This window comes from Pseudomonas entomophila L48 (assembly GCF_000026105.1).
GTDB classification, from domain to species: Bacteria; Pseudomonadota; Gammaproteobacteria; order Pseudomonadales; family Pseudomonadaceae; genus Aquipseudomonas; species Aquipseudomonas entomophila.
The window spans coordinates 1,885,091-1,942,761 of the sequence record NC_008027.1; the positions used below are offsets into that span (position 1 = coordinate 1,885,091).

At 65.7% G+C, this 57,671-nt stretch carries 46 protein-coding genes and 2 pseudogenes (2 of these 48 running past the window's edge); 25 read left to right on the forward strand and 23 right to left on the reverse strand.

Going from position 1 to position 57,671, the window contains the following annotated elements; all coding sequences use genetic code 11:
* The 3 genes in view from PSEEN_RS08395 to ccoN are tightly spaced (at most 13 nt apart) and all read right to left on the reverse strand, a layout consistent with a single transcriptional unit that may run on beyond the window.
* Positions 1–97, reverse strand: the 5' portion of a protein-coding gene (locus PSEEN_RS08395; RefSeq protein ID WP_011533056.1) for a cbb3-type cytochrome oxidase subunit 3. Its footprint begins 98 nt before the window's first position; 97 of the gene's 195 nt are visible here — the first part of the coding sequence; the start codon lies at positions 95–97; the stop codon falls past the left edge of the window.
* 5 nt (positions 98–102) lie between these two features.
* Positions 103–711, reverse strand: coding sequence for a cytochrome-c oxidase, cbb3-type subunit II (ccoO, locus tag PSEEN_RS08400; RefSeq protein ID WP_011533057.1), 609 nt, complete (start codon positions 709–711; stop codon positions 103–105).
* Positions 712–724: 13 nt separating this feature from the next.
* Complete coding sequence (ccoN, locus tag PSEEN_RS08405; protein WP_011533058.1) at positions 725–2,149, reverse strand: cytochrome-c oxidase, cbb3-type subunit I; 1,425 nt, start codon at positions 2,147–2,149, stop codon at positions 725–727.
* Positions 2,150–2,198: 49 nt separating this feature from the next.
* Between ccoN and PSEEN_RS08410 the strand changes: the two genes are divergently transcribed.
* Positions 2,199–2,888 (forward strand): alpha/beta family hydrolase, encoded by a 690-nt coding sequence (locus PSEEN_RS08410; protein WP_011533059.1) that lies wholly within the window; start codon positions 2,199–2,201, stop codon positions 2,886–2,888.
* A gap of 125 nt (positions 2,889–3,013) precedes the next feature.
* On the opposite strand, the gene ppnP is transcribed toward PSEEN_RS08410, so the two are convergent.
* Together ppnP and PSEEN_RS08420 are read right to left on the reverse strand one after the other, a co-directional pair.
* Positions 3,014–3,298 carry a pyrimidine/purine nucleoside phosphorylase gene (gene ppnP / locus PSEEN_RS08415; protein ID WP_011533060.1) on the reverse strand — a complete coding sequence of 95 codons (285 nt, stop codon included), beginning with the start codon at positions 3,296–3,298 and terminating at the stop codon, positions 3,014–3,016.
* Between the two features lie 72 nt (positions 3,299–3,370).
* On the reverse strand, positions 3,371–3,922 hold the full coding sequence (locus PSEEN_RS08420) for a 3'-5' exonuclease (protein WP_011533061.1): 552 nt from the start codon (positions 3,920–3,922) through the stop codon (positions 3,371–3,373).
* A gap of 191 nt (positions 3,923–4,113) precedes the next feature.
* On the opposite strand from PSEEN_RS08420, the gene PSEEN_RS08425 reads away from it, so the two are divergent.
* Entirely contained in the window at positions 4,114–4,914 is an 801-nt protein-coding gene (locus PSEEN_RS08425) for a substrate-binding periplasmic protein (protein ID WP_011533062.1), read from the forward strand.
* Between the two features lie 63 nt (positions 4,915–4,977).
* A complete protein-coding gene (locus tag PSEEN_RS08430) occupies positions 4,978–5,991 on the forward strand; it encodes a GNAT family N-acetyltransferase (protein WP_044488705.1) in 1,014 nt (337 codons plus the stop codon).
* 81 nt (positions 5,992–6,072) lie between these two features.
* Here the strand turns inward: PSEEN_RS08430 and PSEEN_RS08435 are convergent, their stop codons facing one another.
* Positions 6,073–6,600 carry an RNA polymerase factor sigma-70 gene (locus tag PSEEN_RS08435; protein ID WP_011533064.1) on the reverse strand — a complete coding sequence of 176 codons (528 nt, stop codon included), beginning with the start codon at positions 6,598–6,600 and terminating at the stop codon, positions 6,073–6,075.
* A 319-nt stretch (positions 6,601–6,919) separates the two neighbouring features.
* Between PSEEN_RS08435 and PSEEN_RS08440 the strand changes: the two genes are divergently transcribed.
* Positions 6,920–19,867 (forward strand): non-ribosomal peptide synthetase, encoded by a 12,948-nt coding sequence (locus PSEEN_RS08440; RefSeq protein WP_011533065.1) that lies wholly within the window; start codon positions 6,920–6,922, stop codon positions 19,865–19,867.
* A gap of 82 nt (positions 19,868–19,949) precedes the next feature.
* Here PSEEN_RS08440 and dsbG read toward each other — a convergent pair whose 3' ends face one another.
* Genes dsbG through dsbD form a run of 3 tightly spaced genes read right to left on the reverse strand, consistent with a single transcriptional unit; the run spans position 19,950 to position 23,255 of the window.
* On the reverse strand, positions 19,950–20,708 hold the full coding sequence (gene dsbG / locus PSEEN_RS08445; RefSeq protein WP_011533066.1) for a thiol:disulfide interchange protein DsbG: 759 nt from the start codon (positions 20,706–20,708) through the stop codon (positions 19,950–19,952).
* A 1-nt stretch (position 20,709) separates the two neighbouring features.
* Positions 20,710–21,540 carry a TlpA family protein disulfide reductase gene (locus PSEEN_RS08450; protein ID WP_011533067.1) on the reverse strand — a complete coding sequence of 277 codons (831 nt, stop codon included), beginning with the start codon at positions 21,538–21,540 and terminating at the stop codon, positions 20,710–20,712.
* Positions 21,540–23,255 (reverse strand): protein-disulfide reductase DsbD, encoded by a 1,716-nt coding sequence (dsbD, locus tag PSEEN_RS08455; protein WP_011533068.1) that lies wholly within the window; start codon positions 23,253–23,255, stop codon positions 21,540–21,542. The genes PSEEN_RS08450 and dsbD overlap by 1 nt, the downstream gene beginning before the upstream one ends.
* A gap of 164 nt (positions 23,256–23,419) precedes the next feature.
* Between dsbD and PSEEN_RS08460 the strand changes: the two genes are divergently transcribed.
* The 11 genes from PSEEN_RS08460 (at position 23,420) to PSEEN_RS08510 (ending at position 34,431) form a co-directional block, all read left to right on the forward strand.
* Positions 23,420–24,034: a YjfI family protein gene (locus PSEEN_RS08460; RefSeq protein WP_011533069.1), complete on the forward strand. Its 615-nt coding sequence runs from the start codon at positions 23,420–23,422 to the stop codon at positions 24,032–24,034.
* A gap of 17 nt (positions 24,035–24,051) precedes the next feature.
* Positions 24,052–24,750, forward strand: coding sequence for a PspA/IM30 family protein (locus PSEEN_RS08465; protein ID WP_011533070.1), 699 nt, complete (start codon positions 24,052–24,054; stop codon positions 24,748–24,750).
* A 360-nt stretch (positions 24,751–25,110) separates the two neighbouring features.
* Positions 25,111–25,770: a DUF2491 family protein gene (locus PSEEN_RS08470; RefSeq protein ID WP_044487885.1), complete on the forward strand. Its 660-nt coding sequence runs from the start codon at positions 25,111–25,113 to the stop codon at positions 25,768–25,770.
* Positions 25,771–25,782: 12 nt separating this feature from the next.
* Positions 25,783–26,208: a DUF350 domain-containing protein gene (locus tag PSEEN_RS08475; protein WP_011533072.1), complete on the forward strand. Its 426-nt coding sequence runs from the start codon at positions 25,783–25,785 to the stop codon at positions 26,206–26,208.
* Positions 26,209–26,233: 25 nt separating this feature from the next.
* Positions 26,234–26,983, forward strand: a complete 750-nt coding sequence (locus PSEEN_RS08480) for a DUF1190 domain-containing protein (protein ID WP_011533073.1) — start codon at positions 26,234–26,236, stop codon at positions 26,981–26,983.
* A gap of 2 nt (positions 26,984–26,985) precedes the next feature.
* Positions 26,986–28,143, forward strand: a complete 1,158-nt coding sequence (locus PSEEN_RS08485; protein ID WP_011533074.1) for a glutathionylspermidine synthase family protein — start codon at positions 26,986–26,988, stop codon at positions 28,141–28,143.
* Between the two features lie 83 nt (positions 28,144–28,226).
* Positions 28,227–28,889, forward strand: a complete 663-nt coding sequence (locus PSEEN_RS08490) for a hypothetical protein (protein WP_011533075.1) — start codon at positions 28,227–28,229, stop codon at positions 28,887–28,889.
* A gap of 424 nt (positions 28,890–29,313) precedes the next feature.
* A complete protein-coding gene (locus PSEEN_RS08495; protein ID WP_011533076.1) occupies positions 29,314–29,799 on the forward strand; it encodes a formate dehydrogenase subunit gamma in 486 nt (161 codons plus the stop codon).
* On the forward strand, positions 29,793–31,346 hold the full coding sequence (locus tag PSEEN_RS08500; protein WP_011533077.1) for an NADH-ubiquinone oxidoreductase-F iron-sulfur binding region domain-containing protein: 1,554 nt from the start codon (positions 29,793–29,795) through the stop codon (positions 31,344–31,346). Before PSEEN_RS08495 ends, PSEEN_RS08500 begins: the two co-directional genes overlap by 7 nt.
* Positions 31,343–34,222 (forward strand): formate dehydrogenase subunit alpha, encoded by a 2,880-nt coding sequence (gene fdhF, locus PSEEN_RS08505; RefSeq protein ID WP_011533078.1) that lies wholly within the window; start codon positions 31,343–31,345, stop codon positions 34,220–34,222. The genes PSEEN_RS08500 and fdhF overlap by 4 nt, the downstream gene beginning before the upstream one ends.
* Positions 34,219–34,431: a formate dehydrogenase subunit delta gene (locus PSEEN_RS08510; protein WP_011533079.1), complete on the forward strand. Its 213-nt coding sequence runs from the start codon at positions 34,219–34,221 to the stop codon at positions 34,429–34,431. Before fdhF ends, PSEEN_RS08510 begins: the two co-directional genes overlap by 4 nt.
* A 183-nt stretch (positions 34,432–34,614) precedes the next feature.
* On the opposite strand, the gene PSEEN_RS08515 is transcribed toward PSEEN_RS08510, so the two are convergent.
* Positions 34,615–35,034: a GNAT family N-acetyltransferase gene (locus PSEEN_RS08515; RefSeq protein WP_011533080.1), complete on the reverse strand. Its 420-nt coding sequence runs from the start codon at positions 35,032–35,034 to the stop codon at positions 34,615–34,617.
* 168 nt (positions 35,035–35,202) lie between these two features.
* On the opposite strand from PSEEN_RS08515, the gene PSEEN_RS08520 reads away from it, so the two are divergent.
* Both PSEEN_RS08520 and PSEEN_RS08525 read left to right on the forward strand, forming a co-directional pair.
* Positions 35,203–37,023, forward strand: a complete 1,821-nt coding sequence (locus PSEEN_RS08520) for an ABC transporter ATP-binding protein/permease (protein WP_011533081.1) — start codon at positions 35,203–35,205, stop codon at positions 37,021–37,023.
* 759 nt (positions 37,024–37,782) lie between these two features.
* Positions 37,783–38,076: a hypothetical protein gene (locus PSEEN_RS08525; protein WP_011533082.1), complete on the forward strand. Its 294-nt coding sequence runs from the start codon at positions 37,783–37,785 to the stop codon at positions 38,074–38,076.
* Positions 38,077–38,188: 112 nt separating this feature from the next.
* On the opposite strand, the gene PSEEN_RS08530 is transcribed toward PSEEN_RS08525, so the two are convergent.
* Positions 38,189–38,503, reverse strand: a complete 315-nt coding sequence (locus PSEEN_RS08530; protein WP_011533083.1) for a helix-turn-helix domain-containing protein — start codon at positions 38,501–38,503, stop codon at positions 38,189–38,191.
* A 250-nt stretch (positions 38,504–38,753) separates the two neighbouring features.
* On the opposite strand from PSEEN_RS08530, the gene PSEEN_RS08535 reads away from it, so the two are divergent.
* Positions 38,754–39,143, forward strand: a complete 390-nt coding sequence (locus PSEEN_RS08535) for a hypothetical protein (RefSeq protein WP_044487887.1) — start codon at positions 38,754–38,756, stop codon at positions 39,141–39,143.
* A gap of 80 nt (positions 39,144–39,223) precedes the next feature.
* On the opposite strand, the gene PSEEN_RS08540 is transcribed toward PSEEN_RS08535, so the two are convergent.
* A complete protein-coding gene (locus PSEEN_RS08540; protein WP_011533085.1) occupies positions 39,224–39,814 on the reverse strand; it encodes a biliverdin-producing heme oxygenase in 591 nt (196 codons plus the stop codon).
* A 137-nt stretch (positions 39,815–39,951) separates the two neighbouring features.
* Here PSEEN_RS08540 and PSEEN_RS08545 point away from each other — a divergent pair, with 137 nt between their 5' ends.
* Positions 39,952–40,983: a DUF1176 domain-containing protein gene (locus PSEEN_RS08545; RefSeq protein ID WP_011533086.1), complete on the forward strand. Its 1,032-nt coding sequence runs from the start codon at positions 39,952–39,954 to the stop codon at positions 40,981–40,983.
* A gap of 7 nt (positions 40,984–40,990) precedes the next feature.
* Here the strand turns inward: PSEEN_RS08545 and PSEEN_RS08550 are convergent, their stop codons facing one another.
* Entirely contained in the window at positions 40,991–41,776 is a 786-nt protein-coding gene (locus tag PSEEN_RS08550; protein ID WP_011533087.1) for a sulfite exporter TauE/SafE family protein, read from the reverse strand.
* Positions 41,777–41,970: 194 nt separating this feature from the next.
* On the opposite strand from PSEEN_RS08550, the gene PSEEN_RS08555 reads away from it, so the two are divergent.
* Positions 41,971–42,348: a RidA family protein gene (locus PSEEN_RS08555; protein ID WP_011533088.1), complete on the forward strand. Its 378-nt coding sequence runs from the start codon at positions 41,971–41,973 to the stop codon at positions 42,346–42,348.
* Between the two features lie 152 nt (positions 42,349–42,500).
* Here the strand turns inward: PSEEN_RS08555 and PSEEN_RS27260 are convergent, their stop codons facing one another.
* The 3 genes and pseudogenes from PSEEN_RS27260 to PSEEN_RS08565 all read right to left on the reverse strand — a co-directional run bounded on the left by PSEEN_RS27260 (position 42,501) and on the right by PSEEN_RS08565 (position 45,416).
* Complete coding sequence (locus PSEEN_RS27260; RefSeq protein WP_420806624.1) at positions 42,501–43,241, reverse strand: methyl-accepting chemotaxis protein; 741 nt, start codon at positions 43,239–43,241, stop codon at positions 42,501–42,503.
* 114 nt (positions 43,242–43,355) lie between these two features.
* A pseudogene (locus PSEEN_RS27265) lies at positions 43,356–44,426 on the reverse strand (HAMP domain-containing protein); the annotation flags it as partial.
* A gap of 111 nt (positions 44,427–44,537) precedes the next feature.
* Complete coding sequence (locus PSEEN_RS08565) at positions 44,538–45,416, reverse strand: LysR family transcriptional regulator (protein WP_011533090.1); 879 nt, start codon at positions 45,414–45,416, stop codon at positions 44,538–44,540.
* A gap of 114 nt (positions 45,417–45,530) precedes the next feature.
* On the opposite strand from PSEEN_RS08565, the gene PSEEN_RS08570 reads away from it, so the two are divergent.
* Positions 45,531–45,959 carry a PACE efflux transporter gene (locus PSEEN_RS08570; RefSeq protein ID WP_011533091.1) on the forward strand — a complete coding sequence of 143 codons (429 nt, stop codon included), beginning with the start codon at positions 45,531–45,533 and terminating at the stop codon, positions 45,957–45,959.
* A 114-nt stretch (positions 45,960–46,073) separates the two neighbouring features.
* On the opposite strand, the gene PSEEN_RS08575 is transcribed toward PSEEN_RS08570, so the two are convergent.
* Positions 46,074–47,090, reverse strand: coding sequence for a hypothetical protein (locus tag PSEEN_RS08575; protein WP_011533092.1), 1,017 nt, complete (start codon positions 47,088–47,090; stop codon positions 46,074–46,076).
* Between the two features lie 154 nt (positions 47,091–47,244).
* The gene (locus PSEEN_RS08580; protein ID WP_011533093.1) at positions 47,245–47,688 is read right to left on the reverse strand and encodes a GNAT family N-acetyltransferase; all 444 of its coding nucleotides are present in this window, start codon (positions 47,686–47,688) and stop codon (positions 47,245–47,247) included.
* A gap of 114 nt (positions 47,689–47,802) precedes the next feature.
* Here PSEEN_RS08580 and PSEEN_RS08585 point away from each other — a divergent pair, with 114 nt between their 5' ends.
* Positions 47,803–48,363 carry an isochorismatase family protein gene (locus PSEEN_RS08585; protein ID WP_011533094.1) on the forward strand — a complete coding sequence of 187 codons (561 nt, stop codon included), beginning with the start codon at positions 47,803–47,805 and terminating at the stop codon, positions 48,361–48,363.
* A gap of 71 nt (positions 48,364–48,434) precedes the next feature.
* Here the strand turns inward: PSEEN_RS08585 and PSEEN_RS08590 are convergent, their stop codons facing one another.
* The 4 genes from PSEEN_RS08590 to PSEEN_RS08605 form a co-directional block, all read right to left on the reverse strand.
* Positions 48,435–49,115, reverse strand: a complete 681-nt coding sequence (locus PSEEN_RS08590) for a GntR family transcriptional regulator (protein WP_011533095.1) — start codon at positions 49,113–49,115, stop codon at positions 48,435–48,437.
* Between the two features lie 20 nt (positions 49,116–49,135).
* A complete protein-coding gene (locus PSEEN_RS08595; protein WP_011533096.1) occupies positions 49,136–49,837 on the reverse strand; it encodes a FadR/GntR family transcriptional regulator in 702 nt (233 codons plus the stop codon).
* 70 nt (positions 49,838–49,907) lie between these two features.
* Positions 49,908–51,218, reverse strand: a complete 1,311-nt coding sequence (locus tag PSEEN_RS08600) for a C4-dicarboxylate transporter DctA (protein WP_011533097.1) — start codon at positions 51,216–51,218, stop codon at positions 49,908–49,910.
* 209 nt (positions 51,219–51,427) lie between these two features.
* Positions 51,428–51,742: a helix-turn-helix domain-containing protein gene (locus PSEEN_RS08605; protein WP_011533098.1), complete on the reverse strand. Its 315-nt coding sequence runs from the start codon at positions 51,740–51,742 to the stop codon at positions 51,428–51,430.
* A 276-nt stretch (positions 51,743–52,018) separates the two neighbouring features.
* On the opposite strand from PSEEN_RS08605, the pseudogene PSEEN_RS27270 reads away from it, so the two are divergent.
* The 3 genes and pseudogenes from PSEEN_RS27270 to PSEEN_RS08615 form a co-directional block, all read left to right on the forward strand.
* A pseudogene (locus tag PSEEN_RS27270) lies at positions 52,019–52,300 on the forward strand (PAS domain-containing protein); the annotation flags it as partial.
* Between the two features lie 174 nt (positions 52,301–52,474).
* Positions 52,475–53,584: a methyl-accepting chemotaxis protein gene (locus PSEEN_RS08610; protein WP_420806625.1), complete on the forward strand. Its 1,110-nt coding sequence runs from the start codon at positions 52,475–52,477 to the stop codon at positions 53,582–53,584.
* A gap of 12 nt (positions 53,585–53,596) precedes the next feature.
* The gene (locus PSEEN_RS08615) at positions 53,597–55,285 is read left to right on the forward strand and encodes a putative bifunctional diguanylate cyclase/phosphodiesterase (protein WP_011533100.1); all 1,689 of its coding nucleotides are present in this window, start codon (positions 53,597–53,599) and stop codon (positions 55,283–55,285) included.
* Between the two features lie 37 nt (positions 55,286–55,322).
* Here the strand turns inward: PSEEN_RS08615 and PSEEN_RS08620 are convergent, their stop codons facing one another.
* A protein-coding gene (locus tag PSEEN_RS08620) for a dermonecrotic toxin domain-containing protein (RefSeq protein ID WP_011533101.1) crosses the window boundary here: on the reverse strand, positions 55,323–57,671 show its final stretch. 2,502 nt of this gene lie beyond the right edge of the window; the window shows 2,349 of its 4,851 coding nt (coding positions 2,503–4,851); its start codon lies beyond the right edge, outside the window; the stop codon is at positions 55,323–55,325.

Sequence of the window (57,671 nt, forward strand, 5' to 3'; positions counted from 1 at the left end):
CGCGGCGACGGTTGAACACCCAGAGCGAGAGGCCGATGAAGGCGATCATCACCACCAGGGTGCCCAGGCCGCGGATCATGCCGATGTCGATGTCCATCGCACTCACCTCTTGTTCTTGATCGCGGTGCCGAGCACCTGCAGGTAGGCGACCAGCGCGTCCATCTCGGTCTTGCCCTTGACCGCGTCCTTGGCACCGGCGATGTCGTCGTCGGTGTAGGGCACGCCCAGGGTGCGCAGGGCGCGCATCTTGACGTCGGTGTGGCTGTTGTCGACCTGGCTGGCCACCAGCCACGGGTAGGACGGCATCTTCGACTCGGGCACCACGTTGCGCGGGTTGTACAGGTGCGCGCGGTGCCAGTCGTCCGAGTAGCGGCCACCGACACGGGCCAGGTCCGGCCCGGTGCGCTTGGAGCCCCACAGGAACGGGTGGTCCCACACGCTCTCGCCGGCCACCGAGTAGTGGCCGTAGCGCTCGGTTTCGGCGCGGAACGGCCGGACCATCTGCGAGTGGCAGCCCACGCAGCCTTCGCGGATGTAGATGTCGCGGCCTTCGAGCTGCAGGGCGTTGTAGGGCTTCATGCCCTCGACCGGCTTGTTGGTGACGTCCTGGAAGAACAGCGGGACGATCTGCGTCAGGCCGCCGATGCTGACGGCGAACACCATCAGCAGGGCCATCAGGCCTATGTTTTTCTCAACGACTTCATGGTTCATCAGGCTCTACTCCTCAAGCCAGCTGGGCGTTGGCGGTGGCTTGCTCGGCGGCCGGCGCACGCACGGTGCGCCAGGTGTTCCAGGCCATCAGGAACATGCCGCTGAGGAAGATCGCGCCGCCGACGAAGCGCACGACGAAGCCGGGGTGGCTGGCCACCAGGGTTTCGACGAACGAGTAGGTCAGCGTGCCGTCGCTGTTGACCGCGCGCCACATCAGGCCCTGGGCGATGCCGTTGACCCACATCGAGGCGATGTAGAGCACGGTGCCGATGGTGGCCAGCCAGAAGTGCGCGTTGATCAGCCCGAGGCTGTACATGCGCTCCTTGCCGAACACTTTGGGGATGGTGTGGTACAGCGCGCCGATCGAGATCATCGCCACCCAGCCCAGGGCGCCGGCGTGCACGTGGCCGATGGTCCAGTCGGTGTAGTGGGACAGGGCGTTGACGGTCTTGATGGCCATCATCGGGCCTTCGAAGGTGGACATGCCGTAGAACGCCAGCGACACGACGAGGAAGCGCAGGATCGGGTCGCTGCGCAGTTTGTGCCAGGCACCCGACAGGGTCATCATGCCGTTGATCATGCCGCCCCAGCTCGGGGCCAGCAGCACCAGCGACATGATCATGCCCAGCGACTGCGCCCAGTCCGGCAGCGCGGTGTAGTGCAAGTGGTGCGGGCCGGCCCAGATGTACAGGGTGATCAGCGCCCAGAAGTGCACGATCGACAGGCGATACGAATACACCGGGCGTTCGGCCTGCTTGGGCACGTAGTAGTACATCATCCCCAGGAAGCCGGCGGTGAGGAAGAAGCCCACGGCGTTGTGGCCGTACCACCACTGCACCATGGCATCGGTGGCACCGGCGTAGACCGAGTAGGACTTGGTCAGGCTGACCGGAATTTCCAGGTTGTTGACGATATGCAGGATCGCCACGGTCAGGATGAAGGCGCCAAAGAACCAGTTGCCCACATAGATGTGCTTGGTGTTGCGCTTCATCAGCGTGCCGAAGAACACCACGGCATAGGCCACCCAGACGATGGTGATCAGGATGTCGATCGGCCATTCCAGTTCGGCGTATTCCTTGGTGCTGGTGTAGCCCAGCGGCAGGCTGATCGCCGCCAGCAGGATCACCAGTTGCCAGCCCCAGAAGGTGAACGCGGCCAGGCGTGGCGCGAACAGGGTGGTCTGGCAAGTGCGTTGCACCGAATAATACGAGGTGGCGAACAGGGCACAGCCGCCGAAGGCGAAGATCACCGCGTTGGTGTGCAAGGGTCGCAGGCGGCCGAAGCTGGTCCACGGCAGGTCAAGGTTGAGGGCGGGCCAGGCGAGCTGGGCGGCAATGAAGACGCCGAGCCCCATCCCGACGATGCCCCACACCACCGTCATGATGGCGAATTGGCGGACCACCTGGTAGTTGTAGGCGGTACTGCTGGTTGTGTTCATGTATGGGTTCCCATCCACGGTTATAGGCAGGCTAAACAGCGAGGCAAGCATGAGTAATGGGCAAAGTGCCGGTATTGACGGGGATCAATGGGCGAAGATCGGAAATGTCCCAGGCTTGCGCTGCGATCCTCCGCGAATCTCGGCAGATCGCGGTTACCGCGGTTGCCTGATCCTGGCCCATGGCGCGGGTGCGCCGATGGACAGCGGATTCATGGAGGACATGGCGCAAAGGCTGGCGGGGCAAGGGGTAGGGGTGGTGCGCTTCGAGTTTCCGTACATGGCCCAGCGCCGTGTCGACGGCGGCAGGCGGCCGCCCAATCCACAGAAGGTGTTGCTTGAATGCTGGCGCAATGTGTACGACCAGGTGCGACCATTGGCCGCAGGCCCCGTGGCCATTGGCGGCAAGTCCATGGGCGGGCGCATGGCCAGCCTGCTGGCCGATGAGCTGGGGACCGACGCGTTGGTGTGCCTGGGGTATCCGTTCTACGCGGTGGGCAAGCCGGAGAAGCCGCGGGTCGAGCACCTGGCGGGGTTGCGCACGCGCACGTTGATCGTCCAGGGCGAGCGTGATGCCCTGGGTAATCGAGAGGCGGTGCAGGGGTATGTGCTATCGCCGGCGATCGAGGTGCACTGGCTGGCGGCGGCGGATCATGACCTGAAGCCGCTGAAGGTTTCCGGGTTCAGCCATGAGCAGCATCTGCAGGCTGCGGCGGAGCGGGTGGCGGGGTTTCTCTCATGAAGACAACCAACCCCTGTAGGAGCGGCTTTAGCCGCGATCACCCGCGCAGCGGGTGCCAGGCATCGTTTCGCCTGCATCGCGGCTAAAGCCGCTCCTACCCGGAAATGGCGTAGGGGCCGGCGTGCTTAGTCGCGGTACTCGCACAGGTAGGCGGTGTCTACAGCCACCTTCAGCTGGAACTTGCTGTCGGCCGGCACGTTGAACTGGCTGCCTGCCGCGAACTTCTCCCAGTTGTCGCTGCCCGGTAGCTTGACGGTCAGGGCGCCGGAAACCACGTGCATGATCTCGCGCTTGGCGGTGCCGAACTCGTATTCGCCCGGGGCCATCACGCCCACGGTGGCCGGACCTTCCTGGCCTTCGAAGGCGATCGACTTGACGGTGCCATCGAAGTATTCATTGACCTTGAACATGGGCGACTCCTGGAAAAGGGATGAAAAAAGGGCTGGCCAGTATGCCCAAGGCCTGCCCTTGCGTCATCTGTTTCAGGCGCCGCCAACCGGCAGGCTCAACGGTAGCAGGCGCGCCGTGTTGCGGGCATCCTCCAGGGCCCGATGCTGCTGCCCGGAGAACTGCAGCCCGGCCAGTTGCAGGGCGCTGTTCAGCCCCGCCGGGCGTTGCAGGTGACGGGCCTTGGCGAAACGCTGCTTGAGGTTGATGTGCGGCAGCTTCAGCAACAGGCTGTCGACATGATGCACCTGCCACTCCTGCAGCAGCTGCTTGCGGTCGTAGTCGCCCCAGCTCACCCAGGCCTGCAGTTGCGCCTGGTGGTTCACCAGCCAGCGCTCGAACTGCCCCCAGACCTCGCTGAACGGCGTGGCGTTGTCGACGTCGGCCTGGCTGATATGGGTCAGTTCGCGGCAGAACGGCGTCAGTTGCGGCCGCCGCCGGGGCCGCACGAAGCGCTGGAAATGGTCGACCTCGCGGCCTTCGCGGGTGACCAGGCTTGCGCCGATTTCTATGATTTCCATCTCCGTGACCGGCCAGCCGCCGTCATCGGTGGTAGCTTCCAGGTCGATCACCAACCAGTGGCCCATGCCAGGCTCCCTATCAATGCACAGTGGCCTGCGGCGTCTCGCAACGACCCTTCACGCAGGCCCGTAGAGCGTAGCCAAAGTCGCGGCGAACGGCATCCCCTGGCACTTTGGCATATCCGGCGGTTGTGCCCGTACGGGAAAACGCCTAGCTTAGGTGAATTAAGGCCACAACCCGTGATGAGTGTCTCGACTTGATCCCACTGCCCCGCCTCAAGGTGTCGTCCTCCCTGCTGCTGTTCGCCGCGTTGTTGCTCAGTGCCGTGGCCCGGGCCGACGAGGCGGTCGAGGTAAAGATCGGCGCGGCGCATTTCCCGCCCTATACCGTACGCCCGGAGCAGGGCGCCGACACAGGCCTGCTGCCGCAACTGGTCGAGGCACTGAACAACCTGCAACCGGGGTACCGCTTCGTGCTGGTGCCCACGTCGATTCCGCGGCGTTTCGGTGACTTCCAGCAAGGACGCACCGACATGGCGATCTTCGAGAACCCGCAATGGGGGTGGCAGGAGATCGCCCACAAGTCGGTGGACATGGGGCTCGAGGATGCCGAGATCTTTGTCGCCCGACCGCAGTCGGGGCGCGATCAGCACTATTTTGATGACCTGGAAGGCAAGCGCCTGGCGCTGTTCAATGGCTACCATTATGCCTTCGCCGATTTCAACGCCGACCCCGCGTACCTGAAGGAGCGCTACCGGGCGGCACTGACCTATTCCCACGACAGCAACCTGTCCATGGTCGAGCGTGGGCGCGCCGACATCGCCCTGGTCACCCGTTCGTATCTGAGCGATTTCCTCAAGCGCAACCCGCAGAGCGCCGGCCAGCTCATGGCGTCACAGCGGGTCGACCAGGTCTATCATCACTACGCCTTGCTGCGCCCCGACGCGCCGATCAGCCCCGAAGCATTTGCCGCGTTGATGCGCCGTCTGCGCGAGAACGGTGAATTGCTGCGCATCTTCCAGCCTTACCAGATCACCGTGGAAAAACCCCACGACTAAATTCCACGGGGGTGGCCACGTATTCAGGAGTGAGCCTTTATTTCATTCCCGTGAGCCATGACCATGCCGTTCGATGCCGCTTCGCAGCCTTCTTGCGCACCCCGCTGGCACAGCCTGCAGGCTGACGAGGGCGATTGCCGCCTGAGCCTGACCCTTGAAGGTCGCCCGTTGATCCAGGTGCGTCTGGAGGCGGCAGCCCGACTTGAAGTCCACCTCGAGCAGCTCTGCCCACAACGCCCGGAGCAGGCATTGTGGGCAGCCTGCTACTGGTTGCTGTCCCGTGACCCGGCCTGCCAGCGACTGGCTTGGCAACTGCCGCAGCCGATACCGCAGGCGCTGGCCAGCGGCCTGTTGGTGGTCGGTGAGCGGCCGGGCGAGTATTTCTGTGAGCGCACGCTGTTCTGGCAATTGCCGCAGCCCTGGCTGGGAGCGTCCGTTGCCGGGGCTTACCCCCAGCAGATGCAGATCAGCAACGGCAAGCGCCACCCTCGGCGCGGGCCCAAGCCGCGGGGTGAGGTGTACCGGCGCTTTGATGCGCGCCTTGGGGCCTGGGTGTCACTGCGCACCCTGGAAATCGACCAGGACCTTGAGCGCTTCAACCGCTGGCAGAACAACCCACGGGTCGTGCACTTCTGGCAGGAAGGCGGCTCGCTCGCCCAGCACCGCGAGTACCTGGCCAAGCTGGAAACCGATCCGCATACCCTGACCCTGATCGGCTGCTTCGATGACGAGCCCTTTGCCTACTTCGAGGCCTACTGGGCCAAGGAGGACCGCATCGCGCCGTTCTATCCGGCCGACGACTACGATCGTGGCATCCACATGCTGGTGGGGGAGGAGGCGCACCGTGGCCCGCACAAGGTGGCAAGCTGGTTGTCGGCGCTGGTGCACTACCTGTTCCTCGACGACCCGCGTACCCAGCGCGTGGTGGCCGAGCCGCGGGCCGACAACGGCAAGATGATCGGCTACATGCACGACCAGTGCTTCCACTGCGAGAAGGAGTTCGATTTCCCGCACAAGCGGGCGGCGCTGATGATCCTGGGGCGGGAGCGGTTCTTCGAACGCTGCAAATTGGTGTAAGGCTGGTTCGCCGGCAAGCCGGCTCCTACAGAGATTCCCGTAGGAGCCGGCTTGCCGGCGAAACGATCGTGACGCTGGCTATCAGCCCAGGCGGCTGCTCTTGCGGCAATGGATCAGCGCATCACGGATCATGAAGTTGACCAGCGTCGGCGACACCCCAAGCTCCTTGGCGATGTCCTTCTGCGGCACCCCGTGCAGGCGATACATCTCGAAGGCGTAGCGTGTGCGCTGGGGCAGTTCGTTGAGGGCGTCGGCGATGTGTTCGAGGGTGGCGAGGTTGATGTGGGTGGCTTCGGGCGAGGCATTCTGGATGACCACGTTGAGCCCTTCCTCTTCGCTGCCCGAGTATTTCAGCTCCATGGCCTGCTTGCGGTAGTGATCGATGGCCAGGTTGCGCACGATCTGGAACAGGTAGCTGAGCTGGGCCTTGAACGACGAGGTGATCTGCGGGGCGGCGCTGAGCCGGAAGAAGGCATCCTGCACCACATCTTCGGCGCGGGACCGGCACCCGGTGATGCGCGCGGCGATCTTGACCAGGATGCTGCGGTTGTCGACGAACGCCTGGAGCAGTGGTGAATCGCACTTACTTGTGGATAGTTGTTCCGCCATGGAAATCACCTTGTCTCTGTGGGAAAAGGGAGCACACCAAGCTAGGAGGCTTCCTACGACGTGCGACAAACTATTCAGAATGATAATGATTGTCAAATACGAAAGTTAATGATTTTACGTTGCGTTTGGTTCTAAGCCACGGCCTGTGACGGCCTTCAACTTTTCCCGCCGGTCGCGTCCTGCCCTTCGGGCTGGCCAAGCTAATTTCTTCCCCTGTCCATCCGTTCCCCTGTGTACATCCGGTTGCCGAGCGCCGCCTGCCCTGATGGGCGGGGCAGCGCTTTGGCACGACTTACCCAGACACTGGCAGGAACATTCCATGACGGACGCCTTCGAACTCCCGCACTCGCTGGTCCAGGCCCTGGCGCAACGCGCCGCCCGGACCCCGGACCGGATCGCCTTGCGCTTCCTGGCCGATGCGCCCGGCGAGCAGGCCGTGCTCAGCTACCGGGACCTCGACCAACGCGCCCGCACCATCGCGGCCGCGTTGCAGGCCAGGGCAGGTTTCGGCGACCGCGCGGTGCTGCTGTTCCCCAGTGGGCCGGACTATGTCGCGGCGTTCTTCGGCTGCCTCTATGCCGGGGTCATCGCCGTGCCGGCCTACCCACCGGAGTCCTCGCGCCAGCACCACCAGGAGCGGCTGCTGTCGATCATCGCCGACGCCGAGCCGCGCCTGCTGCTGACGGTAGAAGCGCTGTGTGACAGTTTGCAGGGCTTGGAGGCGCTCACCGGCAGCCAAGCTCCTGGCATGCTGGCGGTGGACCGTTTGCTCCCGTCCCTGGCCGACGAATGGCAAGAGCCGGCGCTGGCCGACGATGACATCGCCTTCCTGCAGTACACCTCCGGCTCCACCGCGCTGCCCAAGGGCGTGCAGGTCAGCCATGGCAACCTGGTGGCCAACGAACAACTGATCCGCCACGGTTTTGGCATCGATGTGAACCCTGACGATGTGATCGTCAGCTGGCTGCCGCTGTATCACGACATGGGCCTGATCGGCGGCCTGCTGCAGCCGATCTTCAGCGGTGTACCGTGCGTGCTGATGTCGCCGGGTTACTTCCTCGCCCGGCCGCTGCGCTGGTTGCAGGCGATCAGCGAGTACGGCGGCACCATCAGCGGCGGCCCGGACTTCGCCTACCGCCTGTGCAGCGAACGGGTCAGCGAGGCGGCGTTGGCCGGGCTCGACCTGAGCCGCTGGCGCGTGGCCTATTCAGGCTCCGAGCCGATCCGCCAGGACAGCCTCGACACCTTCGCCGAGAAATTCGCCGCCTGTGGCTTCGACGCCAGCAGTTTCTTCGCCAGCTACGGCCTGGCCGAAGCGACGCTGTTTGTCAGTGGCAGCCGCCGTGGCCAGGGCATCGGTGCCCTGGAACTGGACGCCGAGGCCTTCGCCGCCAACCGTGCCGAGCCGGGCCAGGGCAGTGTAGTGATGAGCTGTGGCTACCCGCAGCCGGGCCATGCGGTGCGCATCGTCGAGCCCCAGCACCTGGAGGTGCTGGATGACAACCTGGTCGGTGAGATCTGGGCGGGAGGCCCGAGCATTGCCCTGGGCTACTGGCGCAACCCCGAGGCCAGCGCCCGTACCTTCGTCGAAATGGATGGCCAGACCTGGCTGCGCACCGGCGACCTGGGCTTCATGCGCGACGGCGAGGTGTTCGTCACCGGGCGCCTGAAGGACATGCTCATCGTCCGTGGCCAGAACCTCTACCCGCAGGACCTGGAAAAGACCCTGGAGCGTGAGGTCGAGGTGCTGCGCAAGGGGCGTGTCGCGGTGTTCGCCGTCGACGATCAGGGCGAGGAGGGCATCGGCGTGGCGGTGGAGATCAGCCGCAACGTGCAGAAGTCGACACCGCCCGAGACATTGATCAACACCCTGCGCCGGGTCATCGCCGATGCCTGCCGCCAGGCGCCTGCGGTGGTGCTGCTGCTCAATCCCGGCGCACTGCCCAAGACCTCCAGCGGCAAGCTGCAGCGCTCGGCCTGCCGCCTGCGCATGAACGACGGCAGCCTGGATTGCTACGCGCGCTTCCCGGCGCACACCCAGGCATCCACCGGTGAAGTCGGTGGTGACGAGCTGCAGGCGCGCATCGCCGCTGTGTGGCGCGAGCTGCTCAAGGTCGAGGCGGTGGCGGCGGATGATCACTTCCTGCTGCTGGGTGGCAATTCCATTGCCGCGACCCAGGTGACTGCGCGCCTGTCCGATGAACTGGGCGTGGCGCTGAGCCTGCGCACGCTGTTCGAGGCGCCGACCCTGGCCGAATACTCGGCGGCGGTGGCGGCCATGCTCGCCGAAGGCGGTGAGGGTGTCGGGCGCATTGCCCTGCAAGGCCGCGACCAGGCCTTGCCGCAATCGTTGGCACAGAACCGCCTGTGGCTGATGTGGCAACTCGAGCCGCAATCGGCTGCCTACAACATTCCTGCCGGCTTGCACCTGCGTGGCGAGCTGGACGAAGCCGCCCTTGAGGCGAGCTTCCAGGCCCTGGTTGCACGCCACGAGTCCCTGCGCACCGTGTTCGACGAAGTCGATGGCCAGGCGCTGCAGCGTATCCTGCCGAGCCTGCCGTTCGCCGTGCAACGGCTCGACCTCGAAGGGCTGGGCGCCGATGAAGTGACGGCGCGCCGCGAGCGCGAAGCGCAGCAACCGTTCGACCTGCGTGTCGGCCCGCTGCTGCGGGTCACCCTGGCACGCCTGGACGACGAAAGCCATCAGTTGTGGGTGACCCTGCACCACATCGTCGCCGATGGCTGGTCGCTGAACATCCTGCTCGACGAGTTTGCCCGCCTGTATGCCGCGCAAGGCCAGGCCATGAACCTGGCCGAGCTGCCCCTGGGCTACGCCGACTACGGCAACTGGCAGCGCCAGTGGCTGGCCGAGGGCGAGGCTGCACGGCAACTGGCCTACTGGACCGACACACTGGGCGATGAACTGCCGGTGCTCGACCTCTGCACCGACCAGCCACGCGGCAAACAACGCAAGCACAGCGCGGCGCGCCTGAGCCTGAAGGTACCGGCCAAGCTCGGCGGTGCCCTGAAAGACCTGGCCCGCGACCGGCAGGCCAGCCTGTTCATGGTCCTGCTGGCCGGCTGGCAGGCGCTGCTGCACCGCTACACCGGCCAAGGCGATATCCGTGTCGGTGTGCCCAACGCCAACCGCCCGCGCCTGGAAACCCAGGGCATGGTCGGCTTCTTCATCAACACTCAGGTGCTGCGTACCGAGCTCGACGGCCGCCTGCCGTTCGAGCAGCTGCTGGCCCAGGTGCGCCAGGCCACGCTCGGGGCTCAGGCCCACCAGGACCTGCCGTTCGAGCAACTGGTCGAAGCCTTGCCCCAAGCCCGGGAGCAGGGCCTGTTCCAGGTCATGTTCAACCACCAGCAGCGCGACCTTTCGGCCCTGCGCCGCCTGCCCGGCCTGCTCGCCGAAGAGCTGCCGTGGCACAGCCGCGAAGCCAAGTTCGACCTGCAGCTGCACAGTGAGGAGGACCACCAGGGCCGCCTGACCCTGGCCTTCGACTACGCCGACGAACTGTTCGATACCAGCACCATCAAGCGCCTGGCCAATCACCTGCTGGCCCTGCTGGAGCAAGTCTGCGCCCAGCCGGCGTTGGCGCTGGGTGAAGTGCGCCTGCTTGACCAGGCGGGCCGCGCGCAGCTGCTGGCCTGGGGGCAGGCGCCGATGGCGCCCGCGCCACGCTTGCTGGTCGAGCAACTCAACGAGCAGGCCCGCCTGACCCCTGAACGCACTGCGCTGGTGTGGGAGGGCGGCCAGCTCGACTATGCCGAACTGCACCAGCAGGCCAACCGCCTGGCCCATTACCTGCGCGACAAGGGGGTCGGCCCGGACACCTGCGTGGCCATCGCCATCGAGCGTTCGCCGCAACTGCTGGTTGGCCTGCTGGCCATTCTCAAGGCCGGTGGCGCTTACGTGCCACTGGATGTCGACTACCCGGCCGAGCGCCTGGCGTACATGCTGGGCGACTGCAAGGCCGGCCTGCTGCTCAGCCACAGCAGCCTGCTCGAGCGCCTGCCGCAGGTCGATGGTGTCAGCGCCATCGCCCTCGACCAGCTACATCTGGACAGCTGGCCAAGCCAGGCCCCCGGCCTGCACCTGCATGGCGACAACCTCGCCTACGTGATCTACACCTCCGGCTCAACCGGCCAGCCCAAGGGCGTCGGCAACACCCACGCCGCGTTGGCCGAGCGCCTGCACTGGATGCAGGCGACCTATGCGCTGGATGGCAGCGACGTGCTGATGCAGAAGGCGCCGATCAGCTTCGACGTCTCGGTGTGGGAGTGCTTCTGGCCGCTGATCACCGGTTGCCGGCTGGTGCTGGCCGGCCCCGGCGAACACCGCGATCCACAACGTATTGCCCAGTTGATCCAGCAACACCAGGTGACCACGCTGCACTTCGTACCACCGCTGTTGCAGGTGTTCGTCCAGGAGCCGCTTGCTGCCGGTTGCACCAGCCTGCGCCGGCTGTTCTCCGGTGGCGAGGCGCTGTCTGCGGCGTTGCGTGATCGCGTGCTGCAACTGTTGCCGCAGGTCCAGTTGCACAACCGCTACGGCCCGACCGAAACCGCGATCAACGTCACTCATTGGCATTGCCAAGGCAGCGATGGCGAGCGCTCGCCAATCGGCCGGCCGCTGGGCAATGTACTGTGCCGGGTGCTGGACGACGAGTTCGAACTCACCGCCCCCGGCGTGCCGGGTGAGCTATGCCTCGGGGGCGTGGGCCTGGCCCGTGGCTACCTGGGGCGCCCCGGGCTGACCGCCGAGCGTTTCGTGCCCCAGCCCGATGGTGACGGTGCGCGCCTGTACCGCAGCGGCGACCGTGCCCGCTGGCATGTACAAGATGAGGCCCTGGACTACCTCGGTCGTCTCGACCAGCAGGTCAAGGTACGTGGCTTCCGCGTCGAGCCGGAGGAAGTGCAGGCCGTGCTGCTGGCCCAGCCGGGGGTCGAACAGGCCCTGGTGCTGATCCACAAGGACGCCGTTGGCGCCCAGTTGGTCGGCTACTACAGCGGTGGCGCGCAACACGACAGGTTGCTGGCTGCCCTGGGCGAGCGTCTGCCGGCGTACATGGTGCCCGCCCAGTTGATCCCTCTGGCGCAGATGCCCCTGGGGCCAAGTGGCAAGGTCGACCGCAAGGCGCTGCCGGCGCCGGTGTGGCAGCAGCGCGAGCATGTCGCGCCGCAAAGCGAACTGCAAAAGCAGGTCGCCGCCATCTGGCGCGAGGTGCTGAACCTGCCGCAGGTCGGTTTGCAGGATGACTTCTTCGCCCTCGGCGGCCACTCGCTGCTGGCCACCCAGATCGTTTCGCGCACCCGCCAGGCGCTGGATGTCGAGCTGCCGCTCAAGGCGCTGTTCGAAGCCAGCGAGCTGGGGGCGTTCTGCGCCGAGATCGCGCGCCTGCGTGACAGCGGCGAACGCAACCTGCAAGGTGCGATCGCCCGGGTGGACCGCCGCCAGGCCGTGCCGCTGTCTTACTCGCAGCAGCGCATGTGGTTCCTCTGGCAGATGGAGCCGGACAGCCCCGCCTATAACGTTGGCGGCATGGCGCGGTTCAAGGGCGTGCTGCATGTGGACGCCTTCGAGCGGGCCCTGCAGGCCTTGATCGTGCGTCATGAAACCCTGCGCACCACCTTCCCGAGCATCGACGGCAAGCCTTACCAGTGCGTGGCGGGCGACAGCAACCTGCAGCTGCATTGGCACGACTTCAGCAGCGACGCCGCCGAGGTTCGCCAGCAACGCCTGCAACAGCTGGCCGACGACCAGGCCCACCAGCCCTTCGACCTGGAACGCGGCCCGCTGCTGCGCGCCTGCCTGGTCAAGGCCGACGAGCGCGAGCACTACTTCGTGCTGACCCTGCACCACATCGTCACCGAAGGCTGGGCCATGGACATCTTCGCCCGCGAGCTGGGCGAGCTGTACGAGGCCTTCGTCGACGAGCGCGAGTCGCCGCTGGCGCCGCTGCCGGTGCAGTACCTCGACTACAGCGTCTGGCAGCGCCAGTGGCTGGAGGGCGGCGAGGGTGCGCGCCAGCTGGCCTACTGGAAAGACCGCCTGGGCGACGAGCACCCCGTGCTGGCCTTGCCGGCCGACCGCCCACGCCCGGCGGTGCAGAGCCACCGTGGCGAGCTGTACCGGTTCGACCTGGCACCGGCACTGGTCGAACGCGTGCACGCGTTCAACAGCCAGCGCGGCCTTACCCTGTTCATGACCATGACCGCCACCCTGGCTGCGCTGCTGCACCGCTACAGCGGCCAGCGCGACCTGCGCATCGGCGCGCCAGTGGCCAACCGCATCCGCCCGGAAAGCGAAGGGCTGATCGGCGCCTTCCTCAACACCCAGGTGCTGCGTTGCGAGGTGGACGGGCAGATGAGCGTCAGCGCGCTGCTCGACCAGGTGCGCACTGCCATCATTGATGGCCAGTCGCACCAGGACCTGCCGTTCGAGCAACTGGTCGAAGCGCTGCAACCGCCGCGTTCGAGCGCCTACAATCCGCTGTTCCAGGTGATGTGCAACGTGCAGCGCTGGGCGTTCCAGCAGAGCCGTGAGCTGGTGGGCATGCAGGTGGACTACCTGGTCAACGACGCCAGTGCCACCAAGTTCGACCTGTACCTGGAAGTCACCGACCTCGACGGCCGCCTGGGCTGCTGCTTCACCTACAGCCGCGACCTGTTCGACGAGCCGCGCATCGCACGCATGGCCGAGCACTGGCAGCACTTGCTGGTAGCCTTGCTCGACGATCCTCGCCAGCGCCTGTGCGAGCTGCCGATGCTGGCCGAAGCCGAGCAGCAGGTGCTGGTCGGCCAGCTCCAGGGCGAGCAGGACTTCGAGCTCACCCAAACGCTGCACGGCCTGTTCGCCGCCCAGGCCGAGCGCACGCCGCAGGCGTTGGCGCTGACCTTCGCCGGCACCCACCTGAGCTACGCCGAGCTCGACCAGCAGGCCAACCGCCTGGCCCGCGCCCTGCGCGAGCGCGGTGTCGGCCCGCAGGTGCGGGTAGGCCTGGCGCTGGAGCGTTCGCTGGAGATGGTGATCGGCCTGCTGGCGATCCTCAAGGCCGGTGGCGCCTATGTGCCGCTCGACCCTGAATACCCACTGGACCGCCTGCGCTACATGATCGAAGACAGCCGCATCGGCCTGCTGATCGGCCAGCGTGCGCTGCTCGACACCCTGGGCGAGCTGCCCGACGGCGTCGCCCGCTGGAGCCTGGAGGACGATGCCGCCAGCCTGGCCGCCTACAGCGACGCACCGCTGGACAACCTCAACCTGCCGCAGCACCAGGCCTACCTGATCTACACCTCCGGCTCCACCGGCAAGCCCAAGGGCGTGGTGGTCAGCCACGGCGAGATCGCCATGCACTGCCAGGCGGTCATCGCTGAGTTCGGCATGCGCAGCGACGACTGCGAGCTGCACTTCTATTCGATCAACTTCGACGCCGCCAGCGAGCGCCTGCTGACGCCGCTGCTGTGCGGTGCCCGCGTGGTGCTGCGGGCCCAGGGCCAGTGGGGTGCCGAAGAGATCTGCCAGCTGGTGCGCGAGCAGCAGGTGAGCATCCTTGGCTTCACCCCGAGCTACGGCAGCCAGTTGGCCCAGTACCTGGCCGGGCAGGGCGAGCAACTGCCGGTGCGCCTGGTGATCACCGGGGGCGAGGCGCTGACCGGCGAGCATCTGCAACGCATTCGCCAGGCCTTCGTGCCCCAACAGTTCTTCAACGCCTACGGCCCGACCGAAACCGTGGTCATGCCGCTGGCATGCCTGGCGCCGGACACGCTGCCCGCCGATGCCGGCAGCGTGCCGATCGGCCGGGTGATCGGCGCGCGTACCGCCTACATCCTCGACGAGGACCTGGCCCTGCTGCCGCAAGGCGGCATCGGTGAGTTGTATGTAGGCGGCGCGGGTCTGGCCCAGGGTTACCACGACCGCCCGGGGCTCAGCGCCGAGCGCTTCGTCGCCGACCCGTTCAGCCATGACGGTGGCCGCCTGTACCGCACCGGCGACCTGGTGCGCCTGCGCGCCGATGGCCTGGTGGAGTACGTCGGCCGTGCCGACCAGCAGGTGAAGATCCGCGGCTTCCGTATCGAGCTGGGCGAGATCGAAAGCCGTCTGCAGGAACATGCCGATGTCGAGGAAGCCGTGGTCCTGGCCCTCGACCTGCCAGGTGGCAAGCAACTGGTGGGTTACCTGGTCTGCCCGCAGGCCAAGGGCACTGCGGATGCCCAGGCCGTGCTGCGCGAAGCGGTCAAGGCCGAGGCCCGCCTGCACCTGCCGGACTACATGGTGCCAGCGCACCTGGTACTGCTCGAGCGCCTGCCGCTGATGGGCAACGGCAAGCTCGACCGCCGCGCGCTGCCGGCCCCGGACCTGGAGCAGGCGCGCCAGCATTACCAGGCCCCGGCCAACGAACTGGAAACGCAGCTGGCGCAGGTCTGGCGCGAAGTGCTCAACGTCTCGCGCATCGGTGTGCAGGACAATTTCTTCGAACTGGGCGGTGACTCGATCCTGTCGATCCAGGTAGTCAGCCGTGCCCGTCAGCTGGGATTGCAGTTCACCCCGCGTGACCTGTTCCAGCACCAGACCATCCAGACCCTGGCCGCCGTGGTCACTCGCAGTGAGGCACCGAGCGACATCGAGCAAGGCCAGCGCCAGGGGCGCACTGGCCTGACACCCATCCAGCATTGGTTCTTCGACAGCGAGGTGCCGCAGCCGCAGCACTGGAACCAGGCTGTCCTGCTGCAGGCGCTGCAGCCCCTGCGAACCGAGGTGCTGGAGCAGGCATTGAACGCGCTGGTGGCGCATCACGATAGCCTGCGCCTGCACTTCGAGCAGCACAATGGACGTTGGCAGGGCAGCTATGGCCAGCCGACGGCCCAGCCGCTGCTGTGGACGGCCACGGTGAGCGACCTCGACGACTGCCAGGCGCTCTACACCGATGTGCAGCGCAGCCTCGACCTGGCCCAGGGGCCGCTGCTGCGCGCGCTGCTGGTGACCGACGGGCAGGGCGCACAACGCCTGTTGCTGGCGATTCACCACCTGGTGGTCGACGGTGTGTCCTGGCGTGTGCTGCTGGAAGACCTGCAGGCGCTGTATCGCGGCGAAACCCTTGCGGCCAAGACCCACGCCATGGGCGACTGGGCCGAACGCCTGGCCAGCTATGCCGGCAGTGACTCACTGCGCGATGAGCTGGGTTGGTGGGAAGGCCAGTTGGGCAGCGCCCGCCATGAACTACCGTGCGATCACCCGCAAGGCGAGAGCCTGAATCGCCATGCCCGCAGCGTGGCCATCGAACTGGATGTGGAGCAGACCCGTCAGTTGCTGCAACAGGCCCCGGCGGCCTATCACACCCAGGTCAACGACCTGTTGCTGACCGCCCTGGCCCGCACCCTGTGCCGCTGGAGTGGCGACGAGCAGGTGCTGGTGCAGCTGGAAGGCCACGGCCGTGACGGCTTGTTCGAGGACATGGACCTGACCCGCAGCGTCGGCTGGTTCACCAACGCCTACCCGCTGAGCCTGAGCCCCGCCGTGGGCGAGGACGAGGTGGCTCGCGCGGCATCGATCAAGCGCATCAAGGAGCAACTGCGCCAGGTGCCGCACAAAGGGCAGGGCTATGGCGTGCTGCGCTACCTGGCCGATGACGCCGACCGTGAGCGCATGGCCGCGCTGCCTCAGGCGCGCATCACCTTCAACTACCTCGGCCAGTTCGACCAGCAGTTCGACGCGGCCGCGCTGTTCCAGCCGCTCGACGCGCCGGCCGGGCTGGCCCATGACCTGGATGCGCCGCTGCCCAACTGGCTCAGCGTCGATGGCCAGGTGTACGGCGGCGCCCTGCAACTGCGCTGGAGCTTCAGCGCCGAGCGCTACGACGAGGCGACCATCGCCCAGTTGGCCGAGGCGTATCGCCAGGAACTGCTGGCCGTGGTCGCCCACTGCCTGGCGGATGGCAACGGCAGCTTCACGCCGTCCGACTTCCCGCTGGCACAACTGACCCAGGAGCAGATCGACACGCTGCCGGTGCCTGCTACCGAGATCGAGGATGTCTACCCGCTGACGCCGATGCAGGAAGGCCTGCTGCTGCACACCCTGCTGGAGCCGGGCACCGGCCTGTACTACATGCAGGACCGCTACCGCATCAACAGCGCCCTGGACCCGGAGCGCTTCGCCCAGGCCTGGCAGGCGGTGGTGGCGCGCCATGAAGCCCTGCGCGCCTCGTTCAGCTGGAATGCCGGCGAAGCGATGCTGCAGATCATCCACAAGCCGGGCCACACGCCGGTGGACTACCAGGATTGGCGCGGTCTTGACGAGGCCACCCAGGAGGCGCGCCTGCAAGCCCTGCACAAGCAGGAGCGCGAGGCCGGCTTCGAGCTGCTGCGCGAGGCGCCGTTCCACCTGCGCCTGGTGCGGGTGGATGAGGCACGCTACTGGTTCATGATGAGCAACCACCACATCCTCATCGATGCCTGGTGCCGTTCGCTGCTGATGAACGACTTCTTCGAGCTTTACCAGGCGCTCGGCGAAGGCCGCCAGGCGCAACTGCCGGTGCCGCCGCGCTACCGCGACTACATTGGCTGGTTGCAGCGCCAGGACCTGGCCGAAGCACGCCAGTGGTGGCAGGACAACCTGGCCGGCTTCGAACGCGCCACGGCGATCCCCAGCGACCGGCCGCTGCGCCATGACCATGCCGGCGACGGCATGGTGGTCGGCGACTGCTACACCCGCCTCGACGTCGCCGAGGGTGCCCGCTTGCGTGAGCTGGCCCAGGCCCACCAACTGACCGTCAACACCTTCGCCCAGGCGGCCTGGGCCCTGACCCTGGCACGCTACAGCGGCGAACGCGACGTGGTGTTTGGCGTCACCGTGGCCGGGCGCCCGGTAAGCCTGCCGCAGATGCAGCGCACGGTCGGCCTGTTCATCAACAGCATCGCCCTGCGCGTGCAGTTGCCGCAGCCGGGCGAGCGCGCCAGCGTGCGCCAGTGGCTGCAAGGCCTGCTGGACCGCAACATGCAATTGCGCGAGTACGAGTACCTGCCGCTGGTGGCTATCCAGGAGTGCAGCGAGCTGCCCAAGGGCCAGCCGCTGTTCGACAGCCTGTTCGTGTTCGAGAACGCCCCGGTGGAAACCGCCGTGCTCGACCACGCCCAGCACCTGAACGCCAGCTCCGACTCGGGCCGCACCCACACCAACTTCCCGCTGACCGCGGTGTGCTACCCGGGCGACGACCTGGGCCTGCACCTGTCGTTCGACCAGCGTTACTTCGATTACCCGACCGTAGAGCGCCTGCTGGCCGAGTTCAAGCGCCTGCTGCTGGCGCTGGTCGAAGGCTTCGATGGGGAGGTGGGCGAGCTGCCGCTGCTGGGGGCCGAAGAGCAGCGTTTCCTGCTTGATGATTGCAACCGTACTGAGCATGCCTATGAGCTTGAGCAGAGCTACGTCGAACTGTTCGAGGCGCGGGTCGCCGCCCATCCGCAACGCACCGTCGCCCGCTGCCTGGACGCCGCGTTCGACTATGCAGGGTTGAACCTGGCAGCCAACCGCCTGGGCCACGCCCTGATGGCGGCGGGTGTGGCCGTCGACCAGCCGGTGGCGCTGCTGGCCGAGCGGGGCCTGGCATTGCTGGGGATGATCGTCGGCAGCTTCAAGGCTGGCGCCGGTTACCTGCCGTTGGACCCGGGCCTGCCGTCGGCGCGCCTGCAACGCATCGTCGAGCTGAGCCGCACACCGGTACTGGTGTGCAGCGCCGCCTGCGCCGAACAGGCGCGTGTGCTGCTCGATGAAGTGGCGGGGGCCGTGCGGCCCAAGTTGCTGGTGTGGGAAGAGGTGCAGGCGAGCAACGTCGCCAGCCACAACCCAGGCATTCACAGCGGGCCGGACAACCTCGCCTACGTGATCTACACCTCAGGCTCCACCGGCTTGCCCAAGGGCGTGATGGTCGAGCAGCGCGGCATGCTCAACAACCAGCTGAGCAAGGTGCCGTACCTGGCGCTGGACGAGCAGGACGTGATCGCCCAGACCGCCTCGCAGAGCTTCGATATCTCGGTGTGGCAGTTCCTCGCCGCGCCGCTGTTCGGGGCCAGGGTAGAGATCGTGCCGAACGCCATCGCCCATGATCCACAGGGCTTGCTGGCCCATGTGCAGGCCACCGGCATCACCGTGCTGGAAAGCGTGCCGTCGCTGATCCAGGGCATGCTGGCCAACGACCACCAGGCCCTCGACGGCCTGCGCTGGATGCTGCCGACCGGCGAGGCGATGCCGCCGGAGCTTGCCGCGCAATGGCTGCAGCGTTATCCGGCCATCGGCCTGGTCAACGCCTATGGCCCGGCGGAGTGCTCGGACGACGTGGCGTTCTTCCGCGTGGACCTCGAGTCGACCCAGGGCAGCTACCTGCCGATCGGCACGCCGACCGACAACAACCGCCTTTACCTGCTGGGCGAGGACCAGACCCTGGTGCCGCTGGGTGCGGTGGGTGAGCTTTGCGTTGCTGGCACTGGCGTAGGCCGTGGTTATGTCGGCGATCCGGTACGCACGGCGCAGGCCTTCATCCCGCATCCTTATGGCGCACCGGGTGAGCGTCTGTACCGCACCGGCGACCTCGCTCGCCGCCGCGCGGATGGCGTGTTGGAGTACGTCGGCCGGATCGACCATCAGGTGAAGATCCGCGGCTACCGCATCGAACTGGGCGAGATCGAGGCGCGCCTGCACGAGCAGCAGGAGCTGCGCGATGCGGCCGTGGGCGTGCAGGAAGGCGCCAACGGCAAGCATCTGGTCGGCTACCTGGTGGCGCACCAGGGCGTCGAGGCCGATGCCGCGCTGCTCGACCAGTTCAAGCAACGCCTGCGTGCCGAGCTGCCGGAATACATGGTGCCGCTGCACTGGGGCTGGTTCGACAGCCTGCCGCACAACGCCAACGGCAAGCTCGACCGCAAGGCGCTGCCGGCCATCGACATCGGTGGCCAGCACAGCCAGGATTACCTGGCGCCGCGCAACGAGCTGGAGGAGACCCTCGCCGGCATCTGGGCCGATGTGCTCAAGGCCGAGCGGGTGGGGGTGCGTGACAACTTCTTCGAGCTGGGCGGGCATTCGCTGCTGGCCACGCAGATCGCCTCGCGGGTGCAGAAGGCGTTGCAGTTGAACGTACCCCTGCGGGCGATGTTCGAGTGCAGCACGGTGGAGGAGTTGGCTGCGTATGTGCAGGGGCTGCAGGGCAGCGCGCTGGACGATGACAAGGTCGATCGGTTGAGTGACCTGATGGCGGAGCTCGAGGCGCTCTGACGGGTTCGCCGGCAAGCCGGCTCCTACAGGGGATGCGATTCCTGTAGGAGCCGGCTTTGCCGGCGAAAGGGCCGGAACAGGCTCAGCGCTTGCCGAGAATCTTGCCCAGCATCTCCGGTCGCGGCGCCCCTTGCTGGCTCTGCAACTGGCCTTTCTCATCCTGATAGAAGATCGCCGGCGTCGCCGCCAACCCCAACTCTTCCATCAGTGCCTGGTTGCCTTCGAGCTTCTTCTGCACGGTCTCAGGCACGCTCTCCAACGCCTTGAGCGTACTGGCCTTGCCAGCCTTCTCGTGGGTTTGCAACGCCTTGGCCGGGTCCTTGGCGGCCAGCAGGGCGGCGGACTTGCCCGGGCTGTCCTCGCGGATGATGCCGACCATGATGTGGCGCAATTGCACCTTGCCCGACTCCACCCACGGCCGCGCCTGCTCCCAGAACATGTTGCAGTACGGGCAGTTGGGGTCGCTGAACAGGTAGACGATACGCGGCGCATCGACCTTGCCGTCCTGGATCCAGGCGGCCTTTTCCATCTTCGCCCAGACCGCCTTGCTCATGGGCGCGTACACCAGCTTCTCCAGTGGCTCGGCGCTGAGGTCCTTGCCCTGCTCGTCGAACAGGCTGCCCACCAGCACATGCTTGCCGTCGGACGTCAGGTACAAGGCAATACCGTTGTTGTGGTACTCGGCGGCATAGCCGCGCAGGCCATTGGGGGCGTCGAAGCTGCCCTTGATCACGGCGCCCTTGGCCTGCAGTTGCTGGATCGGCTTGGGCAGCTCTTCTGCTTGCAGCACGGGGGCGGCGAGCAGGGCGAGGGTCAGGGGCAGCAGCGCATTCAATCGCATGTCAGTTTCCTTGTGGGGCGGGCGCGTCGGCGCGTTCGAAGGGTTCCAGGGCGTGGCGCAGGCTGGCGCGCGACAGTTCGCCCAGGTGGCTGCCGACCAGCCGGCCATCGGCGTTGTAGAACAGGGTGGTGGGCAGGGCCATGGAGCCGACCCGCCGGGCCAGCTCGCCGGTGCCGTCGAACAGCACATGGGACAGCATCAGGCCGGTGGTGGCCATGAAGGTGCTGACGTTTTCCGGGGTCTCGCCCTGGTTGACGAACAGGAAGGTCACGTGGGGGTAGTCGTCCTCGGCCTGTTGCAGCACCGGCATCTCACGGCGGCAGGGTGGGCACCAGGTGGCCCAGATGTTGATCACCAGTGGCTTGCCACGGTAGTCGTGCAGGGCCACGGCCTGGCCGCGGCTGTCGTGCAGGGTCATCTGCGGCAGCTCGGTGCCCTTGCTGTAGAGGTGGCTGGCCAGGCTGCCGAGCCCCCAGAACAGCGCGCCGCTGAACAACGCCCAGCCCAGTGGCCGGCGCAGGCCCGGGCGGCGCCAGCCTTGCCAGACTGTGCCCAGCACCACGCCCAGCAGGCCGCCCCAGAGCAGGAAGCCGCCGTCGCGGATATCGATGATCTGCAGCGGGTCGTCGCGGTACATCGGCCAGTAGGCCAGCACGAAGCCCAGGCGGGCGAACAGCAGGCCCAGCAGGAACAAGTTGAACAGCGCCGACTCAGGGTTCTCGCCGCCGCGTTTGGCCACGCGCCAGCCCACCAGGCTGGCGATGCCCAGGGCTGCGAGCAGCAGCAGGTGGTTCAGGGCCATGGTCAATGGCCCGAGGGTGACGGTCAGCATCAGCCTTGGCTCCTGGTCTGGGCCCAGTGCTTCAGGAAACCGGCGGCGTCGACCTCGCCGGTAATGCGCTGGGCGCGGCGTTCATTGCCCTCGGGGCCGATCCAGATCAGGCTGGGTGGGCCGGGGACCTGGTAGCGTTGCAGCAGCTCGCGGCTGGCCGGCGTGTCGGCGGTCACGTCCAGGCGCACCAAGTGAACGCCGGCCAGGCTGGCGAGTACGTCAGGGCGGGCGAACACTTGCTTCTCCATCACCTTGCACGACACGCACCAGTCGGCATAGTAGTCCAGCATCACCCATTGACCACGGCCCTTGGCGGCGTCGAGCTCGCGTTGCAGGTCGGCAGGCGCGCTGACGGTGACGAAGGCATCGTGGGCATCGGCTTGCGCTACGCCACCCGCTTGGCCGGTGAATGGCTGCAGTGGCTGCCACAGGTCATTGCCACCGGCGGCGGCGCCGACCAGCAGCAGGCCCCCCCACAATGCACCCAGCAGCGGCACCGCGCGCAGCGCCGGTAATGCGTGCAGGGCCGGCCAGGTCGCCCAGCCCAGGGCGATCAGCCAGCCCCCGGCCAGAGCCAGCAGCAGCGGTTCGGGCAGCAGGGTGCGCACGGTGTACAGGGCCATGGCCAGGAACACGAAGCCGAACACCCCTTTGACCCGGTTCATCCAGGCGCCCGGGCGCGGCAGGTAGCGGTTGCCCAAGGTGACCAGCAACAGCAGCGGCACGCCCATGCCCAGCCCCAGGCTGAACAGCACCAGTGCGCCTTGCAGCATGTCGCCGCTCTGGGCGATGTAGAGCAGGGCGCCGGCCAGCGGGGCAGTCATGCACGGGCCGAGCAGCAGGCCAGACAGCGCGCCGAGCAGCGCCGCGCCATACAGGTTGCCGCCGCGGGTGCCTTGCCCGGCGCGGTCCAGGCGGTCGCGCAGGGCGGCGGGCAGTTGCAGTTCGAAGGCACCGAACATCGGCAGGGCGAGCAGCACGAACAGTGCCGCCAGGCTGCCCAGCAGCCAGGGTTGCTGCAACCAGGCCTGCAGGCTGGCGCCCAGCAGTGCGGCGACCACTCCGAGGGCTGCATACACCAGCGCCATGCTCAGGACGTAGACCCCGGCCAGCAGCCAGCCGCGCCGAGCGCTGGCGCCGTTGCCCAGGACCAGCCCGGCGAGGATCGGCAGCATGGGCAGCGAGCAGGGGGTGAAGGCCAGCAGCAGGCCCAGGCCAAAGAACGCCAGCAGGCTCCAGGCCAGGGTGGACTGTTGCAGGCCGCTGGCCAGGGCCTGGTCGCTGGCTTGTGCCGTGTCTGGTGCCGGTGTTGCGCCGCCTAGCGCGATGGGCGTGGTCTGTGGTGGGTAGCACAGGCCGGCATCGGCGCAGCCCTGCCAGCCCAGGCGCAACTCGCCGCTGGCGCTGGCCGGCAGCAGCAGTTCGAGCTGCTCGCGGTAGACCGCGCTGTCGCCGAAGAACTCGTCGTGGTGGTTGAGGGCCGGGGGCAGCGCTGGGTGCTGGTCGGTAGGCAGGCCATCGAACTTCAGGCGCTTTTGATAGAGGTAGTAGCCGTCCTTGATCTGGAAGTGCAGGCGCATCTGGCCGTCAGGCAGGCGGTCGTGGGTGAGCACGAAGGCCTGGTTGACCGGCAGGAAGTCCGGCTTGACGGCGAAGGGGTTGGCCTGGAGCGGGCCGGCGAGCAGGAACATCAGGAACAGCAGGAGCACACGCATGTCGAGGCCTTGGCAGCGCTTTGAAGGGGACCATGCTGGAGGTGGTTCATTAACCCAAGGTTAACCCGGTCCTACGAAGGGAATTACAACGCAGAAAAAGTCGCACTTGATCCTGTCACGAAGCAGGCGTACCGTTCCTCACATGTGAGAAAAGGATACCCTCGATGGCAGGCAAGAAAAGCTCCACCGACTATATGCGCGACATGCGCGCCCGGCTCAAGGCCGCTGGCTACGTCAAGCGCGAGTTGTGGATCCTGCCCGAGCACGCCGCCGCCCTGCGCGGCATCGAGAAGGCATTACGCCAGCCCCACGGGGGCAAACAGGTCAGAACGGAGGATTTCATGACCGAGCACAGCAACTGGACGATCGATACGCTGCACAGCGCCCTGCGCGAGTTGGACGACGTGCGTACCGGCGCGATCGGCCTGTCCCTGCAGCAGGGTGCCGAGCCCAGCCTGAAACTGGAGATTCACGAGCTGGACGGCCTGCCGCTCTACATCGCCGTGGCCGGTGAGCAGATCCTGGTCGACACGCTGCTGGTGGCGGCGAGCCAGGTCAAGGACCGTGCCGCGTTCAACGACGCCGTGCTACGTACCCGCGACGTGTTCCCGCTGTCGTCGATCGGCCTGCACACGCTGCCTTCGGGCGAGTCGGTGTACACCATGTTCGGCGCCCTGAGCGCCGCCTCGTCGCTGGACAACATCGTCCAGGAAATCCAGACCCTGGCGGAAAACGTCATCACCGCCGCCGACGATTTCGACGTCTACTTCACCCACTGATTTTCCGGAGATTCCCCATGAGCCTGTTGAAAAAGATCGTCACCGCCCTGCGTGGCGGCGCTTCGGAAGTCGGTGAGGCGATCGTCGACTCCCAAGCCCTGCGCATCCTCGACCAGGAGATCCGCGACGCCGACAACAACCTGATCGACGCGCGCAACCAGCTGGTCAAGATCATGGCCAAGCACAAGACCGCGCAGCAGCGCATCGAAGAGTTCAACAAGACCATCGGCGACTGGGAGCAAAAAGCCATCGCCGCCCTGGACAAGGGTGAAGAGGGCCTGGCCCACGAATGCGCCGCGCGCATCGCCGACCTGACCAACCAGCGCGATTCCGAACAGGCGCTGGCCGACCAGTTCGGTGCCTCGGTGAAGACCCTGAGCGACACGGTCAACAAGACCGAAAGCCAGATCAAGGGCCTCAAGCAGCAGGTGGACCTGATCAAGGCCCGCGAAAGCGTGCAACGCGCCCAGGTCAGCGCGGCCTCGGCCACCGGTGGCGCCAACGGCAGCCTGGAAACGGCGGTGGGGTCGCTGGATCGCATCAAGAAGCGCCAGAGCGAGCGCGCCGCCGAGCTGGAAGCCGCGGCGGAGCTGGCGGGCAAGGCGGATGGCAGTGATCTGGAAGCGCGCCTGAAGGCAGCCGGCATCGGTGCCAGCAACAGCGGCGCCGATGATGTGCTGGCACGTTTGAAGGCCAAGGCGGCCAAGCCGGAGTGATCAAGGGGGGTGAGGCCAGCAGTGTTGTGCTGGCGGCACTGACCTAAACCGTAACCCATCGATTTGGTGCGATCTCTGTAGGAGCGGCTTTAGCCGCGATCACCCGCGAAGCGGGAGCCAGGCACCGCGTTGCCTGCATCGCGGCTAAAGCCGCTCCTACAGTGCATGTTGTTCCTTGTATGTCAGCAAGCGCGCACCATTGGCGCGGCCAATGAAAACCAGTATCGTGGCGCCCCCGCCAAAGGACTGCCGCGACCCCAAGGGATTCTTCATGTCGCCCACACCACACAGGCTAGGCCTGTTCGCGTCACCTCTGGCCTGCGTCCACGCTCCGTCACAACCTCACCAAGGAGACACCCCGTGGGTTGGTTGAAACGCTTCATGGGCTTCGAGGCGCCCAAGCCCGCAGCCACTTCCGCCAAAGCCTCCGGCAACCTGCCGTTCGGCCTGGCCAGCGGCCGCCTGATCAAGCTCGACAGCTCGCTCAAGCTGCTGCTCGACGGCCACAGCGAGCTGGAAGTCCCTGACCAGGAAGTGGTCTGGGCCGTCGGTGAGGTCGACCTCGGCCAATCGATGCGCCTGGCACGCTTCTACATGGAAGACGAGGACTATTGGCTGCAGGTGGTGATGAACGGCGCGTCGGCCGACGATGTGCGCGACATCATCCTGTTCGGCTATTACAGCGTGGTGCCCATCACCAGCGACGCTGAACTCAAGCGCCTGGTCGGCCCGGATTCAAGCATCGGCCTGCCGTACTACGAGCACGAAGGCTACGAATTCGTCCGCCAGTGGGGCAGCGAGGATGGGCAGACCGAGCTGACACCGATCAGCGAGTGGGTCACCAACCCCGAAACCAGCTACCGCATCCAGCACCTGTCCATGCTGTATGCCCGCGAGACCGGCCTGACCGATCGCCGCGAATTCCTCCTGCTGTCGGTGGAGGAAGACGAAGAAGGGAATGTCAGCCTCACCACCTCGGTGGGCGTCACCCTGCAATCAACGGACTTTCACGTCATCTGACAAGGATCCACCATGCTCGAAGCACTTCGCATGTCGCTCAACGCCGAGGCGGTGATCGGCTTCATCCTCTACATCAGCGTGGCGCTGGTGCTGTTCTGGGTGTTCCAGTTCATTTACACCCACCTCACCCCGCACCGCGAGTTCGCCCTGATCCGTGACAACAACAGCGCCGCGGCCATCGCCCTGGGCGGCGCGTTGATCGGCTTCTCGCTGCCGGCCAGCAACATTATCGCCTACAGTGTCAGCCTGCTCGACTTCGTGGTCTGGGTGGTGATCGCCGCGGCGGTCCAACTGCTGGCCTTCGGTATCACCAGCCTGGTGCTCAAGGGCCTGGCCAGCCGTATCGCCAAGGGCGAGATGGCCGCCGCGATCTACGCCGCCGCCGTGGCGATCAGCGTGGGCTTCCTCAACTCGGCCTGCATGACCCCGTCGGTCTGACTCGTTCGCGCGCAAGGAGCCCTTCATGAGACGCAGTTCCGTCAAGCTGGTATTGGCCAGCTCCCTGCCGCTGGCGCTCAGCGCGTGCAGCGCGCCAGAGGAAACCTACACGGTCAGCAAGCGCACCAACTACACCACCGTGCAGGCGTGTGTCGACGACAAGGTGCCGGTGGACGTGTGTTCCGACGCCTACATGCAGGCGCTGGCCGATCACCGCCGCATCGCCCCCACCTATGGCGACAAGGCCGCCTGCGAGGCCGACTTCGTGCCGGACTATTGCCAGGTGACCAGCGATGGCCGCTACATGCCGCGCCTGGGCGGCTTCGAGCTGGCGGTGTCGGGCGAAGTCAGTCAGTCGCAGGTCGACGCGGCCCGCGCCCAGATCGAGAACAGTGGCCAGGGCGGCAGCGGTGGCAGCAATGTCAACGGCCTGCTCACTGGCCTGCTGCTCGGCCAGGTGCTCAGCGGCGGCAACCGCCAGTATTACTCGCAGCCGGTCTACCAGTACCGTGACAGCCGTGGCGACTACCGCAACTCGACGCTGGGGCAGCAGGTTGACCAGGGCAAGCGTTTCGAGCGCTCCGACCAGGCCCAGAGCAGTGGCACCGGCAGCTACACCTACTCGGGTGGATCTTCCAGCCGCAACTACAACTCGACGTCCTCCACCCGCTCCAGCGTCTCTTCGTCGACCTCCCGTGGCGGCTTCGGCAGCCAGGCTACCGCGCGCAGCGGCTGGGGCGGCAAGAGCAGCGGCGGCTTCAGTTTCGGCGGTTGAGCATGCGCAGGATCAGCATCGAAGAACGCCCGGACTGGCGCGCCACCGCCGAACGCGAGGGCTTTGTCTTCCATACCATCGACGGTGAGCGCTACTGGGACGAGCGCGGCTACTACCAGTTCAGCGAGGCCCAGGTCAGTCGTGACCTGGAGGCGCCGACCCAGGAACTGCATGCCATGTGCCTGGACGCGGTCGAGCGCATTGTCGATAGCGAGGCGCTGATGACCCGCCTGGCCATCCCGCCGACGTTCTTCGACCTGGTGCGCCGTTCGTGGAAGGAGGGGCAGCGCCACCTGTACGGGCGCTTCGACTTCAGCTACGACGGCAACGGCCCGGCCAAGCTGATCGAGGCCAACTACGATACGCCGACCTCGCTCTACGAGGCGGCGGCGTTCCAGTTGATCTGGCTGGAAGAGCAGATCCAGCGCGGCGTGCTGGCGCCGCACGCCAGCCAGTTCAACACCCTGGCCGAGGACCTGGTGAAGGCCTTCGCGGCGTTTGAGCGCGAGGGCACGTTCTACTTTTCCGCCATCGGCGGCTCGGCGGAGGACCGCGGCACCACCGACTTCCTGCGCAAGATGGCCGAGCACGTCGGTATTGCCACCCGGCACATCGATCTCGAGGATATCGGCCTGGACGGTGCGGGACGCTTCGTCGACCTTGACGGTCAGCCGATCCCCCGGCTGTTCAAGCTGCATGCCTGGGAGCACATCTTCCACGAGGACTTCGGCCGCGCCATCGCCGGGAGCGGCACCCAGTTCATCGAGCCGGCCTGGAAGTCGCTGATCTCCAACAAGGGCATCCTGCCGCTGTTGTGGGAGTGGCACGAGGGTCATCCCAACCTGCTGCCGGCGTACCTCGACCAGGACCCGCGCAGCCCGGTGCCCAAGGGGTGGGTGCGCAAACCGTACTTCTCCCGCGAGGGGGCCAACGTCGACATCCGCACGCCCGACGACCAGCGGGTGTTCGAGGATGGGCCCTACGACGATGCGCCCTACATCCTCCAGGCGTTCGCGCCGCTGCCGAAGTTCGGTGACAGCTACACCCTGATCGGTTCGTGGGTGATTGGCGACCAGGCCTCGGGCATCGGCATTCGCGAAGACGATTCGTTGATCACCAAGGACAGCTCGCGCTTCCTGCCCCATGTGGTGCTGGACTGAGCGGTATGGCAGACGTCCACGGCAATCGCTGGTAGCATCTGGCTATCATTGCTTTGCGGTATGCCTCACACAAGGAGTGTTGGATGTTCAAGAAGCTCGCGATTGCCGGTTTTGCACTGGCCGTGGCCACTGGCGCCTCGGCCCAGGCCCAGCCGAAACTGTTCAAGGACTATGCCTACGACTCGCCCCAAAGTGCCTACACCCAGGCCCAGGGCTTCGAGGATTGCAGCGACTGGGTGGGCAAGCCGGCGCTGTGCCGGGATGGCGCGACCTTCCTGGGCGAGGACTTCAGCGAGGCGCTGGTCTTCACCAATGGCAAGCTGCGCATGGTGACGTTGTATACGCACGAAACCGATGGCCTGGTGGACAAGGTCGTCACGGCGATGGCCAAGTCCTTCGTCATGACCCTCTTCGCCAATGGCAAGACCGAAATGGACCTGATCAAGCTGGCCAGCAGTGCGAAGAACCGTGAAGAGGTGGTCAGCACCCTGACCAGTTTCCAGTCCGAGGCCGTTGCCAATGGCAACTACTCGGCGACCTTCATTGAAAGCTTCGAGCTGCCGAAGAAGAAGCCGACCGATGTCATCCAACTGATGATGGCCGCCCCGGAGAACGTGCGGATCGCCCAGTTGCAGGTGATGGGTGACGCCAATGACCAGTCCACGGTGATGGTGCGGTTCGCCTATCCGAAACTGGACAGCAAGGCTGCGGCCAAGCAGGTCAAGGCGGCCGACGAGGCGTTCTGATCTCGGCGACTGTCTTGCAGAGTGTTCGGGATTCACACCTGCCCCTGTAGGAGCGGCTTCAGCCGCGATCAGAGGCGCGAGGCTGCGTTGCCTGCATCGCGGCTAAAGCCGCTCCTACAGGGGCCGAGCAAGCCCACTTCCACATCGGTTTCCTAATGCCCGCGCCAGCCTGGCCCCGGCGTTGCAGGTATTGCGGCGCCCAATGGTCGGTTTCAGGACGCGCCGGGTCGCCCGCGCACATCCCACCCTCGCCAGACCTGCCATGCTCTCAGGATGCCCACGGACCGAGTGCGCCAAGACACACGGCCACGGACAAGGAGGGCGCCCGCCGCACATTACCGTGATGTGGCCGGTGCGCCGCAGCTGAACACCGCCGGACACGCGCCCGACACTCGGGCCGCTCCGGGCTGACGAGGTTTGCTGTATGCCTGACGAGTCGAACCACCTGCCCCTGATCCAGCGCGTCCTGGCGCGCGAAAAGCACACCCCCGGCGCATTGTTGCCGGTCCTCCACGCCATCCAGGCCGGCATCGGCCATATCCCGGATGCCGCCGTCGGCGAAATCGCCCATGCTCTCAACCTCAGCCTGGCCGAGGTGCGCGGGGTGATCAGCTTCTATCACGATTTCCGTACCACGCCACCGGCCCGCCACACCTTGCGCCTGTGCCGCGCCGAGTCATGCCAAAGCCGCGGCGCCGAGGCGCTGGCCGCGCAGTTGCGCGAGCAGTTGGGGCTGGATGACCACGGTACCAGCGAGGACGGTGCGTTGAGCCTGCGACCGGTGTATTGCCTAGGGGCCTGCGCTTGCTCGCCGGCCCTGGAACTCGATGGCCAGTTGCACGCCCGGGTCACGCCGGAACGCCTGCGGGCGCTGGTTGCCGGCTGCCGCGAGGGGGTGAAGGCATGCTGAACCTGTGCATTCCCTGCGATTCCGTGGCCCGCGCGGTCGGTGCCGACGCGGTGGCCGACGCCCTGGTGCTTGAAGCCGAACGCCGCCAGGTGCCCCTGCGCATCAAGCGCACCAGTGCCCGTGGCCTGTATTGGCTGGAACCGTTGCTGGAGCTGGAAACTGAAGCGGGTCGCCTGGGCTTCGGGCTGGTCACCGTCGAGGACGTTCCTGGCCTGCTTGACGCGCTGGCCAGCGACCCCGGCAGCCATGCGCTGGCGCTGGGGCCGGTGGAGCAGATCCCTTACCTCAAGACCCAGCAACGCTTGCTGTTCGCCCGTGCTGGCATCACTCGGCCGTTGTCGCTGGACGATTATCACGCCAATGGAGGCTTCGAGGGGCTGCGCCAGGCCACATTGATGGAAGGTGACGAAGTGGTTGCCGCCGTGCTCGATTCGGGGCTGCGCGGGCGCGGTGGTGCGGCCTTCCCGGCGGGCATCAAGTGGCGCACCGTGCGCCAGGCCCAGGCGGTGCGCAAGTATGTGGTGTGCAATGCCGACGAAGGCGATTCCGGCACCTTCGCCGACCGCATGCTGATGGAGGGCGACCCGTTCCTGCTGATCGAAGGCATGATCATCGCCGGGTTGGCGGTAGGCGCCAGCCATGGCTACATCTATGTGCGCTCGGAATACCCGGACGCCATCCGCGTGCTGAACGAAGCCATCCTGCTGGCCCGCGAAGCGGGTTACCTGGATGTCGCCGGCAACGGCGTGGCCTTTCACCTGGAGGTGCGGGTGGGGGCGGGGGCCTATATCTGCGGTGAGGAAACCGCGCTGCTCGAGTCGATCGAGGGCAAGCGCGGCATCGTCCGGGCCAAGCCACCGCTGCCGGCGCTGGAAGGGCTGTTCGGGCAGCCGACCCTGGTACACAACGTGCTCACCCTGGCCTCGGTGCCGATCATCCTGGCCAAGGGGGCTGCCTTCTACCGTGATTTCGGTATGGGGCGTTCGCTGGGGACCTTGCCATTCCAGCTGGCCGGCAATGTCCTTCGTGGTGGGTTGGTGGAGCGCGCCTTCGGCCTGACCTTGCGCGAGTTGGTGGAGGGCTACGGCGGCGGGACCGCCAGCGGCCGGCCGCTCAAGGCGGCCCAGGTTGGCGGCCCACTGGGCGCCTGGGTGCCACCCACGAATTTCGACACGCCGTTGGACTACGAGGCGTTCGCTGCCATGGGCGCGATGCTGGGCCACGGCGGAGTGGTAGTGGCCGACGACACCCTGGACATGGCCGGAATGGCCCGTTTCGCCCTGCAGTTCTGCGCCGAGGAGTCCTGCGGCAAGTGCACCCCGTGCCGGATCGGCTCCACCCGTGGCTTGGAGGTGATCGATCGCCTGATCGCCAGCACCGACCCGGCCTATCGACAGGGCCAGGCCGGGCTGTTGCGCGACCTGTGCGACACGATGCAGTACGGCTCGCTGTGCGCCATGGGCGGGATGACCCCGTACCCGGTGGTCAGTGCCCTCGACCACTTCCCCGCCGATTTTGGTTTGGCCACCGCGGAGGCTGAGCAATGATCCATTATTTCGATCCCAGCAACGACATCGACCTCGGCACACCCGCACGTACCAGCGAGACGCAGATAAGTCTGTCCATCGACGGCCGTGCCATCAGCGTGCCGGCCGGTACCTCGGTGATGCGCGCCGCCGCGCTGCTCGGTACCACCATCCCGAAACTGTGTGCCACCGACAGCCTCGAAGCTTTCGGTTCGTGCCGCATGTGCATGGTCGAGATCGACGGCATGCGCGGCTACCCGGCGTCCTGCACCACGCCGGTCACCGAAGGCATGGTGGTGCGCACGCAGACACCGCGCCTGGCTGACCTGCGGCGTAATGTGATGGAGCTGTACATTTCCGACCACCCGCTGGACTGCCTGACTTGTTCGGCCAATGGCAATTGCGAGCTGCAGACCGTCGCCGGCCAGGTTGGCCTGCGCGAGGTGCGCTATGGCTACGAGGGCGCGAACCACCTGGCCGAACAGAAGGACGTGTCCAACCCGTACTTCGACTACGAGCCCAGCAAGTGCATCGTCTGCAACCGCTGTGTTCGCGCCTGCGAGGATATTCAGGGCACCTTCGCCCTGACCATTACCGGGCGCGGCTTCGATTCACGGGTGGCGGCGGCCGGCGGCGACAACTTCCTTGACTCCGAATGCGTGTCATGCGGTGCCTGCGTGCAGGCCTGCCCGACTGCCACCTTGAGCGAGAAGAGTCTTGTGCAACTGGGCCAGCCCGAACGGGCGGTGATCACCACCTGCGCCTATTGCGGGGTGGGCTGCTCGTTCCGCGCCGAGATGAAAGGCGACCAGCTGGTGCGCATGGTTCCGGACAAGCAGGGCGGCGCCAACCACGGTCACGCCTGTGTCAAGGGCCGTTTTGCCTGGGGGTACGCGACCCATCCGGACCGCATCACCAAACCCATGATCCGCAAGCGCCTGCAAGACCCTTGGCAGGAGGTCAGCTGGGACGAGGCGGTAACCTACGCCGCCAGCGAGTTCCGGCGCATCCAGCTCAAGTACGGGCGCGATTCCATCGGCGGTATCACCTCCAGCCGCTGCACCAACGAAGAGGCGTACCTGGTCCAGAAACTGGTGCGCACGGCCTTCGGCAACAACAACGTCGACACCTGCGCGCGGGTCTGCCATTCCCCCACCGGTTATGGCTTGAAGCAGACCCTGGGCGAGTCCGCCGGCACCCAGAGTTTCGACTCGGTGATGCAGGCCGACGTGGTGCTGGTGATCGGCGCCAACCCCACCGACGCCCACCCGGTATTCGGCTCGCAGCTCAAGCGCCGCCTGCGCCAGGGCGCGCGGCTGATCGTCATCGACCCGCGGCGCATCGACCTGGTCGACTCGCCCCATGCCCGCGCCGAACTGCACCTGCAACTGCGCCCGGGCACCAACGTGGCCATGCTCAACGCCCTGGCCCATGTGATCGTCACCGAAGGCCTGCTCGACCAGCGCTTCATCGACGCCCGCTGTGAAACCGAAGACTTCGCCCGCTGGCGCGACTTCGTTGCCCACCCCGACAACGCCCCCGAAGTGCTTGGCCCGGTGTGCGGCGTGCCCGCCGAACAGATCCGCGCCGCCGCCTGGCTGTACGCCACCGGTGGCAACGCGGCGATTTACTACGGCCTGGGCGTTACCGAGCACAGCCAGGGCAGCACGGCGGTGATGGGCATCGCCAATCTGGCCATGGCTACGGGCAACATTGGCCGCGAAGGGGTAGGGGTGAACCCGCTGCGCGGGCAGAACAACGTGCAGGGCTCGTGCGACATGGGCTCGTTCCCCCACGAGCTGCCCGGCTACCGGCATATTTCCAACGAAAGCGTGCGCGCCGAGTTCGAGCAGGCCTGGGGCGTGACCTTGCAACCCGACCCGGGCCTGCGCATCCCCAACATGTTCGAGGCGGCGCTGGACGGCAGTTTCAAGGCGCTGTACTGCCAGGGCGAGGACATCGCCCAGAGCGACCCCAACACCCAGCACGTCACCGCGGCGTTGCTGGCCATGGAGTGCGTGGTGGTGCAGGACATCTTCCTCAACGAGACGGCCAAGTTCGCCCATGTGTTCCTGCCGGGCAGCTCGTTCCTGGAAAAGGACGGCACCTTCACCAACGCCGAGCGGCGCATCTCGCGGGTGCGCAAGGTGATGGAGCCGCTGGCCGACAAGGCCGACTGGGAGGCCACCGTAGCCCTGGCCGGCGCCCTGGGCTACACCATGGACTACCAGCACCCTTCGCAGATCATGGACGAGATCGCTCGTCTGACCCCGACCTTCCGCCGGGTCAGCTACGCCGAGCTCGACCGCCACGGCAGCCTGCAATGGCCGTGCAACGACGCTGCGCCCGAGGGCACGCCGACCATGCACATCGACCAGTTCGTGCGCGGCAAGGGGCGCTTCATGCTCACCGGCTACGTGCCCACCGACGAGAAGGTCAACACCCGCTACCCGCTGCTGCTGACCACCGGGCGCATCCTCAGCCAGTACAACGTCGGCGCGCAGACGCGGCGCACCGGCAATGTCGCCTGGCATAACGAGGATCGCCTGGAAATCCACCCCACCGACGCCGAAAGCCGTGGCATCGGCGATGGCGACTGGGTGGGTATCGGCAGCCGCTCCGGGCAGAGCGTGCTGCGCGCCAAGGTCAGTGCTCGAGTGGCGCCGGGGGTGGTGTACACCACCTTCCACTTCCCCGAATCTGGTGCCAACGTGATCACCACCGACAACTCCGACTGGGCCACCAATTGTCCTGAATACAAGGTCACTGCGGTGGAGGTGGTGAAAGTGTTCCAGCCCTCGGAATGGCAGAGGCGCTACCAGAGCTTCAGTGACGAGCAGCGGCGCTTGCTCAAGGAGCGGCGCCACGCCGAGGCGAAGGAGGAGGTGCGCCGATGAGCAGCGACAACCTGGTGAAGATGGCCAACCAGATTGCCCATTACTTCGACAGCGAGCCGGATCATGCCAAAGCGGTGGAGGGCGTGCGCCAGCACCTGCAGAACTTCTGGACGCCGGCGATGCGCCGGCAGCTGGGCGAGCGACTGCAGGCCGAGGGCGGCGAGGGGCTGGATGCGTTGGTGCGCGAGGCGCTTCAACCGATGGTTTGATTGCCTCGCTGATTCACGCCTGACCCTGTAGGAGCGGCCTTGTGCCGCGAAAGGGCCGCAAAGCGGCCCCGGCGATCTTTCTTCGACAGTGAAATCCTGGGGCCGCTACGCAGCCCTTTCGCGGCACAAGGCCGCTCCTACAGAGGGCGCGTAACGCTTAAGGGTTGGCGCTAGAATTCCGGCTCAATCGCATCGCTGGAAATAGACTTGCTCTGGATCCCCTTCGTCGAGGTGCTCGACCACCCCGCTTTCGACAAACCCCTGGCGCTCCAGCAGACGGCGCATCGGCGTATTGGAGCGATTGGTCGAAGTGAACAGCTTCTGCCCCCTGCACTCGGCTTGCATGTGAGCCACCAGCGCTGCCCCGAGCCCGCTGCGTCGATGGCTTTCGCCAACCATCAACATCTCGATGAACGCACAGCCGAAAAAGTGCCGGTGCATCACCGCGTATGCGGCAACCGTGCCACCAACCTCGGCTATCAGGCAACGGTACTGCCCGAGCCAGGCTGTGATCTGTCCAGCGCGTCGCGGGTCTTGTCGGGTAACGCTGTCGATGGCGATCAGGGCCGGGAGGTCCTTGGGTTCGGCAAGGCGAATGTGCATGGCTCGGCTCATCTGCAGAATATTGGCGATGTTGCTGGCACTACGCCCGTAGGAGCCGGCTTGCCGGCGAAGAGGCCGGAGCAGGCAAAAATGAAATGTCCGTCATGAATGCAAGGGTGATTCTGTGCCAATGCTACGCTCGCGGAAACACCTCGACGGACATCCACCATGGACATGAACTGGCACCAGGCCCTGCAGGAAAGCCTGAGCTGGCTGGCAATCGCCTCTTTGATCACCCTCGTCGGCTTCACCGCCGCTGCCGCACTGGCTATACGCTGCACCCGTTGGGGCAGCCAGTTCTGGCAGCTCGCCGGGCCCTACTTCAGTTTCAGGCGCAGTTGGCGGCCGTTGCTGGCCTTCGCCTTGCTACTGGTGCTGACGTTGTTCTCGGTACGCCTGAACGTGCTGTTCTCGTTCTGGTACAACGGTTTCTACAGCGCCCTGCAGGGCCTCGACCAGACCGCGTTCTGGTACCTGCTCGGGGTGTTCGCGGTGCTGGCCACCATCCATGTGCTGCGCTCGCTGTTCACCTTCTACGTGACCCAGGCGTTCAACATCCACTGGCGGGTCTGGCTGACCGAGCGCCTGAGCGCCGACTGGATGCGCGGCGACGCATACTACCGTGGGCAGTTCCTCGCGGAGCCGGTGGACAACCCCGACCAACGTATCGAGCTGGACATCAACGCCTTCGTCTCCGGCTCCGTGTCCCTGGCGCTGGGGGCGGTGAGCGCGTTGGTCTCGCTGGTGGCCTTTACCGGCATTCTCTGGGGCCTGTCAGCGCCGTTGACGGTGGCCGGCATCGAAGTGCCGCGGGCGATGGTGTTCGCCGTGTACGTGTATGTGCTGATCGCCACCTGGATTGCCTTCCGCCTCGGCAAGCCGCTGATCCGCCTGAACTTCCTCAACGAGAAACTCACCGCCAACTTCCGTTACGCGCTGATGCGCCTGCGCGAGAACGCCGAGAACATCGCCTTCTATCAAGGTGGGCAGGTGGAGCGGGGCACCTTGCTGACGCGTTTCTTCGCCCTGATCGGCAATGCCTGGGCGCTGGTGTTCCGGAACCTGAAGTTCAGCGGCTTCAACCTGGGCATCAGCCAGGTCGCGGTGGTGTTCCCGTTCATTCTCCAGGCGCCACGTTTCTTCAGCGGCGCGATCAAGCTTGGTGACGTGATGCAGACCTCCCAGGCCTTTGGTCAGGTGCAGGATTCGCTGTCGTTCTTCCGTGAGTCCTACGACACCTTCGCGCAGTACCGCGCCACCCTCGACCGTTTGACCGGCTTCCTCGATGCCAACCAGCAGGCCAGCGCCTTGCCCCGGGTGTTCAGCGAAGACCAGCCGCATGCCCTGGATATCAGTGGGCTGCAGGTGATGCGCCCCGATGGCCATGCCCTGATCGCCGACCTCGACCTGAGCCTGCAGGCCGGCCAGGCCTTGCTGATCAAAGGCCCGTCGGGCAGTGGCAAGACCACATTGTTGCGTGCCTTGGCGGGGCTGTGGCCCTATGCCGAGGGTGAGGTAAGGCGGCCCATGGGCAAGCAGGCGCTGTTCCTGTCCCAGCGCCCGTATTTGCCGCTGGGCGACCTGCGCACCGCCATCGCCTACCCGGCCGATGCCACGCCCGCAGACGATGCGCGCATGCAGCAGGCCCTACGCCAGGTCAACCTGGCGCACCTGGCCGAGCGCCTGGACACCCCCAACGACTGGGCGCACATTCTCTCGGTGGGCGAGCAGCAGCGCCTGGCGTTTGCCCGGGTGCTGTTCAACCAGCCGCAGGTGGTGTTCCTCGACGAGTCCACTTCGGCGATGGATGAGGGGCTGGAGCACGCGCTGTATTCACTGTTGCGCACGGAGATGCCGAATACCTTGCTGGTGAGTGTCGGGCACCGCAGCACCTTGGCGGGGTTCCACACCCACCGCCTGGACGTGGATGGCCTGGGTGGTTGGGCGCTGCGTGAACAGCAGCCGATGGCTGAGTTGCCTGCGCTGTAGCGTAGAGGGCGGTGCGATTTCGAGGTGTTCGACGGGAGAAATATAGCGCCGATGAGACCGAGCGCCGCCCGCGCGGCGCATCGCGGATGAATCCGCTCCTACATTCGTTGCAACGTACCGCACCTGTCAGGCCATGGTTGCCTGCCTTGGCGCCAGCCGAAAAATCGCGTCGTACAAACAAGGCGGACAACCATGGCCTATCAGGCATAGGCACGTTGCAACAAATGTAGGAGCGGATTCATCCGCGATGCGCCGCGCGGGCGGCGCTTGATCTCATAGGCGCTGCAAGGCGGACGGCGAGCACCTAGTCGCCAACACGCGGTCAAAAGCCCGGCGCCCAAAGGCCTCGAACAAGCAGGCTGTAAGAATGCTCTTCAGACTTTCCTGATTCCATGTAGTCCATTTCCCATTCAAGCTTTCACGGCCTTTTCGCTGTTGTTCCGGCCTGTCGCATTCCTTAGTCTCGCCCAGTCGTTGCCAATTCAACGACCGGGTGTGCAAGCCCGTACAGGTACAGCGCGAAAGCGCCATGTGAACCTGTCGCTATCTGCGACAAGGGTTCTTCAATGGCGGCTATGCGTTGGGAGACCTTCGGGTCTGCCGGGTTCCTGTATCCTCGGTCTTGCACCCCTGCGCATAGCTGCCACCTATTCGAGTGCAAGCGGATTTCGGCAGTTTTCCCATGACGGTACAGGAGTGCTGAACCATGCTGAAAATAGTGCCCGATCCACCCCAAGCCTTACCCCAGGAGGTTCACCCATGAGCCTCGACCCCCGCAACAAAACCCACCCCCCACGCCCAACCACGGCCCACGCCCATTTCGGCACCTGCAACGACGCCCACCCACCCATGTTCTCGGTACACGCCGGTATCGACGGCGAGGATGCGCTGGTATGTGCCGTGGCCGCGCTGCGGGCGGCCTATGAAACCAATGCGATGGCCTTGGAAAGGGCGGGCGAGCCGTTGCGCAGCCTGCTGGTGGCGACGGAGAACTCCTTGGAGAAAGGCCTGGCGCTGTCGTCGGCGGTGCTCGACGGGATAGAGCGCGGCTAGTGCTGAAGCCCGTTCGCCAGCAAGCCGGCTCCTACATCAGAAGTATTTGGCTCTCGTTGTAGGAGCCGGCTTGCCGGCGAATGGGCTTACGACGTTTGCGCTGGGGCCGCTATCAACGCGCCTGCAGCACTTCGCGAAACACATCCGGCCGTGAGGCGGCAATATGCAGCAAGGAGCGGGCAGCCCCTGAAGGTTTGCGCCTGCCTTGTTCCCATTCTTGCAAGGTGCGTACAGAGACCCCCAACAGTTCGGCAAACCGAGACTGTGACAACCCGGTTCTGCTTCGCGCTTCGGCGGCTGGGGTCAACTCGACCTGGTGAACGGCGCCATGGTGCCCGGATTTGGCATCAAGGATGGATTGAAGCAACTCGGCGCCGATATCGCGTTTGCTGTCTCGCAGCAGCAGGTCTTTCTCAGTCAGGGGCATGGTTCAGTTCCTTCGCGATCTGGTAGTTGGGATGCTGCTTTGAAATCTGTGCGGCTTTAACAGCGCATCCCTACGTCTTTGACGTGGGGATTTTCGTGCCAATGCCCCTGACTCATAAAGCGGCTGCTTGTATCCAAAGGTTGCTTGTGAAGGTGCCTTTGGCTTGTCGGCAGCCTGCCTTGCCCGTAGCATCCGCAACCCTGCCCATGGCCTTCCGGGATTGAGGGCCGATTAATAGGACCAAGGAAGAATGTTGCCGCTGTTTTCACGCCTGCTGTTGCACACCCTGGCCTGCGTGGCCTTTCCCTTTCTACTGCAGCTAGGCTTCGACCTTTACCGGGCGCACGTTGGCCCGCCGGTAGCGCGTGGCGTCGGCGTCGGCCTGGCCACGATGCTGGTGTTCTACACGTTCGTTTTCTTCAACCTGCTGATGGTGGCCATCCCGCGGGCGGCGGTCCGTTATGGGTTGGCGCTGTTGCTGGTGCTGGTGGTACTGGTCTACTTCAACCCTTTGCACCCGATACGCGCGCTGGGGTTCGCCGCGTTGTGCGCAGGGCTGTGCCTGTTGGCGATTGTGTTGACGCCCTGGGGTACCCGGTTGCTGCGTTTGCTCTGCAGGTGGGGCGGGCGTTTGGCTTGATCAATTCGCTGAATTGCCTTGAAGCAGGCACAGCGGTGGTTGGCACCGGCTTTGCCGGTGTTCGCCGGCAAGGCCGGCTCCTACAGGGGGTGGTTCGGCTGCAGTAGCACGCCTTGTTGATCGAGCCACTGTTCGAAGCATTCGAAGGTGGCGATGGCGGCATCGACCGATTGGGTCTGGGTGGCAGCGCTCGCCTCGGCCAGCCGTTGCAGGAATGCCCGCCAGTTCGCGCCTGTCGCGGGGCCATACACATCGAGGAAGGCGCCGCCGCTGTCAGCGTCGATGCCCAGGCGTTCGGCCATGGCGCGCTTGAGCACCTGGCCGCCGAGGGTGGAGCCTTCGAGTACGTACATCACGCCCAAGGCGCTGGCCGTGCTGTCGATGCCGGGCAGGGCATGGCAGCGGGGCAGGGTGCCGATGGAATGGGGCGTGTGGTTCAAGGCGCGCAGGTCACGGGCCAGGGCCGGGGCCTTGCGTCGCTCAAGCGGCTGGTAGCCGGCCAGCGCGGCATCCAGTGGCGCGTGGAAGCCATGGTAGGCCTCTACCAGGCGCCGGTAGGCCGGCAGGTCGAAGCCTTCACTGAAGAACGGCAGGCGCTGTTCCAGGCCTTTGTGGCAAGCGCGGGTGCCTTCGCGCAGGGCGTGCAGCAGGGGGCTGGCGGTTTCGGGCATCGTTGCGTTTCTGGCCGGGGAGGTAGCCGTGATACTGCCAGAAACCCGTGGCCGGTCACCACTGCGGCCGCGCTTGTACTCTGCCGCGTATCTGCAATCATGGCGCCTCTCGAGACGAGCTGACTCAAGGACGCAGCATGGGACGTGCGACAAGATGGAACTGGTTGGCCCTGGCGCTGTTGCCGGGCCTGGTGATGGCAGCCCCTGAACAGGTGCCGCTGTACCGCGAGATCAAGGATTGGGCGGTGGGCTGCGACAACACCCGCGCTTGCACGGCCTTGCTGGCGATCGATGATGAACTGATGACCGGGCTGCACACCATCGTGCGCCGCGAGGCGGGGCCCAAGGGCAAACTCGAGCTGACCCTGCGCGTGGGGCCGACCTATGTGGACCAGCTGTTGCTCGATGGCCAGCCACTGTCGGCCGGATGGCAGCATATTCAGCGTCAGTACGATTACGACCTGCGCCTTGAAGGCGATGGGGCACTGACGTTGCTGCGTCAGCTGCGCAATGGCGCACAACTGAGCGCGCTCACCGAGGATGGCGAGCTGATCGCCTCGTTGCAGGGGCTCAGTGGCGCGCTGTTGGTGATTGATGCCGTACAAGGCCGGGTCGGACATACCGACGCGTTGGTGCGGGTGGGGGATGCGCCCGCCGCCAGCGTGCCTGACGCACCGCCCGTGGCGCGTTTACCGCGTTACAGCGCGGTGCCTGCACTGGATGATAACCATCGCCAGGAAATGGGCGACGCGGTGCTGCGCTGGGCGACCGAGCAGGGGGTGATGGAGGATAGCCGCTACAACAACCTGGAGCTGCATCCGCTGGATGAAGCTCATGCCTTGGGGATCCTGAGCACCGGATGCAGTGGGGAATTCTGCGCCAACTACCTGTACCGGGTTTCACGCAGTGCGCCCTACCAAGTCAGCGAGTTGAGCGTCGAGGCACCGGTCCCGCTGCTGGCGCCCAACCTGAGTGGCTTCATGGCTTTCGACGCCCTCACCGGCCAGCTGTATGCCACCGACAAGAGCCTGCTCGAACGCGGCTGTGGCCTGGTGCAGCACTGGCGCTATGACGGAATGGTCATGCGCCCGGAGCGGGTGGCCAGGATGGACCGTTGCGGGTATGTGAAACCGGAATTCTGGCCGGTGCTGTGGCGAGCCGAGGGCTAGCCCCGAATCAGAACGCCAGCTTGTAGCCGATCAGCAGCAGCATGGTCGCCAGGCACGGCCGCAGCACGCGGTCGGAGATGCGCCCGGTCAGGTGGCTGCCCAGGTAAATGCCGGGCAGCGACCCCAGCAGCAGGTAGCCCAGCAGCGACCAGTCCATGTTGCCCATGCCGGCGTGGCCCAGGCCGGCGACCAGGGTCAGCGGCACGGCATGGGCGATCTCGGTGCCGACCAGGCGGCGGGTGACCAGGAACGGGTAGAGCAGGAACAGTGCAACGGTGCCCAGGGCGCCGGCACCGATGGAGGTGAGGGTGACCATCACCCCCAGCACCACGCCGGTGATCACGGTGAGGATGTTCAGGCTACGGTCGCTGAGGTGGTAGTGGTCGCCGGTGTGCTTGCTGGCGAAGGCCTGCAGGCGCGACTTGAACAGGATCGCCAGGGCGGTGAGGATCAGCACCACGGCCAGGCCTTGCTTGATGATGGCGTTCAGCGCCGTGGTGTCGGTGTGCAGGGTGCTGAGGAACCACAGGGTGAGGGCGGCGGCGGGCACGCTGCCCAGGCTCAGCCAGCCGGTGATCTTCCAGTCGATGTTCTTGTTGCGCCCGTGCACCCAGACGCCACTGGCCTTGGTGATGGCGGCATAGAGCAGGTCGGTGCCCACGGCGGTGGCCGGGTTGATGCCGAACCACAGCAGGATCGGGGTCATCAGCGAACCGCCGCCAACGCCGGTCATGCCGACGATGAAGCCCACTACCAGCCCGGCAATGGTGAAACCGAAAGAACCTACATCCATACGCTACTCGACTGCCCAGCTTGCCCGTGATCGGATGCTTGCCAGCATATAGATTTTTTTATAGCCAAATAGACTTGTTCGTTATTAGGTTATAACTGCCGGCCTTTTCAATAAGGCCGACGGGCGTGTTGCCATGTCGATGAGTTCGAATGCTTATCCCGGCATGTTTCATCCAACCCTGAAAGGAGTGTTCCATGAGCAATGACATCCAGCGTTTCCCCAGCAGCCTGCCGTTTCCGTTTTCCCGTGCGGTGAAGGCTGGGGGGTTCCTGTTTCTCTCGGGGCAGATTCCGCTGAATGCGGCCGGCGAGGTGGTCAAGGGCGATATTCAGGAACAGACCCGCGCTGCCTGCGAGCGGATCGGCGAGAGCCTGGCAGCCTGTGGGGCGCGCTTCGACCAGGTGGTGAAGTGCACCGTGTGGCTGTCGGACATGAGCCACTTCGCGGGTTTCAACGAGGTGTACAAGGCGTTCTTCGGCGCGGCGCTGCCGGTGCGCTCCACGGTGGCTTCGGCGTTGGCGCTGGGGGTGGATGTGGAGATCGAGGTGCAGGCCTTCGTCGGGCAGGAATGACAGCGTCGCCGTCGTAGGCGGTCGGGGGATGGGCTGGTGCGGTGGGGTAGGGGAGATTGCGGTGGCCTGAGCGGCCGGTTCGCCGGCAAGCCGGCTCCTACGGTGTTTTGCGTAACGCCCGTAGGAGCCGGCTTGCCGGCGAAGAGCACGACTTAGATACGGAAGCTGCCTACCAGCTGCTTCAGGCGCCCGGCCTGCTGGCTCAGGGCGTCGCAGTGGCGCAGGGTCTCGTTGAGGTTTTCCACGCCTTGCTGGTTGAGGGCGTTGATCTGGGTGATGTCCAGGTTCAGGCTCTCGACTACGGCGGTCTGCTCTTCGGTGGCGGTGGCCACCGACTGGTTCATGCCGTCGATTTCACCGATGCGCTGGGTGACGCTGGCCAGGCGCTCGCCGGCCTGGTTGGCCACCTGCACGGTCTGCTCGCTCGATACCTGGCTGGTGTTCATGGTGTGCACCGCTTCACGCGAGCCCACTTGCAGGCTGGTGATCATGCGGTGGATCTCTTCGGCCGACTCCTGGGTGCGGTGGGCCAGGTTGCGCACTTCGTCGGCGACTACCGCGAAGCCACGGCCGGCTTCACCGGCACGGGCGGCCTCGATGGCGGCGTTGAGCGCCAGCAGGTTGGTCTGCTGGGAGATGCCCTTGATCACGTCGAGAATCTTGCCGATCTCGTCGGTGCTGGCGTTGAGGGTCTCGATCTGCTCGCAGGACTCGCTGATGCGCTGGGACAGCGCGGTCATGGCGCTGATGGCCTCTTCGACCACTTCGCGACCACCGTTGGCCTGCTCGCTGGCGCCACTGGCGTGCTGCGAGGCGTCGGCGGCGTTGCGAGCGATTTCCTGGGTGGCGGCGCCCAGCTCGTTGATTGCCGCGGCGACGCTGTTGGTGCGCATGCTCTGCTCTTCGGAGCCGGTCAGCGAGGCATTGGAGGCGCCCACGACTTTCTCCGACAGGTCATGCACCAGGCGGGTGGCCGACGACACTTCGCTGATCGAGGCGTGGATACGCTCGACGAAACGGTTGAACGAGGTGGCCAGCTCGCCGAACTCGTCCTTCTGCTCCACGACCAGGCGGCGGGTCAGGTCGCCTTCGCCTTCGGCGATGTCCTGCATGGCGCGGCCCATGGTGGTCAGTGGGCGCATCAGCACTGGGATCAGCAGGCCCAGCAGGCCGGCGATGACGGCCACGGCGATGAGCATGGCGATGATGGCCGAGGTGCGGAACTGGCTGAGTGGGGCGTAGGCCTTCTCTTTGTCGATCGACAGGCCGATGTACCACTGCGCCGACGGCAGGCCTTCGACCGGGGCGAAGGAGATGATGCGGTCCTTGCCGTCGAGGCTGACTTCCTGGATGCCGGGTTCGACACGCAGCGGCGAGCCCGGGTAGATGTCCTTCAGGTTCTTCATCACCCGCTCTTTGTTCGGGCTGACGATGACCTGGCCGTTGCGGTCGACCAGGAAGGCGTGGCCGATGCCGCCGAAGTCCACGGCGTTGATGATGTCGACCAGGGTGTTCAGGCTCAGGTCGCCGCCGACCACGCCGATCAGCTCACCGCTGGACTTGGCCTTGACCGGCATGGCGATGGTCACCACCAGGCCACCCACCGCGGCCTGGTAGGGCGGGGTCAGCATGGTCTGGTTGGCGGCCACGGCCTGGGTGTACCAGGGGCGCTGGCGCGGGTCGTAGCCGTCAGGCATCTTGGCGTCGGGGCGCTGGGTGAACAGGCCGGTGCTCTGGCCGAAGTAGGTGAACTGGAAGTTGCTGGTGTACGACGGTTGGTCGACCAGGCCCGGTATGTTGTTGCCGGCGCCTTGCTGGGCGATGTCCTGGGCAAGGTTTTCCAGCACCAGGATGCGCCCGCTCATCCAGTTCTGCACGCTGCTGGCGGTCTGCAGGCCGGCCTGGCGGACCGAGGCCTCGATGTTCTGGCGGATGGTGTTGCGTTGCAGGTAGTCGTTGTAGAGCGTGAACAATGCAAATGCCAGGACGACGACGCCGCAGGCACTGAGCAGGATCTTGTGGCGGAATTTCAGGTTCATGTTTCGAGACCTTGATTCAGTGAAGGGAGGGCGCCGCATGCTTGTGGCACGAGTGACGGGGCCTGTTTTCACGCTATCGGCCGTTTGCGCAAAATGTTGAAAGACTAAATGTCGCAGTGCTTGGCAGAAACGCCATTAGCCGATGACAAATCATTTCGAGGCCAGCAGGCCCACCAGCGTCCTGGCCGCTTGTCCGAGGGGTTGTTGCTTGAGCCAGAAGGCATGCACCGGCAGTTCCAGGGCGTTGTGGGTGTTGCGAAAGTCCAGGCGCACCAGGCGCCCGGCACTGATCAGCGGTGCCACCCGCGACAGCGGCAGGTCACCCCAGCCGAGCCCGGCCTCGACCATCTGCAAGGCCAGGTCGAAGCTGTCGGTGCGCCAGTGCGAGGTGCCGATCAGCGAGCGTGGGTCCACCAACGGCAGGTCGCGGCTGCGCACCAGGATCTGGCGCAGGTTGACCAGGTCCTCAAGGTCGCGGATGCGGCCTTCGAGGTAGGCCGGGTGGCGGGGTGACAAGGTGGCCACCAGCGACTCCATGGCGATGTACTGGAAGCTGCGGCGCGGGTCGACCTGCAGCCCGGCGAAGGCCAGGCACAGGTTGACCCGGCCGCTGTCGAGCAGGTGCAGGGCTTCTTCCTGGGGCGCGGCCAGCAGTTCGATGTCGAGCAAGGGATGGCGCGCCCCCAGCTGGGCAATGGCGCTGAGCAGTGGCTGCTGGTCGATATCCGGTACCACGGCGATGGCCAAACTGCTTTCCAGGCCTCGGGACAACTCCAGGGCGTGGACCTCCAGCAGCCCCAGTTGCTCGGCGATCAGCCGGGCGTGGGGTTCCAGGGCCAAGGCCTGGGCAGTGGGGCGGGCTTCGCGCGGGCCACGGTCGAACAGGGCGTAGCCCAGCTCCGCCTCGAGGTTGCCGATGGCCATGCTCACTGCCGACGGTACTCGCCCCAATGCCCGGGCGGCAGCGGAAAACGAGCCGCGATCCAGTACGGAGAGGAACAGCTGGATGGTGTCGCTGGAGAAATTCACGGGTACCCCTGGCGTGTTTTGGTATCAGTGAATCTGATGGCTGCTGACTTTTTCTGTCAAGTTTATTGACGCATCCTTGCCCGCCTTCGACGTACCCGCAATCAAGGTAATCCCGTGCAAGGACTCAAACGCAAACTGGTCTACGTGACCTTCTACGAACTCATCGGCCTGTGCATGTCGACCCTGGGCCTGGCCTACCTGTCCGACACCCAGGCCTCGCACACTGGCCCGCTGGCCGTGATGATCACCACCATCGCCATGGTTTGGAACCTCATCTACAACAGCCTGTTCGAGTGGTGGGAGAGCCGCCAGGCCAAGCGCGGGCGCAGCCTGGCGCGGCGGGTGGCGCATGCCATCGGCTTCCAGCTGACCCTGGTGGTGTACCTGATCCCGCTGATCGCCTGGTGGCTGGACATGACCTTGCTGGAGGCGTTGCTGGTGGACATGGCGTTCATCATCCTGGTGCCGTGCTACACCTTCGTCTACAACTGGGCGTTCGACCGCATCTTCGGCCTGCCGACCTCGGCCATGGCACCGGCCTGAGCTTGACGATCGGATCTGTAGGAGCGGCTTTAGCCGCGATGCAGGCACCGCGGTGTGTGGCACCCGCTTTGCGGGTGATCGCGGCTGAAGCCGCTCCTACAGGAACTCGTTGCTTCAATTCGGCAGGCGAATCAGCAAAGGCTCCTGCGACCGACTCTCGAGCAAACTGTCCTCCACCTGCCCCGACAGGTAGTACACCCCCGCCATGGCCCCACTCTGGCGGTTCTCCATCAACTCCTGCCATTCCTCGTTCAGCGCCACATTGAGGATCACCCGCAACTGCTCGACCATCTGTGGTTGCTCGCGGTCATGGGTGATGAGGCCGTAGCCGGCCGCCGCCACCGAAATCAAGGCACCCGCCGCCTTGCCCACCGCCGCGGCGATGGCGCTGGCGGCCCCGCGCGGGGCGAGCGTGGCGCCCAGCTTCTCGCTGGCCCGGGTGGCCACCGACGACAGGCCGGCCTCGGTCTGCCCGGGTGGCTTGGCCGCCAACTGGTGCAACTGTTGGCGCAAGGACTGCCAAGCCGGTTGCTGGTCCAGCGACTTGGCCCGGAGCAATTGGTAAAGCGTGGCATTGCGTGCCTCCGGCGGCCCCAGGGCGATGGCCTGGATATGGTTCAGGCGCTGGCTGAATTGCTCGGGCGGGGCGTTGTAGCGCTGGATGATCTCGGGCAGTTGCTGACCGAGCAGTTGCACGTACAGCTCGCTGGCGCGGTCGCGGATGATCTCGGGGTTGATCTGTTCGGCCACCGGCTCGATCACGCGGTCGTGGTATTGCTCCTGCAGGTACAGGGCCAGGCGCTTTTCCGGTGGCTCAGTGCCGCTGTTCATCTTGTACCAGGCCACCTTGAGGGTGAGCCATTGCTGGGTCCAGTAGCCGGTGAACCAGGGGATGAAGTCGTTCTCGGTGCGTTGCTGCACCTGTTCTTTCCACACCCGCATGGAGCGCCGGGCATAGTCGTTGGCCGAGCCTGCGGCGGCGGCCGAGGCCTCGATGATGTCCTGGTCGATGCGCTGCCAGACGGCGGGGGGGAGGTTTTGTGGTGGGGGTGGGGCAGGTGGGCGTTTACCGGCGCAGCCGGCGAGGGCCAGCAGGAGGCAGAGCGGGAATGCCACGAGGAGGGATTTCACGTGGATTGCCTCCTTGGTAAGAGGCCGCGGATGATTTATCCGAAGTATAGGTTGGGCCTGAGGGCCCCATCGCGGGTAAACCCGCTCCTACAGGTACTGCGCCATACCCGCGATGGGCCGCGAAGCGGCCCCCTTTGCAGGTTTGATAGGCATGTCAGCCTCCTAGTTTCAGATGCAGCAACGGATAGGGATCACCCTGCCCATCCACCTCGGACCGTCCGGTTTGGACGAATCCTTGTTTCAGGTAGAACCCTACTGCCTGCGGGTTCTGCTCATTGACGTCCACCTCTCGCACACCAAGCTTATCGATCACATTGGCCAGCAACGCCTTGCCGATGCCCTTGCCGCGGCAGGTCGGATCGATGAACAGCATTTCCAGTTTGCCGTCGTGCACGCCAGCGAACCCTTGGATGCGTCCCTGGTTGTCACGCCAGGCGCGCAGCTCGACGAAACCCAGGTATTGCTCCCGTACCAGCGGGCGCAGGTGCTCTATATAGCCTTCGGGCAGGAAGTCGTGGGTGGCTCGTACCGAGGCTTCCCAAAGCTCGGCGAGGCGATCGTAGTGTTCCGTGCCGATCGGCACGATGCTGTGGTCCATGTTGTCTCCAGATGAAAAGTGCCTCGGGGTGTTGGCACATTCGCGCGGCATGGTACTGGCCTGAAAGGCCGCTGCGCTATGCTCGCATCCCGGTCCTTCACTCTGGAGACACGCGTGGCAGCCATCCCAGTTCCCCAAGCCGATGCCCTGCTGCTGGTGGATGTGCAATGCGCGTTCATGCAGGGCCAGGACGCCGTACCTGATCACCTGGCCCTGCAGGTCAGCATCGCGCGCCTGTTGGCCCGTGCACGCGCGGCCGGCGTACCGGTGATCTTCCTGCAGAACGACGGTGCCCCGGGTACGCCGGATGCCCCGCACAGCGACGGTTGGCCGCTGTACTTCCCGCCAGTGCGAGGCGAGCACGTGCTGTTCAAGACCGAGGATGATGGGTTCGTCGAAACCCGGCTGGAAACGCTGTTGCGAGACCTTGGCGTCCAACACCTGGCCCTGTGCGGCCTGCTGTCGGAGATGTGCCTGGCAGCCACTGCCCGTGCCGCGTTGCAACGTGGCTTCGATGTGCTGCTACCCCACAATGGCCACGCCACCTATGACGTGCCGCCCGGCCCGGGCGGGTCTCCGGGTGTGCCCGCGGCCCTGGCGGCGCGGGCGGCGGAATGGTCGCTCGGCGACGAGGTGGTGATCCTGCCGGACGTCGACGCCGTGGTTTTCTTGTAGGAGCCAGCTTGCTGGCGAACCTCTCGGCACGTTGCCATTCGCCAGCAAGCTGGCTCCTACAGGTGAGGGTGTCACTCCAGGTCGAGCTTGGCTTCGAGGCGGTCAAGGTGTTCGTGCATCAGGGCCAGCGCGACCTCACCGTCGCCGCTTTCGACCGCATCGATGATCGCCGCGTGCTCCTGCCAGGCGCAATGCTCGCAGCAGGGCGACTCGTAGCGGGCGATGATCAGCGAGGTCATCGGCACCAGGCCATTGAGAAAGCGCGCCAGCGGTGCGTTGGCGGCCATCTGTGCCAGCTTCAGGTGGAACTCGCCACCCAAGCGGATCGCCGTGCAGCGCTGGCCTTGCTCGTGGTGCTGGCGTTCGCGCTCCACCAACTGGCGCAACTGGCGGATCTGCGCCGGCCGGGCACGCTGGGTGGCCAGGCCGATCAGCGTGGTTTCGGCCAGGCGTCGGGCGCTGAGCACCTGGCGCGCCTGCTGCGGATCGGGTGCCGCCAGTTGCGCGGTGTGGCTGGGGCGCTGCACGATCACCTGCTGGTCGGACAGGCGCCCGAGCACCCGGCGGATCACCGTGCGGCTGACCCCGAAAGCATTGCCCAGCGCCTGCTCGGGCAGCGCGGTGCCCGGTGGCAGGCGCTGTTCGAGGATGGCGTCGAACAGCCGTGGGTAGATCTGCTCCGCCGAAAGACGGGTTTCACCCACGCCGAGCAGGGCGGGCAGGCGGGGGGCGGCTTGGGCGCAAGCGGTCATGGTCGCTCTCCTTCTTTGTTTCAGGTGCCCGGCTGGTCGTCCGGAATGTTCAGGGCGATGCCCATGCGCTTGCCTTCGGCGAGAATGTGCTGGCGCATCTGCTGGCTGGCCTTGGCGCTGTTGCGCTCGCGGATGGCCCGCACCACGGCCTCGTTCTCGTTCAGGCGCGCGGCCAGGTGTTCGGGCGAGTTGCGCAGCATGTCGGCGCTTTGCTTGAGTGCGTTGCCGGTCTGCTGCACCACGCTCTGGAAAATCGGGTTGGTGGTCAGGGCGAACAGCGCCTCGTGGAAGGCGATGTAGGCGTTGATGCCCGCCTCGCTGTCGTCGGCGTCGAGGGCCTCGCGCATGTCCATCAGGGTCAGGCGCAACTGGCCGATGTCCTGGCTGCCCGCCGACTGCGCAACCAGCCCGGCGATGAAGGGTTCGAGGGTGTAGCGCAGTTCGAGCACGTCGGCCAGGCTGGCGGCGGCGATGGCCTCTGGTTCCTGGGCCTGGGCGCTGTCGGCGTCCAGCACCAGCACACCCTTGCCGGGCATCGAACGCACCAGCCCCAGGGTTTCCAGCACGGTCACCGCTTCGCGCAGGCTCGGGCGGCTGATGCCCAGTTGTTCGGCCAGCTCGCGCTGGCCGGGCAGCATGTCACCGCTGCGCCACTGGCCACGGGCCAGGGCCTGGCGGAGTTTCTCCACCACTGAATTGACTACCGTCGACGAGCTGATCACGTTTCGCTCCTTGGTTGACGCTGCATCTTCGCGTCTGGCGGGCCGGCGCCGGGCGCCGGCCGCGCGTGGCTCAGAATTCCTGTTGATGGGGTTGGCCCTGCTTGCGGGTTATTGGCGCGAAGCCAGGTTTGTTGGCCAGTACATTGTGCGCACGCTCCAGGTCGATATCTTTCTCCCAGCGGGCGATGGCCACGGTGGCGACGCAGTTGCCGATCAGGTTGGTCAGTGCCCGGCCGATGCCCATGAACCAGTCCACCGCCAGCACCAGCACCAGGCCTACCACCGGGATCGCCGGCACGGCGGTCAGGGTGGCGGCGAGAATCACCAGGGCCGAGCCTGGGATGCCGTGGGCACCCTTGGAAGTCACCAGCGACACCAGCAGGATGGTCAGCAGGTCGGTCATCGCCAGCGGTGTGCCGGTGGCGTTGGCGATGAACACGATGGCCAGGGTGAGGTAGATGGAGAAGCCATCGAGGTTGAACGAATAACCGGTAGGGATCACCAGGCCCACGGTGGAGCTGCCGATGCCCAGGTGCTCGAGCTTGCGCATCACCTGGGGCAGCACGGCGTCGGACGAGGCGGTGCCGAGCACGATGGTCAGCTCTTCGCGCAGGTACTTGATGAACGGCAGCAGCTTGAGGCCGGAGATACGCATCACCGTGCCCAGCACGATCAGCACGAAACCGGCGCAGGTCAGGTAGAACAGCGCGACCAGGCCACCCAGGTGCTGCAGCGAACTCAGGCCATATTTGCTGGTGGTGAAGGCAATGGCGCCGAACACGCCGATGGGGGCCAGGCGCACGATCATGCCCATGATGCGGAACACCACGTGGCTCAGTTCGTTGATCAGCCGCGAGATGCCCGAGGCCGATTCTCCGACCAGGTTCAGCGCGCTGCCGAACAGCACCGAGAACAGCAGCACCTGGAGGATGTTGTTGTCGGCGAAGGCACCCACCACCGAAGTGGGGATCAGGTCCATCAGGAACGAGGCCGTGCCGTGGATGTGCTGGCCGCGCTCGGCGAGGGCGCCGGCATCGGCGCTGGAGAGCTGGTCCAGGTGGATGTTGGCGCCGCTGCCAATGCCGCTGCTGAAGGCGAATACCAGGCCGATCACCAGTGCCAGGGTGGTCAGCACTTCGAAGTAGATCACCGATTTCAGGCCGATGCGCCCGACCTTCTTCAGGTCGCCAGCACCGGAAATGCCGCTGACCACCACGCAGAACACGATCAGGCCGATGAGCATCTTGATCAGCTTGATGAAGCCGTCACCCAGGGGTTTGAGTTGCAGGGAGAGGTCGGGGAAGCTCAGGCCGCAGACGATGCCGAGGGCAAGGCCGAGCACTACCTGGAGGAAGATCGAACGCGAACACCATTTGAGCATGGGAGGAGTCTCTGGTCGGTGTCCTTGCCCCCCAGCCACACGGAGCGAAAGAGTGCAGGACTTAATTATTGTGGTCTTACCGGTTTGTTCACTGCGAGGGCCATGAAACGCCGAAAATTTGGACATTGCAAGGCTTTTTGGACTGACCGGTCTGACCAGTTGTGGTGCGTCGACGGAGAACCTGCTCTAGCGTGGTGCGCGGAGGGATTTCAGGGTTTGGACAGGGCCTGATCGACGGCGGCGATCAGCTTGCCAAGGTCCTTGGGCGGGGCGTTGTGGACAACGCTGAACAGGTAGGCGCGTTGCTCTTCTTCGTCGTCGGGCTCGGCGAAAAAGACCTTGGGTTTCACCCCCAGCGCTTCGGCGAAGTTCATCAGTGCCTCGATGCTGGGGGTGTACGTGCCGGTTTCGAAGCGGCTTATGGTCTTGGGGTCGAAGCCGGTGCGTTCGCCCAGTTGCGCCTGCGTGAGGCTCGCCAGCTTGCGGTAGCGGCGCAGGGCAGGGCCGAGGCCTGTTCTGGTCATCGCTTAATTCCCATTTAGAATCAAGCACTTAACGATATCTGTCGCGGTAGCGCAACGCCATGATCCATCACCTTTATTTGCAAAGTGTGATGGAATTCGTAGAATTCGCCGCTTTGATTGGTCAGCCATTCAAGCAATTGTCCGAGGTGATCCGGCCATCCGCCGGCTTGCGTGCGCCTGTTGTGGAACATTGGAACTGATCCGGGATGAACGGTTCCGGCGCCCCTGGCTTGCGGCCAGGTCACTCGTCGGACCGCCTATGAAGGGAGTCTCATCGTGCGTCTGAACCTGCCGGTCAATCCGGTCGAGCAAAGCTTTCCCGAGCATCAGCGGCTCATCTCGGCGACCGACACCGCCAGCCTGATCACCTACTGCAATGCCGAATTCGCCGCCATCAGCGGCTACAGCCAGGATGAGCTGATCGGCAGCCCGCACAACCTGGTGCGCCACCCGGACATGCCCGAGGCAGTGTTCGAGCTGATGTGGCAGTACCTCAAGGCGGGCCGCAGCTGGATGGGCATCGTCAAGAACCGCTGCCGCAACGGCAACTTCTACTGGGTGAACGCCTATGTCACGCCGATCCTGGAACAGGGCCGGGTGGTCGGCTACGAGTCGGTGCGTGTGCGCCCCACCCGCGAGCAGATTGCCCGGGCCGAAGCGTTGTACGCACGGTTGCGCGCCGGCAAGGGCGCGCTGTCGTCAGCACGGCGCATGGCGCTGCTGGCACGTGGCATGACTGTGCCGTTGCTTGGCGGCGCGCTGGCCATCGGCGCCAATCAGCTATGGCCAGGCCTGGTGGCTCAAGGCCTGACCCTGGCACTGTTCGCCGGTGTCGGGGCCTGGGCGCAAAGCCGAATCGGTCGTCACCTGCGGCGTATCGCGCAGGGCGCGGGCAACACCTTTAGCGATCCGGTCGCGGCGCTGACCTACAGTGACCTGCCGGGCGCCGCCGGCCAGCTGGAGCTCATCCTGATCAGCGAGGAGGCACGGCTGAAGACCGCGCTCACCCGCCTCAGCGACCTGGCCGCGCAAATGGCCGAGGCGGCCCTGGACGCCGGGCGGTTGTCCCGTGGCACCGAGTCGGCCTTGCTCGAACAGCGCGCCGAGACCGACCTGACTGCCACCGCCATGACCGAGATGGCCGCCTCCATCGGCGAGGTCGCCGGCCATGTGCAGCTGACGGCGCAGGAGGCACACACCGCGCACCTGTTGGCCGAGCAGGGCAGCCAGGTCGCCGATGCCAGCGGTGCGGCGATCCGCGACCTGGCCGGCACGGTCGGGCAGATCAACCAGGCGGTCAACGACCTGGCCGGTCAGACCGGTGATATCGCCGAGGCCGCCGGCATGATCCGCGCCATCGCCGAGCAGACCAACCTGCTGGCGCTCAACGCCGCGATCGAGGCGGCGCGGGCTGGCGAACAGGGGCGCGGTTTCGCCGTGGTCGCCGACGAGGTACGCGCGCTGGCCGACAAGACCCGCCAGTCCACCTTGCATATCCAGGCGATCATCGACAGCCTGCGCAGCGGCGCCGGGCAGGCGGTGAGCATCGCCAGCCAGGGGCTCGAAGGCGCGGAGCAGGGGGTCACCCAGGTGGCCCAGGCGCAGCAGGCGCTGCAGGGCATTCGCCAGGCGGTGCTGCGTATCAGCGACATGAGCCAGCAAATGGCCGCCGCATCCCAGGAGCAGTCGGCGGTGGCCGAGGATGTCTCGCGGCAGATCAACGGTGTGGCCGGCACGGTGCAGCAGAGTGCCCGCCGGGCCAACGCCGCCGCTTCACGCGGTACCGAGCTCGAGCAGGTCTGTGCCGGGTTGCGCGCCCTGGTGGAGCGCTTCAACCGCTAGGGCGGACTATTTATGGATGATATCTATCGCGCGGCCGTGGATGCGGCCGCGATCTTTTCCGAGACTGACCTGCAAGGGCGCATTACCTACGTCAATCAGCAGTTCTGCAGCATCTCCGGCTACAGCCGCGAGGAGCTGCTGGGGGCCAACCACCGCATTCTCAACTCCGGGCTGCACGAGCCGGCGTTCTTCCTCGACATGTGGAATGCCCTGGCGGGCGGTCGGGTATGGAAAGGCGAGATATGCAACCGTGCCAAGGATGGTTCGTTGTATTGGGTGGACAGTACCATGGTGCCGCTGGTCGACCCGCATACCGGTCAGGTGCGCAAGTATGTGTCGATCCGCTTCGACGTGACTGAGAAGCGTCAGTTGTTGCACACCTTGCAGTGGCGTGTGGGCCACGATGTGCTGACCGGGCTGCCCAACCGCGCCTACCTGTCCGACCTGCTGAACCAGGCCCTGGCGTTCTCGCGCCGCGAACACATTCCGTTGGCGGTGTGCATGCTCGACCTGGATGGCTTCAAGGCGGTCAACGATGGCTACGGCCACGCCACTGGCGACTTGCTGCTGGTGGAGGTGGCGCAGCGCCTGCAGGGCATCCTGCGCGGTGGCGACGCGGTGGCGCGGCTGTCGGGTGACGAGTTCGTGTTGATCCTGCGCCACATCGAAGGCCCCCGCCAGTTGCATGCCGCGTTGCAGAGGGTGCTTCTGGCACTGGCGGCGCCCTACGTGGTTCGCGATCACGTCCTGACCCTCAGCGCGAGCATCGGCGTGACCCTGTTCCCCCAGGATGACGAGGATGCCGACACCCTGGTGCGCCATGCCGACCAGGCCATGTACGTGGCCAAGCAGCGCGGGCGCAATCGCTATCACCTGTTCGACGTTTCGCAGGAGCTGGAACTGAAGGCCACCCACCAGACCGTGGCACAAGTGCGCCAGGCCATGCGCGAGGGCGAGTTGTGCCTGTACTACCAGCCAAAGGTGAACATGCGCAGCGGGCAGGTGATCGGTTTCGAGGCGTTGTTACGCTGGATGCATCCTTCGAAGGGGCCGGTGCCGCCGGGCGAGTTCCTGCCGTTGGTGGAGCAGACCGACCTGATCGTCGAGTTGGGCGAGTGGGTCATCGACCAGGCCCTGACGCAACTGGGGCAATGGCAGCGGGACCAGCGGGGCTGGTCGCTGAGTGTCAACATCGCCGCGCGCCAATTGCAGCGTGGCGACTTCTCCGAGCGCCTGGCGCAATTGCTCGGGCGCCATCCGGGCGTGGACCCGGCGCAACTGGACCTGGAGATCGTCGAATCGGTGGCCATCGACAACCTGGCTCGGGTCGGCCATTGCCTGGATGCCTGCCGGGCGCTGGGTGTGCGCTTCTCGCTGGACGACTTCGGCACCGGCTACTCGTCGCTGAGTTACCTCAAGCGCCTGCCGGCGCAGACTATCAAGATCGACAAGTCGTTCGTGCGCGACATCCTGCAGGACCACGACGACCTGGCCCTCACCGCTGCCGTGATCGGCCTGGCGCGGGCGTTTGGCCGTGAAGTGATCGCCGAAGGGGTGGAGACGGTCGAGCACGGTCGGATGTTGATGGGATTGGGCTGTGAACTGGCCCAGGGCTACGGTATCGCCCGGCCCATGCCGGCGGACGAGGTGCCCGGCTGGGTGGTCGATTACCATCAGCCTCCGGAGTGGCGGGTGGGCTGAAGCGGAGGGGCAAGCCGCCCCTCCAGGCCTGTTCCCGTCAGGTTGGCGACTCTCCTGCCTGGACATGGGCATTGACCAATGTGTTGGTCAGCGTTTCCAGCAGCGCTGTCTCGGTGTCTTGTCGCGCTCGCAGCAGCACGCCACCGACCCGCTCAAGCAGGGTGGGGGCATGGTGGGCGAAGCGGGCCGCGGTCAAATCGTACCTTTGCGTGATACCGTGCCTGCGCCAGGCCAAACCCGGGACGTCTGTCATTTCACGTTGCAGGGCGTTGATGAAGCCGTCAGGCACGGGCGGGCCGGTGTAGTTGCCTTCGAGCCCGCCTGCGCTGCCCAAGGCGTCGAAGTATTCCGAGGCGCCTTCCCACGTGCGCGCGAGGGATTCGAAGTCCTGTGGTGAAAGGCGCCGCAGCCAGGCCTGCCAGAAGGGCTGCGCCACGGCCCACTGGCCCAGGCGTGGGGCATCGAAATCCCCTTCTACCCCTGCGGCGAGCCGCTGCAGTGTCGCTTCGCTCAGGCGTGCCAGATAGGCGAAGCGGATTTCGCCGGGTTGCGCCGGCAGGCGCAGGCGTCCACGCAATTGCATGCGTGCGTGCAGGGCGATCTCCAGTTCATCGAGCAGGTAATCAGGTTCGGTCAACGCGCTATCCGCGATATCGTCATCCGGATGGCGAGGCGGCGCGGCCTGGCGTTGCAGGTCGTCCGTCGCCTGCGCCAGAAAGCGGCGGCGGGCCACGCGGGCCTGGTACAGGTCGGCCACCCGTGCATCCAGAAGGCGCTGGCGATACAGGCTGCCCGCCGCCTCCACGGCGACGGCCTCGTCGGTCATGCCAGGCATGGCGTGGTTGACCGCCTGCCACACCTGGACATCGGTTTCGACCTGCTGGAACAGCAGGCTGGCCTGGTCGACGCATTGTTGCCCGGCGTCCCTGAGCAGGTCGTCGATCTGCTGTTGCAGTTGTGCCCGTCCCCAGCTGGAGGCCTGCATGGTTTCCAGGTCGCCGGCCAGGACGCGGACCACCTGTTGCATGCGGTTACGCATGGCATCGGCGCTGCGCTGGTAGTCGGCACTGTACATGAGGCGGTCGAACAGCTCGTACAGCGCTTGCCATTGTGGATCCTCCGCTGTGTCGGAGAGGTGGATCTGCAGCTCCGCCGGCCAGCCGCTCGACCACTCGATGGGCCCACGGCCAGGCGCGGTGGTTTGCAGGCCTGCGTCCTCCAGGCGTAGGCGCGCCGCTTCGCTGAACGGGTTGTCGTTGAGCGAGTAGGCGATGTCCGGGACATCGTCCCGAACCGAGCGGGCAAAGGCGCTGTCGCGCAGGTCGGGAGCCTCGGTCAGGGTATTGTTGCTCAGGTCGAACTGACGCAGGGCCAGGGGGCGTTGGTTCATCAGCGCCGTCAGGCCCTCGGGCCATTGGCTGATACCGGTGCTTTCCAGGTCCAACTGCTGCAGCGCGCTCCAGCCAGTCACATCGGGCGCGAGTGACAATGGGTTTTCCTGCAGCAACAGTGCTTCAAGGTGACTGAGCCTTGCCAACGCCGCCCTGCCAGCTTCATCCAGCACGATGGCGTTGTGGCCCAGACTGATCCCCCGCAGTGCCGGCCAACGTTGCAGCACCTGGAAATGCTCGGCACCAAGCGCCAGCTCGTTCGAGTCCGCCTGGAACCAGCTTAGTGCCGGTAGCCGAGCCAGTCCCTCCAGTGCCGAGATCGAGAGGTCCTGCACGCCTTCGGTGAGATTGAGCCGGCGCAGGTGTGGCATCTGGCCAATCACGGCCAGGCTGCCTGTATCGTCCAGGTCGATGTTGTTCTCCGACAGGTCGAGTGATTGCAGCTCGTTGAGATCGGCCAGGGTGGCGGGCAGGCGATTGAGGGCGTTTTGTGCCAGGTCCAGATGACGCACGCCGGGGAATGCCCTGAGCAAAGGCTCCAGGCCCACGGCGTGCGGATCGCTCAGGCCATTGATGGCAAGCTGGCGCACATGGGGCAACCTCACCGGGATCCTGGGCAGGGAGTCCAGTTGATGCACCTCCATCAGCAAACTCACGTGATCGATGCTGCTGGAAGGGTCTCCCGTGGGCTCCCGGCGCCAGGCGCTGCGCAGGCGCTGGGCCAGGGCCTGGCGGGCGGTGCGCCGTTGCTCCAGCCCAGCGACGCTCACGCCTTCGGGGTCGTGCACCCAGCGTTGCAGTTCGAAGTCGAGCAGTCGGTAATCGGCGCGCATCCGCGTCAGCAGGCGACCAAATGCGCCGGGTTGGTCTCCGGCCTGGTAGCGCAGGCGCAGGCGCAGCATTTCCCGGTCATCGGTGGGCGTGGGCGGGAACAGCTGGTTGAACAGATCATCGTCGCTCACCCAGCCCCGGGCACCACCGCTCAGGCGATAACC

Coding starts and splice junctions, on each gene's coding strand:
- PSEEN_RS08590 (WP_011533095.1), bottom strand. CDS start 49,115: ATGACCGCTTGCGCCCAAGCCGCCCCCCGCCTGCCCGCCCTGCTCGGC.
- PSEEN_RS08460 (WP_011533069.1), top strand. CDS start 23,420: ATGGCAGGCAAGAAAAGCTCCACCGACTATATGCGCGACATGCGCGCC.
- fdhF (WP_011533078.1), top strand. CDS start 31,343: ATGATCCATTATTTCGATCCCAGCAACGACATCGACCTCGGCACACCC.
- PSEEN_RS08440 (WP_011533065.1), top strand. CDS start 6,920: ATGACGGACGCCTTCGAACTCCCGCACTCGCTGGTCCAGGCCCTGGCG.
- PSEEN_RS08490 (WP_011533075.1), top strand. CDS start 28,227: ATGTTCAAGAAGCTCGCGATTGCCGGTTTTGCACTGGCCGTGGCCACT.
- dsbD (WP_011533068.1), bottom strand. CDS start 23,255: ATGCGTGTGCTCCTGCTGTTCCTGATGTTCCTGCTCGCCGGCCCGCTC.
- PSEEN_RS08480 (WP_011533073.1), top strand. CDS start 26,234: ATGAGACGCAGTTCCGTCAAGCTGGTATTGGCCAGCTCCCTGCCGCTG.
- PSEEN_RS08615 (WP_011533100.1), top strand. CDS start 53,597: ATGGATGATATCTATCGCGCGGCCGTGGATGCGGCCGCGATCTTTTCC.
- PSEEN_RS08530 (WP_011533083.1), bottom strand. CDS start 38,503: ATGCCCCTGACTGAGAAAGACCTGCTGCTGCGAGACAGCAAACGCGAT.
- PSEEN_RS08465 (WP_011533070.1), top strand. CDS start 24,052: ATGAGCCTGTTGAAAAAGATCGTCACCGCCCTGCGTGGCGGCGCTTCG.
- PSEEN_RS08495 (WP_011533076.1), top strand. CDS start 29,314: ATGCCTGACGAGTCGAACCACCTGCCCCTGATCCAGCGCGTCCTGGCG.
- PSEEN_RS08520 (WP_011533081.1), top strand. CDS start 35,203: ATGGACATGAACTGGCACCAGGCCCTGCAGGAAAGCCTGAGCTGGCTG.
- PSEEN_RS08510 (WP_011533079.1), top strand. CDS start 34,219: ATGAGCAGCGACAACCTGGTGAAGATGGCCAACCAGATTGCCCATTAC.
- PSEEN_RS08540 (WP_011533085.1), bottom strand. CDS start 39,814: ATGCCCGAAACCGCCAGCCCCCTGCTGCACGCCCTGCGCGAAGGCACC.
- PSEEN_RS08410 (WP_011533059.1), top strand. CDS start 2,199: ATGAGTAATGGGCAAAGTGCCGGTATTGACGGGGATCAATGGGCGAAG.
- PSEEN_RS08430 (WP_044488705.1), top strand. CDS start 4,978: ATGCCGTTCGATGCCGCTTCGCAGCCTTCTTGCGCACCCCGCTGGCAC.
- PSEEN_RS08485 (WP_011533074.1), top strand. CDS start 26,986: ATGCGCAGGATCAGCATCGAAGAACGCCCGGACTGGCGCGCCACCGCC.
- ccoO (WP_011533057.1), bottom strand. CDS start 711: ATGAACCATGAAGTCGTTGAGAAAAACATAGGCCTGATGGCCCTGCTG.
- PSEEN_RS08545 (WP_011533086.1), top strand. CDS start 39,952: ATGGGACGTGCGACAAGATGGAACTGGTTGGCCCTGGCGCTGTTGCCG.
- PSEEN_RS08600 (WP_011533097.1), bottom strand. CDS start 51,218: ATGCTCAAATGGTGTTCGCGTTCGATCTTCCTCCAGGTAGTGCTCGGC.
- PSEEN_RS08580 (WP_011533093.1), bottom strand. CDS start 47,688: ATGGACCACAGCATCGTGCCGATCGGCACGGAACACTACGATCGCCTC.
- PSEEN_RS08550 (WP_011533087.1), bottom strand. CDS start 41,776: ATGGATGTAGGTTCTTTCGGTTTCACCATTGCCGGGCTGGTAGTGGGC.
- PSEEN_RS08605 (WP_011533098.1), bottom strand. CDS start 51,742: ATGACCAGAACAGGCCTCGGCCCTGCCCTGCGCCGCTACCGCAAGCTG.
- ccoN (WP_011533058.1), bottom strand. CDS start 2,149: ATGAACACAACCAGCAGTACCGCCTACAACTACCAGGTGGTCCGCCAA.
- PSEEN_RS08450 (WP_011533067.1), bottom strand. CDS start 21,540: ATGCTGACCGTCACCCTCGGGCCATTGACCATGGCCCTGAACCACCTG.
- dsbG (WP_011533066.1), bottom strand. CDS start 20,708: ATGCGATTGAATGCGCTGCTGCCCCTGACCCTCGCCCTGCTCGCCGCC.
- PSEEN_RS08555 (WP_011533088.1), top strand. CDS start 41,971: ATGAGCAATGACATCCAGCGTTTCCCCAGCAGCCTGCCGTTTCCGTTT.
- PSEEN_RS08420 (WP_011533061.1), bottom strand. CDS start 3,922: ATGGGCCACTGGTTGGTGATCGACCTGGAAGCTACCACCGATGACGGC.
- ppnP (WP_011533060.1), bottom strand. CDS start 3,298: ATGTTCAAGGTCAATGAATACTTCGATGGCACCGTCAAGTCGATCGCC.
- PSEEN_RS08525 (WP_011533082.1), top strand. CDS start 37,783: ATGAGCCTCGACCCCCGCAACAAAACCCACCCCCCACGCCCAACCACG.
- PSEEN_RS08475 (WP_011533072.1), top strand. CDS start 25,783: ATGCTCGAAGCACTTCGCATGTCGCTCAACGCCGAGGCGGTGATCGGC.
- PSEEN_RS08535 (WP_044487887.1), top strand. CDS start 38,754: ATGTTGCCGCTGTTTTCACGCCTGCTGTTGCACACCCTGGCCTGCGTG.
- PSEEN_RS08610 (WP_420806625.1), top strand. CDS start 52,475: ATGACTGTGCCGTTGCTTGGCGGCGCGCTGGCCATCGGCGCCAATCAG.
- PSEEN_RS27260 (WP_420806624.1), bottom strand. CDS start 43,241: ATGCGCACCAACAGCGTCGCCGCGGCAATCAACGAGCTGGGCGCCGCC.
- PSEEN_RS08515 (WP_011533080.1), bottom strand. CDS start 35,034: ATGCACATTCGCCTTGCCGAACCCAAGGACCTCCCGGCCCTGATCGCC.
- PSEEN_RS08435 (WP_011533064.1), bottom strand. CDS start 6,600: ATGGCGGAACAACTATCCACAAGTAAGTGCGATTCACCACTGCTCCAG.
- PSEEN_RS08500 (WP_011533077.1), top strand. CDS start 29,793: ATGCTGAACCTGTGCATTCCCTGCGATTCCGTGGCCCGCGCGGTCGGT.